Annotated in this window: 56 protein-coding genes (2 of these 56 running past the window's edge); 25 read left to right on the forward strand and 31 right to left on the reverse strand. The window is 63.9% G+C overall.

Annotation, left to right across the window (positions count from 1 at the left end; all coding sequences use genetic code 11):
• The 3 genes from MKI86_RS04440 to MKI86_RS04450 all read right to left on the reverse strand — a co-directional run.
• A protein-coding gene (locus MKI86_RS04440) for an RNA polymerase sigma factor (protein ID WP_160869739.1) crosses the window boundary here: on the reverse strand, window positions 1-451 show its 5' portion. Its footprint begins 68 nt before the window's first position; only the first 451 of its 519 coding nucleotides appear in the window; it begins with the start codon at window positions 449-451; its stop codon lies beyond the left edge, outside the window.
• A gap of 192 nt (window positions 452-643) precedes the next feature.
• Window positions 644-1,246 (reverse strand): tetratricopeptide repeat protein, encoded by a 603-nt coding sequence (locus tag MKI86_RS04445; RefSeq protein ID WP_241597993.1) that lies wholly within the window; start codon window positions 1,244-1,246, stop codon window positions 644-646.
• A 129-nt stretch (window positions 1,247-1,375) separates the two neighbouring features.
• A complete protein-coding gene (locus MKI86_RS04450) occupies window positions 1,376-2,278 on the reverse strand; it encodes a metallophosphoesterase family protein (RefSeq protein WP_241597995.1) in 903 nt (300 codons plus the stop codon).
• A 109-nt stretch (window positions 2,279-2,387) separates the two neighbouring features.
• On the opposite strand from MKI86_RS04450, the gene MKI86_RS04455 reads away from it, so the two are divergent.
• Window positions 2,388-2,885, forward strand: a complete 498-nt coding sequence (locus MKI86_RS04455; protein WP_241597997.1) for an NUDIX domain-containing protein — start codon at window positions 2,388-2,390, stop codon at window positions 2,883-2,885.
• Between the two features lies 1 nt (window position 2,886).
• On the opposite strand, the gene MKI86_RS04460 is transcribed toward MKI86_RS04455, so the two are convergent.
• Window positions 2,887-3,873, reverse strand: coding sequence for a glutathione S-transferase family protein (locus MKI86_RS04460; protein WP_241597999.1), 987 nt, complete (start codon window positions 3,871-3,873; stop codon window positions 2,887-2,889).
• A gap of 285 nt (window positions 3,874-4,158) precedes the next feature.
• Here MKI86_RS04460 and MKI86_RS04465 point away from each other — a divergent pair, with 285 nt between their 5' ends.
• Window positions 4,159-4,665: a GNAT family N-acetyltransferase gene (locus tag MKI86_RS04465; RefSeq protein ID WP_241598001.1), complete on the forward strand. Its 507-nt coding sequence runs from the start codon at window positions 4,159-4,161 to the stop codon at window positions 4,663-4,665.
• 18 nt (window positions 4,666-4,683) lie between these two features.
• Here MKI86_RS04465 and MKI86_RS04470 read toward each other — a convergent pair whose 3' ends face one another.
• The 5 genes from MKI86_RS04470 to MKI86_RS04490 all read right to left on the reverse strand — a co-directional run bounded on the left by MKI86_RS04470 (window position 4,684) and on the right by MKI86_RS04490 (window position 12,240).
• Window positions 4,684-5,220 (reverse strand): glyoxalase superfamily protein, encoded by a 537-nt coding sequence (locus tag MKI86_RS04470; RefSeq protein ID WP_241598003.1) that lies wholly within the window; start codon window positions 5,218-5,220, stop codon window positions 4,684-4,686.
• Window positions 5,221-5,414: 194 nt separating this feature from the next.
• Window positions 5,415-7,487, reverse strand: coding sequence for a hypothetical protein (locus MKI86_RS04475; RefSeq protein ID WP_241598004.1), 2,073 nt, complete (start codon window positions 7,485-7,487; stop codon window positions 5,415-5,417).
• A 1-nt stretch (window position 7,488) separates the two neighbouring features.
• Window positions 7,489-10,299, reverse strand: a complete 2,811-nt coding sequence (locus MKI86_RS04480; protein ID WP_241598006.1) for a DUF4159 domain-containing protein — start codon at window positions 10,297-10,299, stop codon at window positions 7,489-7,491.
• Window positions 10,296-11,213: a DUF58 domain-containing protein gene (locus tag MKI86_RS04485; RefSeq protein WP_241598008.1), complete on the reverse strand. Its 918-nt coding sequence runs from the start codon at window positions 11,211-11,213 to the stop codon at window positions 10,296-10,298. Before MKI86_RS04485 ends, MKI86_RS04480 begins: the two co-directional genes overlap by 4 nt.
• Before the next feature lie 13 nt (window positions 11,214-11,226).
• Complete coding sequence (locus MKI86_RS04490; protein WP_241598010.1) at window positions 11,227-12,240, reverse strand: AAA family ATPase; 1,014 nt, start codon at window positions 12,238-12,240, stop codon at window positions 11,227-11,229.
• Between the two features lie 192 nt (window positions 12,241-12,432).
• On the opposite strand from MKI86_RS04490, the gene MKI86_RS04495 reads away from it, so the two are divergent.
• Genes MKI86_RS04495 through MKI86_RS04505 form a run of 3 tightly spaced genes read left to right on the forward strand, consistent with a single transcriptional unit; the run spans window position 12,433 to window position 14,935 of the window.
• Entirely contained in the window at window positions 12,433-13,050 is a 618-nt protein-coding gene (locus MKI86_RS04495) for a DUF1285 domain-containing protein (protein ID WP_241598012.1), read from the forward strand.
• The gene (locus MKI86_RS04500) at window positions 13,047-13,679 is read left to right on the forward strand and encodes a CoA pyrophosphatase (protein WP_241598014.1); all 633 of its coding nucleotides are present in this window, start codon (window positions 13,047-13,049) and stop codon (window positions 13,677-13,679) included. Before MKI86_RS04495 ends, MKI86_RS04500 begins: the two co-directional genes overlap by 4 nt.
• Window positions 13,676-14,935, forward strand: a complete 1,260-nt coding sequence (locus MKI86_RS04505; protein ID WP_241598016.1) for a CCA tRNA nucleotidyltransferase — start codon at window positions 13,676-13,678, stop codon at window positions 14,933-14,935. The genes MKI86_RS04500 and MKI86_RS04505 overlap by 4 nt, the downstream gene beginning before the upstream one ends.
• 25 nt (window positions 14,936-14,960) lie before the next feature.
• On the opposite strand, the gene MKI86_RS04510 is transcribed toward MKI86_RS04505, so the two are convergent.
• The 3 genes from MKI86_RS04510 to hemF all read right to left on the reverse strand — a co-directional run bounded on the left by MKI86_RS04510 (window position 14,961) and on the right by hemF (window position 16,523).
• Complete coding sequence (locus MKI86_RS04510; protein ID WP_241598018.1) at window positions 14,961-15,152, reverse strand: DUF1059 domain-containing protein; 192 nt, start codon at window positions 15,150-15,152, stop codon at window positions 14,961-14,963.
• A gap of 97 nt (window positions 15,153-15,249) precedes the next feature.
• Window positions 15,250-15,501: a hypothetical protein gene (locus MKI86_RS04515; protein ID WP_241598020.1), complete on the reverse strand. Its 252-nt coding sequence runs from the start codon at window positions 15,499-15,501 to the stop codon at window positions 15,250-15,252.
• A gap of 110 nt (window positions 15,502-15,611) precedes the next feature.
• Window positions 15,612-16,523: an oxygen-dependent coproporphyrinogen oxidase gene (gene hemF / locus MKI86_RS04520; RefSeq protein WP_241598022.1), complete on the reverse strand. Its 912-nt coding sequence runs from the start codon at window positions 16,521-16,523 to the stop codon at window positions 15,612-15,614.
• A gap of 171 nt (window positions 16,524-16,694) precedes the next feature.
• On the opposite strand from hemF, the gene MKI86_RS04525 reads away from it, so the two are divergent.
• Window positions 16,695-16,952, forward strand: a complete 258-nt coding sequence (locus MKI86_RS04525) for a hypothetical protein (RefSeq protein ID WP_241598024.1) — start codon at window positions 16,695-16,697, stop codon at window positions 16,950-16,952.
• Between the two features lie 133 nt (window positions 16,953-17,085).
• A complete protein-coding gene (locus MKI86_RS04530; RefSeq protein ID WP_241598025.1) occupies window positions 17,086-18,366 on the forward strand; it encodes a hemolysin family protein in 1,281 nt (426 codons plus the stop codon).
• Here MKI86_RS04530 and soxR read toward each other — a convergent pair.
• Entirely contained in the window at window positions 18,363-18,830 is a 468-nt protein-coding gene (soxR, locus tag MKI86_RS04535) for a redox-sensitive transcriptional activator SoxR (RefSeq protein ID WP_370879904.1), read from the reverse strand. The genes MKI86_RS04530 and soxR overlap by 4 nt on opposite strands.
• A 72-nt stretch (window positions 18,831-18,902) precedes the next feature.
• Between soxR and MKI86_RS04540 the strand changes: the two genes are divergently transcribed.
• Together MKI86_RS04540 and MKI86_RS04545 are read left to right on the forward strand one after the other, a co-directional pair.
• Window positions 18,903-19,475, forward strand: a complete 573-nt coding sequence (locus tag MKI86_RS04540) for an NADPH-dependent FMN reductase (protein ID WP_241598029.1) — start codon at window positions 18,903-18,905, stop codon at window positions 19,473-19,475.
• Window positions 19,472-20,704, forward strand: a complete 1,233-nt coding sequence (locus MKI86_RS04545) for an MFS transporter (RefSeq protein ID WP_241598031.1) — start codon at window positions 19,472-19,474, stop codon at window positions 20,702-20,704. Before MKI86_RS04540 ends, MKI86_RS04545 begins: the two co-directional genes overlap by 4 nt.
• A gap of 18 nt (window positions 20,705-20,722) precedes the next feature.
• Here the strand turns inward: MKI86_RS04545 and MKI86_RS04550 are convergent, their stop codons facing one another.
• A complete protein-coding gene (locus tag MKI86_RS04550; protein WP_241598033.1) occupies window positions 20,723-21,184 on the reverse strand; it encodes a tRNA (cytidine(34)-2'-O)-methyltransferase in 462 nt (153 codons plus the stop codon).
• 433 nt (window positions 21,185-21,617) lie between these two features.
• Here MKI86_RS04550 and MKI86_RS04555 point away from each other — a divergent pair, with 433 nt between their 5' ends.
• From MKI86_RS04555 to MKI86_RS04580, 6 genes are all read left to right on the forward strand, one after another.
• Entirely contained in the window at window positions 21,618-23,474 is a 1,857-nt protein-coding gene (locus MKI86_RS04555) for an ABC transporter ATP-binding protein (protein WP_241598035.1), read from the forward strand.
• Between the two features lie 91 nt (window positions 23,475-23,565).
• Window positions 23,566-25,434, forward strand: a complete 1,869-nt coding sequence (locus tag MKI86_RS04560) for an ABC transporter ATP-binding protein (protein WP_241598037.1) — start codon at window positions 23,566-23,568, stop codon at window positions 25,432-25,434.
• A 265-nt stretch (window positions 25,435-25,699) separates the two neighbouring features.
• On the forward strand, window positions 25,700-26,278 hold the full coding sequence (gene petA / locus MKI86_RS04565; RefSeq protein WP_241598039.1) for a ubiquinol-cytochrome c reductase iron-sulfur subunit: 579 nt from the start codon (window positions 25,700-25,702) through the stop codon (window positions 26,276-26,278).
• Between the two features lie 14 nt (window positions 26,279-26,292).
• Window positions 26,293-27,561 carry a cytochrome b gene (locus MKI86_RS04570; protein ID WP_241598041.1) on the forward strand — a complete coding sequence of 423 codons (1,269 nt, stop codon included), beginning with the start codon at window positions 26,293-26,295 and terminating at the stop codon, window positions 27,559-27,561.
• Between the two features lie 26 nt (window positions 27,562-27,587).
• On the forward strand, window positions 27,588-28,466 hold the full coding sequence (locus MKI86_RS04575) for a cytochrome c1 (RefSeq protein ID WP_241598043.1): 879 nt from the start codon (window positions 27,588-27,590) through the stop codon (window positions 28,464-28,466).
• Window positions 28,467-28,573: 107 nt separating this feature from the next.
• Window positions 28,574-29,116: an adenine phosphoribosyltransferase gene (locus tag MKI86_RS04580; protein WP_241598045.1), complete on the forward strand. Its 543-nt coding sequence runs from the start codon at window positions 28,574-28,576 to the stop codon at window positions 29,114-29,116.
• A gap of 26 nt (window positions 29,117-29,142) precedes the next feature.
• Here the strand turns inward: MKI86_RS04580 and MKI86_RS04585 are convergent, their stop codons facing one another.
• Both MKI86_RS04585 and MKI86_RS04590 read right to left on the reverse strand, forming a co-directional pair.
• Window positions 29,143-29,610, reverse strand: coding sequence for a MaoC family dehydratase (locus MKI86_RS04585; protein ID WP_241598047.1), 468 nt, complete (start codon window positions 29,608-29,610; stop codon window positions 29,143-29,145).
• Window positions 29,597-30,067 carry a MaoC family dehydratase gene (locus MKI86_RS04590; protein ID WP_241598050.1) on the reverse strand — a complete coding sequence of 157 codons (471 nt, stop codon included), beginning with the start codon at window positions 30,065-30,067 and terminating at the stop codon, window positions 29,597-29,599. Before MKI86_RS04590 ends, MKI86_RS04585 begins: the two co-directional genes overlap by 14 nt.
• Before the next feature lie 111 nt (window positions 30,068-30,178).
• On the opposite strand from MKI86_RS04590, the gene MKI86_RS04595 reads away from it, so the two are divergent.
• Window positions 30,179-31,294 carry a hypothetical protein gene (locus MKI86_RS04595; protein ID WP_241598052.1) on the forward strand — a complete coding sequence of 372 codons (1,116 nt, stop codon included), beginning with the start codon at window positions 30,179-30,181 and terminating at the stop codon, window positions 31,292-31,294.
• A gap of 37 nt (window positions 31,295-31,331) precedes the next feature.
• On the opposite strand, the gene ychF is transcribed toward MKI86_RS04595, so the two are convergent.
• On the reverse strand, window positions 31,332-32,435 hold the full coding sequence (gene ychF / locus MKI86_RS04600) for a redox-regulated ATPase YchF (RefSeq protein WP_241598063.1): 1,104 nt from the start codon (window positions 32,433-32,435) through the stop codon (window positions 31,332-31,334).
• A 157-nt stretch (window positions 32,436-32,592) separates the two neighbouring features.
• On the opposite strand from ychF, the gene clpS reads away from it, so the two are divergent.
• Entirely contained in the window at window positions 32,593-32,904 is a 312-nt protein-coding gene (clpS, locus tag MKI86_RS04605; RefSeq protein ID WP_241598065.1) for an ATP-dependent Clp protease adapter ClpS, read from the forward strand.
• A gap of 27 nt (window positions 32,905-32,931) precedes the next feature.
• Here the strand turns inward: clpS and pth are convergent, their stop codons facing one another.
• The 4 genes from pth to MKI86_RS04625 form a co-directional block, all read right to left on the reverse strand.
• Window positions 32,932-33,645 carry an aminoacyl-tRNA hydrolase gene (pth, locus tag MKI86_RS04610; protein WP_241598068.1) on the reverse strand — a complete coding sequence of 238 codons (714 nt, stop codon included), beginning with the start codon at window positions 33,643-33,645 and terminating at the stop codon, window positions 32,932-32,934.
• A gap of 74 nt (window positions 33,646-33,719) precedes the next feature.
• Window positions 33,720-34,469 carry a substrate-binding periplasmic protein gene (locus MKI86_RS04615; RefSeq protein WP_241598070.1) on the reverse strand — a complete coding sequence of 250 codons (750 nt, stop codon included), beginning with the start codon at window positions 34,467-34,469 and terminating at the stop codon, window positions 33,720-33,722.
• A gap of 22 nt (window positions 34,470-34,491) precedes the next feature.
• The gene (locus MKI86_RS04620; protein WP_241599256.1) at window positions 34,492-36,876 is read right to left on the reverse strand and encodes a putative bifunctional diguanylate cyclase/phosphodiesterase; all 2,385 of its coding nucleotides are present in this window, start codon (window positions 36,874-36,876) and stop codon (window positions 34,492-34,494) included.
• Between the two features lie 226 nt (window positions 36,877-37,102).
• On the reverse strand, window positions 37,103-37,711 hold the full coding sequence (locus tag MKI86_RS04625; protein WP_241598072.1) for a 50S ribosomal protein L25/general stress protein Ctc: 609 nt from the start codon (window positions 37,709-37,711) through the stop codon (window positions 37,103-37,105).
• Between the two features lie 230 nt (window positions 37,712-37,941).
• On the opposite strand from MKI86_RS04625, the gene MKI86_RS04630 reads away from it, so the two are divergent.
• Window positions 37,942-39,399, forward strand: a complete 1,458-nt coding sequence (locus MKI86_RS04630) for a hypothetical protein (RefSeq protein ID WP_241598074.1) — start codon at window positions 37,942-37,944, stop codon at window positions 39,397-39,399.
• Here the strand turns inward: MKI86_RS04630 and MKI86_RS04635 are convergent, their stop codons facing one another.
• Window positions 39,400-40,590: a benzoate/H(+) symporter BenE family transporter gene (locus MKI86_RS04635; protein WP_241599259.1), complete on the reverse strand. Its 1,191-nt coding sequence runs from the start codon at window positions 40,588-40,590 to the stop codon at window positions 39,400-39,402.
• Between the two features lie 200 nt (window positions 40,591-40,790).
• Between MKI86_RS04635 and MKI86_RS04640 the strand changes: the two genes are divergently transcribed.
• From MKI86_RS04640 to MKI86_RS04650, 3 genes are all read left to right on the forward strand, one after another.
• Window positions 40,791-41,750 (forward strand): helix-turn-helix domain-containing protein, encoded by a 960-nt coding sequence (locus MKI86_RS04640; RefSeq protein WP_241598076.1) that lies wholly within the window; start codon window positions 40,791-40,793, stop codon window positions 41,748-41,750.
• Window positions 41,751-41,899: 149 nt separating this feature from the next.
• Window positions 41,900-43,408, forward strand: coding sequence for an aldehyde dehydrogenase (adh, locus tag MKI86_RS04645; protein ID WP_241598078.1), 1,509 nt, complete (start codon window positions 41,900-41,902; stop codon window positions 43,406-43,408).
• Between the two features lie 124 nt (window positions 43,409-43,532).
• On the forward strand, window positions 43,533-43,916 hold the full coding sequence (locus tag MKI86_RS04650; RefSeq protein ID WP_370879886.1) for a DUF779 domain-containing protein: 384 nt from the start codon (window positions 43,533-43,535) through the stop codon (window positions 43,914-43,916).
• Window positions 43,917-43,971: 55 nt separating this feature from the next.
• Here MKI86_RS04650 and MKI86_RS04655 read toward each other — a convergent pair whose 3' ends face one another.
• From MKI86_RS04655 to lgt, 7 genes are all read right to left on the reverse strand, one after another.
• Entirely contained in the window at window positions 43,972-44,619 is a 648-nt protein-coding gene (locus tag MKI86_RS04655) for a Kazal-type serine protease inhibitor domain-containing protein (protein ID WP_241598082.1), read from the reverse strand.
• Between the two features lie 141 nt (window positions 44,620-44,760).
• Complete coding sequence (locus MKI86_RS04660) at window positions 44,761-45,693, reverse strand: ribose-phosphate pyrophosphokinase (protein ID WP_241598083.1); 933 nt, start codon at window positions 45,691-45,693, stop codon at window positions 44,761-44,763.
• A gap of 125 nt (window positions 45,694-45,818) precedes the next feature.
• Entirely contained in the window at window positions 45,819-46,592 is a 774-nt protein-coding gene (locus MKI86_RS04665; RefSeq protein ID WP_241599265.1) for a hypothetical protein, read from the reverse strand.
• Between the two features lie 108 nt (window positions 46,593-46,700).
• Window positions 46,701-47,852 carry a M24 family metallopeptidase gene (locus tag MKI86_RS04670; RefSeq protein WP_241598084.1) on the reverse strand — a complete coding sequence of 384 codons (1,152 nt, stop codon included), beginning with the start codon at window positions 47,850-47,852 and terminating at the stop codon, window positions 46,701-46,703.
• A gap of 37 nt (window positions 47,853-47,889) precedes the next feature.
• Window positions 47,890-48,681: a peptidoglycan editing factor PgeF gene (gene pgeF / locus MKI86_RS04675; RefSeq protein WP_241598088.1), complete on the reverse strand. Its 792-nt coding sequence runs from the start codon at window positions 48,679-48,681 to the stop codon at window positions 47,890-47,892.
• Between the two features lie 100 nt (window positions 48,682-48,781).
• Window positions 48,782-49,882 carry a class I SAM-dependent methyltransferase gene (locus MKI86_RS04680; RefSeq protein ID WP_241598090.1) on the reverse strand — a complete coding sequence of 367 codons (1,101 nt, stop codon included), beginning with the start codon at window positions 49,880-49,882 and terminating at the stop codon, window positions 48,782-48,784.
• 13 nt (window positions 49,883-49,895) lie between these two features.
• On the reverse strand, window positions 49,896-50,708 hold the full coding sequence (gene lgt, locus MKI86_RS04685) for a prolipoprotein diacylglyceryl transferase (RefSeq protein ID WP_370879906.1): 813 nt from the start codon (window positions 50,706-50,708) through the stop codon (window positions 49,896-49,898).
• Between the two features lie 239 nt (window positions 50,709-50,947).
• Here lgt and MKI86_RS04690 point away from each other — a divergent pair, with 239 nt between their 5' ends.
• From MKI86_RS04690 to MKI86_RS04705, 4 genes are all read left to right on the forward strand, one after another.
• A complete protein-coding gene (locus MKI86_RS04690; RefSeq protein WP_241598098.1) occupies window positions 50,948-51,205 on the forward strand; it encodes an accessory factor UbiK family protein in 258 nt (85 codons plus the stop codon).
• Between the two features lie 391 nt (window positions 51,206-51,596).
• Entirely contained in the window at window positions 51,597-52,097 is a 501-nt protein-coding gene (locus tag MKI86_RS04695; RefSeq protein ID WP_134647073.1) for a type III secretion system chaperone family protein, read from the forward strand.
• A 2-nt stretch (window positions 52,098-52,099) separates the two neighbouring features.
• The gene (proC, locus tag MKI86_RS04700; RefSeq protein WP_241598100.1) at window positions 52,100-52,918 is read left to right on the forward strand and encodes a pyrroline-5-carboxylate reductase; all 819 of its coding nucleotides are present in this window, start codon (window positions 52,100-52,102) and stop codon (window positions 52,916-52,918) included.
• 108 nt (window positions 52,919-53,026) lie between these two features.
• On the forward strand, window positions 53,027-53,368 hold the full coding sequence (locus tag MKI86_RS04705) for a tRNA-binding protein (protein ID WP_241598105.1): 342 nt from the start codon (window positions 53,027-53,029) through the stop codon (window positions 53,366-53,368).
• A gap of 5 nt (window positions 53,369-53,373) precedes the next feature.
• Here MKI86_RS04705 and MKI86_RS04710 read toward each other — a convergent pair whose 3' ends face one another.
• Together MKI86_RS04710 and MKI86_RS04715 are read right to left on the reverse strand one after the other, a co-directional pair.
• Window positions 53,374-53,958: a DUF1349 domain-containing protein gene (locus tag MKI86_RS04710; RefSeq protein ID WP_241598115.1), complete on the reverse strand. Its 585-nt coding sequence runs from the start codon at window positions 53,956-53,958 to the stop codon at window positions 53,374-53,376.
• A 14-nt stretch (window positions 53,959-53,972) separates the two neighbouring features.
• On the reverse strand, window positions 53,973-54,889 hold the 3' portion of the coding sequence (locus MKI86_RS04715) for an ATP-binding protein (protein ID WP_241598117.1). Its footprint extends 466 nt past the window's final position; 917 of the gene's 1,383 nt are visible here — the last part of the coding sequence; its start codon lies beyond the right edge, outside the window — the gene reads right to left on this strand; the stop codon is at window positions 53,973-53,975.

The following is a 54,889-nucleotide window of genomic DNA, read 5'->3' on the forward strand; positions in this document are numbered from 1 at the left end:
TCATCACGGTGCCGATCGGTATGCCGAGAATATCGGCTGCTTCGCGGTAGCTGTGGCCTTCGACATTCACCAGCAGGAAGACGCTGGACAGACCTTCGGGCATCGTCATGATCAACTTGTGCAACTGCTTGGCATAGACCGCCTTGTCGGCCGACGCTTCGATATGCAGGCTATCCTGCTCGGCCACATCTACGGTGCCGGACCCTGTGCGGACCTTTCGCTTGCGGATTTCGTCCACCCAGAGATTGCGCGTCATTGCATAAACCCAGCTTTCGAGCCGGCCTTCACCGTTCCAGAGATGGCACCGCGTGATCGCTCTTTCGCACGCCTCCTGCACGAGATCGTCTGCATCGCTGCCGTTGCGCGTCAGCGTCATGGCGAAACGACGCAGCTTCGGCAGCAAATTGACCAGTTCTCGCCGGAACTCATTCGATTCAGCCGTCGGACGCATTGCTTTTCCAGGGAAACGTTTGGGATCATGGCTCTATTCGCCGTCGCGATGACGGCGAATGCCTGATATGAAACATTCTTCCACTGGTCTGCAAGCATGAACGGCACCCGGATGCGCAGTTTCCCGCGTTCCCGTCAGGATTGATCGTCGGTTTCCGGCGTCTTCACGTCCCGAGGAACGCAGGCACCGATGTCAGTAGGTGGTGCGTTCGCCGCCGAGCGACTGCAGGAGCGCGCGATAGGCCCAGGTGTTTTCACCACCGCGGTCGCGAATCTCGACAAGCTGCACGCGGGCGCCCTCGACATCCCCCTGCTCGAGCAGCGCCTGGCCCATATAGGAGCGGGCGAGAATGTAGTTCTCGTCCTTCTGGAGGGCACGCTTGTAGTAGGTCATGCCGAGTTGCATGTTGCCGAGCTTGCGGGTGTTGTAGCCCATGTAGTTGAGGATGCGGGGATCCTCCTGGTCATAGGCGGCGCGCAGCGCACGAAGCGCATTCTCGTGCTGGCCGGCATAGGCGAATTCGCGGGCGGCTTCATAGAGCTTGTCGTCGATGAGGCGCTCGCTCTTCTTCTGTTCCTCTGCCGTCGGCTTCTTTTCCGCGGGCTTCAGGTCCTCCGGCGCGATGCATTCCTTCTTCTCGTCGCTCCAGATCTTTCCGTCGGTGCACGTCGTCGTGGTTTCGGTGGCGACGGGGGGCGTGGTTGTATCGGACTCCGCGGCCCGCGCGGACGAGAAGGCCGTCAGCGAGACGGCGGCGCACAGCGAAAGCAGCAGTTTATGGCGGTAAATGGTCATGGTTCCCTCCGAACGTGTCCACTGCCGGGCGCTGGCCGTCAGGGAAGTGGGCCCGTCCGATGTCGTTGCATCCGGCGGGGCTGTCCAAGAAATCATGACGGGTCAATGGTGTGATTTATTCGGACGCGTCTAGAATTTTGTCGTTTCCGCGAGCGCCAGACTTTGTGCGTCCGGCGTCAGCGCGTAGCGTTCGCGCACGACGTTCCAATCGCCCGGGGAACCGGAGATCGAGAAGAGATTGTAGCCCGCCGGCGGCTTGTGACCGCCCGGCCCCTGCGAGGCCGACGCGATACCGACGACCGGCACGGGCTTCGTCTGGCCGGCCAGCCAGTGCACGGTGTCGAGATGGGTATGGCCGTGCAGCACGAGCTCGGCCCCGCCGCTGGTGATGGTTGCGGCAAAGCGGCGGATGCCGATCATGCGCTTGTGGAAGGCGGTCGCGCCGCGGATGGGCGGGTGGTGGATGAGCACGACGCGGAACAGGCCGGCTTCGCCCGCCGCCCGCAGCATGTTCACGGTCTCGCGGGCCTGCCGCCTGCCGAAGTAGCCGGATGCCGAAAAGGGTGGCGTCGCGACGGCCGTCGAGCAGCCGATGATGGCCACAGGCCCGCGCACGCGCAGATAGGGGAAGACATGCCTGTCCTCCTGCCATTCGACCGGGGCGGCATCGCCGCGCATATAGGGATACCAGGCGCGCGTCGATTTTTCGTAGGCGCCGCGCACATAGGCGTCGTGATTGCCCGGCACGACCGAGACGTTTTCCGGTTGGCCCGCCTCGGCGAGCCAGTGGCGGACGGCCGCGATCTCCAGCCGCGAGGCGAGGTTTACCAGGTCGCCGGTGATCGCCATATGATCGGGCGCCTGCCGCTCGATATCGTCGAGCACGAGGTCGAGCGTGTTGGTGAAGAGATGCCTGCGGCGATTGCGATGCCAGTTGACGAAGCCCGTGATACGCTTGGAAAACAGTTCCACGAAGGTGAGGGCGGGCAGCGGCCCGAGATGGACATCCGAGATATGGGCAAGTCTGAACATACCCTTCCTTAGAGCATAAGGCCGTTAAGGGAAACGCAAGGCGTGGATATTCGGCGCTTCGCGATCACGCAGGCTTGATTTGGGAAGGGCCTTGCTGCGAAGTGCCGGAATGGAACAGGACACGCTGCCCGATTTTCCGACGCGAAGCCTTCAGGCGCGCCTCCTGACATGGGTGTTGCACCGCTACTTCGCATGGTCACGCGGCATGACGATGGGGGTGCGGGCGGCCTGTTTCGATGCGGAGGGCCGCGTCTTTCTCGTGCGCCACAGCTACGTGCCCGGCTGGCATCTGCCCGGCGGCGGGATCGAGCGCGGCGAGACCGCGCTTCAGGCGCTGGCCAAGGAGATGCGGGAGGAGGGCAACCTTCAAATCGGCGCTGCGCCACAGCTGCTCCACGTCTATTTCAATCGCCGGACCAGCAAGCGCGACCACGTGCTGTTCTACCGCTGCGACGCCGTGAGCCAGACCGCTCCGCGCCTCAAGGATCGCGAGATCGTCGAGGCAGGTTTCTTCAGCCTGGACGCGCTGCCGGCCGGAACGACCGTGGCCACCCGCCGGCGGCTGGAGGAAATCGCCGGCCGGTTGCCTTTCGCGGAGATCTGGTAGGTCAGGCCGCCGCCAACTTCTCCCGGCCGTGCGGCGCGGTCAGGTCGATGGCGGGGCCGACCGGGACGATGCCCGTCGGGTTGATCATGGTGTGGGAGCGGTAATAGTGCTCCTTGATGTGGCGCATGTTGACGGTCTCGGCCACGCCCGGCACCTGATAAAGCTCGCGCAGGTAGCCGTAGAGATTGGAATAATCGGCGATCCGGCGAATGTTGCACTTGAAGTGCCCGACATAAACAGGATCGAAGCGAACCAGCGTCGTGAACAGCCGCCAGTCAGCCTCCGTGATGCGGTCGCCCGTCAGGTAACGGTTCTTTCCGAGCCGATCCTCAAGGTTGTCAAGCGTTTCGAACAGCGTGGTGACGCTGCCTTCGTAGGCGTCCTGGGTGGTGGCGAAGCCGGCCTTGTAGACGCCGTTGTTGACCGTGTCATAGATCCGGTCGTTCAGTGCGTCGATTTCGCCGCGCAGGTTTTCCGGGTAGAAATCGTCGGTCGAACCGGTCAGGTGGTCGAAGGCGGAGTTGAACATGCGGATGATCTCGGCGGATTCGTTTGAGACCATGCGATTCTGCTTCTTGTCCCACAGGACCGGGACGGTGACGCGGCCCGAATAGTGCGGATCGGCCTTGAGATAGACCTCGTAGAGCGCGGAGACGCCGAACAGAGAATCAAGCGTGCCGCCGTTCTCTCCCTTGAACTCCCAGCCCTTCGACAGCATCAGCGGATCGACGACGGAAACGGTGATGAGGTCTTCCAGCTTCTTGAGTGCACGGAAGATCAGCGTGCGGTGCGCCCAGGGGCAGGCCAGGGAGACATAGAGATGGTAGCGGTCGGCCTCGGCCGCAAAGCCGCCTTCGCCGCTGGGACCCGGCGCGCCATCCGGCGTGATCCAGTTGCGGAACTGCGAAACGGAGCGCTTGAAATGACCCTTGGTGGCCTTCGTGTCATACCAGACGTCGTGCCAGACGCCGTCAACCAGCATGCCCATGATCTTCTCCTTCTGATCGGCCCCGCGGCCGTGAACTTGGGGTCATAGATAGCGTATCGGTCCGGACTGGATAGGCGCAATTTCGTGAACAGTGCGTTTTGCCCTTTGACGGAAGCAAATTTTCTGCTATCCGCGCAGACCAGCACCGGCACTCAAGCCGGCGAGGAAGACGAACGCATGTTCCATACGGGAAACCCACGACGACGCTGATGCTCCTGCTGCGCCCCCTTCGGCGGCGGCGCGATAACCCGCATCCCTAAGCTTCGTATCCGGTTCCCTATCGCCATGAACATGCTCAAGCACGATCTCGTCTACCTGACGGAAGATGTCTCCCACGACGCCGCCATCGAACTCATCAACGAAGAAGCCTTCGGTCCCGGCCGGCATGTGCGCGCTGCTGCGCGCATTCGCGAGCAGGGCCCGCACGACCTGTCTCTCTCCTTCGTCTGCACGGATGACGGCGAGACGATCGCCTCGGTGCGCATGACCCCGGTTTGGGCCGGCGGCGTGAAGGGCCATCTGCTCGGTCCGCTTGCCGTGCGGCCCTCGCACAAGAACCAGGGCATCGGCCGCGAACTGCTGCGCATCGCCTGCGCTTCCGCCCGGCGGAAGGGCTCCGAGGCTGTCATCCTGGTCGGCGATCCGCCCTATTACGGTCCGCTCGGCTTCGAAAAGGTGGCGTGGAACGCGCTCGTCTTTCCCGGACCGGTCGATCCGGCGCGGGTACTGGTCATGCCCTTTGCCGAGGATACGCACGAGCGGCTGAAGGGTGTGATCGCCTGGCGTGGATGAGGGGGCTGCTCTACGCCCTCAGTCCTTTGCTTCCATGAAGCGGATGCGGTTCTGGAACGGATCGATGACGGTCACTTCAAGCCGCGAGCCTTCGTCCTCCAGCCCCGGCTTCATGTAGCGATAGTTCTTGTCGATCAGCTCTTTCTGGAAGGCACGGATGCCCTTCATGTAGACGACCATGTTGCCGCCGGGCGTGGCATCGCCCGCATGTTCGGACAGATGCAGCCTGAGATCGCCGCGCGAGACCTGCGTATAGAGCGGGAAATTGTCGCCGTATCGATGTTCCCAGTCGACGGAAAAACCCAGAAAACCGAGATAGAATTCATGCGCCTTCGCCACATCGAAGATGCGCACGATCGGCACGGCCTGTTCGAAGGCGATGCCGCCCTCCACCGGCTTCGCCTCGATCTTCGCGGAAAGAATGTTCCAGGTCTCCACGCCGAACTGGCGGGCGACGATTTCGAGCGCTTCGCTGTGGCTGATCTCGATATTGCGGGCGGCCAGCGTTTCCCGCATGGCTTTCGCCATGGCTTTGGCATCGCGAAAATCGCGCATATCCGTTCCTCATCTTCCGGCGAAGTCCCCGTCAGTGCCCGCATTGCCGACGCCTTCGCCCAACGATGAACGGTGGAGAAAGGTTCTGATGGAGGCGTTCGCCATGCCTTCAGGAAAGGCGCGGGTCTGCCGGCCGCCTCCGGCCGTGCGGGAAGACTAGCCCAAGCGACGGCGGCCCGCCAGCGCTTTTCGCGCTAGCGGCCTTCGCGGTACCACATGGCGGAGAAGGCAAGCAGCAGCAGGCCGACACCGGCAAAGCCGGCGAACAACGGCAGGGAATTGATGCCCTTCAGGACGGTCTCGTCCGTCATGCGCAAGGACAGGCGGCCTTCATCGACGGTTCGGACCTGCCCGGAAACCGGCAGCAGGGGCGGCAGCGAAACCGCGTCGCCTTCGGAGTCTACCAGCCGACGCACGGTGCCCCTCGTCGCATCGGCGAGCGGCTTCAGCGTCTGCGTGGTGGAGATCGTCGCCTTGAACTCGGGCGCATCGACCGCGCCGACATGGACGAGGGCGTTGAGATCGCCGTTGGTGATTTCGTAGAGGCCGGTCTCCGTGGTCTGGACCTCGGCGCGGTAGAGGCCGGGTTCGGCTTTTGTGAGCGCGACCTGTTGCGTTGCGCCGGATGGCAGCTTGAGCGTGGCCTCTCCGGGCGCATCGCCGATAGTCTGGCGGTTGATCTGCAAGGTGCGGCCGAAGGTGCGTGCGGTCAGCGCCTCTTCCTCCAGCGCCGGTTCCTGCATCAGCCAGTGGGCGGTGCGCCGGTAGAGCGAGACATGGGGCCCGCCGCCTTCGAAGCCTCGTGCCCACAGCCAGCCCTGATCGGAGAGCAGCATGGCGACGCGGCCCTTGCCGGCGCGGTTGAGCACGAGCAGCGGCTTGCCGTCATTGGCTTCCATCACGACGTTGCCGTCCGGGCGTTGCACGTCCACGGTGCGGAACCAGCGGCCCCAGTGCGGCGGCTCGTCGTTGGCGCCTTCCAGGCCGCGCGTCACGGGATGCTTTTTACCCTGATCGGACAGCCGGGGATAGAAGGGCGTCTCGTTCATCGCGCCGGTCGGTGCCGCCGGCAGCACGACTGATAGCGGCGTGCCGGCGATGGAATCGTTGCCGGCATGTTCGGGGCCGGCGGCGATCAGCAGGGCCCCGCCATTCTCCACATATTGCGCGATATTGTCGTAATACAGAATCGGCAGCACGCCACGGTGCTGGTAGCGGTCGAAGATGATGAGGTCGAACTCGTTGATCTTGTCCACGAACAGTTCGCGCGTCGGGAAGGCGATGAGCGACAGTTCGTTGATCGGTGTGCCGTCCTGCTTTTCCGGCGGGCGCAGGATGGTGAAATGCACGAGGTCGATCGCGGTGTCTGACTTCAGCAGGTTGCGCCAGGCGCGTTCGCCGGCATGCGGTTCACCCGAAACCAGAAGCACGCGCAGGTTCTCGCGGATCCCTTCGATGACGTGGACGGCGCGGTTGTTGGCCGTCGTGATCTCGCCTTCGACCGGGGCGACCTCGAACTCGAGAATGTTGTTGCCACCGCGCGGCACGGTGAATTCGAGCGGCTGCTCTGTGCCCGGCGTGGCGTTTTCAGCGGCGATTTCGTTGCCGTTGAGGCGCACCGTGACGCGTGCCGTGCCGCCGGGCCCTGCACCGTCATCCACCACACGGAATTTCAGCTCCTGCTTTTCGCCGACGATGCCGAAGCGCGGGGCGCTGACCACCTCGATCCGGCGGTCGAATTCGTCAGGACGGCCCGTGACGAGCGCATGCAGCGGCGCGTCGAAGCCCGTGAAGGCCGCGGCATCGGGGATATCGTGTACCTGCCCGTCGGTGATCATGATCGCACCGCCCACCCGCGAGCGCGGCACGTCGGCGATGGCGGCATTGAGCGCGTCGAACAGGCGCGTCGAGGGCGTTTCCGACGTGCCGTCGTCGCCGGCTTCGACGATGCGCGGCTCAATGCGCGGATAACGGGCGAAGCGCTCCTTCAGGCCCTCCAGCGCCGCATCGGTCTGGGCGGTGCGGGTCTCGTTGTCCTGGCTCTGGCTGCGGTCGACGATGACGGGGACGATGGTGGACAGCGCCTCGCGGTCCTCCTGAAGGAAGACGGGATTGGCGAGCGCCAGCACCAGAAGGGCGAGCGCCACCGCCCGGACGACGGAACCACGCAGGCCGCGCCAGAAGCCGAGGGCTGCAAGCGCAAGCCCGACGATGCCGATGGCGGCAATCGCGATCCAGGGCAGGAAGGGGGAGAACTGAAGCGTCATGTCACTGCCCCAGCCGTTCGAGGAGGGCGGGCACATGCACCTGGTCCGCCTTGTAGTTGCCCGTCAGCATATACATCATGATGTTGACGCCGGAGCGGAAGGCGTGCTCGCGCTGCAACTCGTCCGGCGGCACCGTCGGCAGCAGCGCCATGCCGTTGGTGTCGATCGCCCAGGCACCGGCAAAATCGTTGCCGGTGATCATGATCGGCGAAACGCCGTCGCCGGCGCGCGCCGGCCGCGACGGGTCTTCCGCGCGGTCGAGTTCCGCCTCGACCCACAGAGGACTTCCGGCATAACGGCCGGGGAAATTCGCCAGCAGGTAGAAGGATTTGGTGAGCACATGGTCGGCCGGCACGGGCTCCAGCGGCGGAATGTCGAGATTGGCGAGAATGGCCTGCAGGCGCTCCGTATTGGGGCTTGTCGCATTGCCGTCGAGGTTGATGTACTGGTCGCGCGTGTCGAACAGCACCGTGCCGCCATTGCGCATATAGGCGTCGACCCGGCTGATTGCGGCATTGGACGGCATGGGGGCCGTGGCGCTGACCGGCCAGTAGATGATCGGGTAGAGCGCCAGCTCGTCTTTCTCGATGTCGATGCCGACAGGCTCGCCGGGCTCCAGCGTGGTGCGGTAGGTCAGGAATTCAGTCAGGCCGGCCAAACCGCGTTCGGAGATGCGGTCAACTTCGCTTTCCCCGGTGACGACATAGGCCAGATGCGTGGTGTCGAGCCGTGACAGGATGGTCTCGTCGCCGGGCTTGCTGTCGGCCGCATGACCTTGCTGCGGCATTGCCATCAGCGCGCCCGCGCAGAGGGCGAGGAGCACGGCGGCCGTCGCACCGCGGCGTGGCACGCGGCGGGCGGCAGCGGCAAAGGCGCCGCCCATCAGAAGAACGATGGCGCAATCGAGGATCAGCAGCAGGGCCGCCAGCGTGAAGAGATAGGGTTTCAGCGACCAGGTCTCCTTGCCGGCAAGCGGCTCGCGCAGGAGGCTTGCGCCTTCGGGAACGACAAGCGGGCGAATGGTGTGTTCCGGCGGGAAGAGGTTGTGCGCGACATAGCCGTCCTCCGAACCGTAGAGGCCGGGGGGATTGTCGAAGCTCGCCACGACCTTCGAGCCATCGCCGGCCGCGAGGGGCTTGGCCTCGCCGGTTGCCGCGGCAAGCGTGCCGTTTGCGGTCATCAGGCGATAGGGGGGCAGGCCCGTGGTCGCTTGGCCGCCTTCGGCCGAGACGCCGCCGCCGCGGGAAAGCTGCACGGTACGCCGGAGCATTTCCACGAAATCGCCCGACAACGGCAGGTTCGACCAGCCGGTTTCCGCACTGATATGGAAAAGCACGATGCGGCCGGAGCCCAGTGGGCCCGTCGTGACCAGCGGCGTGCCGTCGGCAAGGCTCGCCCAAGTGCGTTCGGCAAGGTCGGGCGTCGGCTCGGCAAGCACCTGCCGCTTGATCAGGATGTCCTGCGGCGCGCGCATGCCGAAGAACGGGCTGTTTGCCGGATAGGCCGACAGCGGTTGCGGCTCGGACCAGGACAGCGCGCCGCCAAGCGCGCGTTCGCCCTTGCGCAGCACCACGGGCACGAGCGGATCGTCGCCCGGGGCGGCCGCAAGGCGCGGGCCGGCGAAGCGGATGAGCATGCCGCCGGCCTCGATCCAGCGCTGGACCTCTCCCTGCACATCCTCGGGCAGGCGGCCGATATCGGCCATGATCAGGACCGACGGGTTCTGCTCGAGAATCTGGGGAATGGCGACGGAAAGGTCTGCCACACTCGGTTCGATGAGATCGGCATAGGGCGCAAGCGCCCGGTTGATATAGTGCAGCGGCGACAGCAGCGGCTGGCTCGCATCCACCACCTCGCCGGACAGGAAGGCGACGCGGCGTCGGCGGAAGCCGTCATCGAGCAGATAGGCGCCGCCGGCATTGGCGAGGCCGTCTATGCTGATGCGGGCAAAGTCGTTGCGCAGTTCGAAGGGGGCCGTGATGGTGCCGGTCGTCGTCGTCGCGCCGGCCGCGAAGCTGGCGGTGCCGGTGGCGATGGGGCGGCTGCGCGAATCATAAGCCGTGAGCGGCAGGCTGCGTACCGGGCCGCCATCGAGGCGGGTAAGGGTGACGGTCAGCGCATCCGCGCCGTTCACAGCGGCGGTAATGGCGACAGCCGCCGCACCGTCGCCCTCGATCAGGCGAAGATCGGCGGGCGAGAGCCCTTGCAGGGCAGCGACGGTTTCGTCCGTCTCGCCGCCGGCCATGCCGTCGCTGATGAAGGCGAGCGTGCCGGGCGCCGTGCCGTCGAGTGCGGTGCGCAGCGAGGCGATGGCGCCGTTGCGGTCGGCAGGCAGTGGGCGCGGTTCGGCGGCGGCAAGGCGGGTGCGCGCGGTCGCGGCATCGACCGGCACCGCATCATGCTGGCGGTCGGCGGTCAGCACCAGCGCGATCGGCACGTTGCGGCTTTCGGCATCGTCGATCAGCGTTGCGGCGGTATCGACACGGTTTTGCCAGTCGGTGGCCGAGGCCCAGGTGTTATCGACGACGAGCGCGAGCGGGCCGCTCGATGCGAGCGTGTTGGTGCGTGGGTTAAAGACCGGGTCGGCGATGGCGAAAATGACCGCGGCGGCCATCAGCATGCGCAGCAGCGTGAGCCACCAGGGGCTCTGCGCCGGGGTCTCCTCGCGCTTCAGGATCGAGGCGAGGATGGCGAAGGGCGGAAAGACCTCGGCTTGCGGCTTGGGCGGCGTGAGGCGCAGCAGCCACCAGATGACGGGCAGCAGCACGAGCGTCGTCAGCACGGCGGGAAAGGCGAAAGCGAAGGCGCTCATCGGCCGCCCTCCGCCCGCATCGCCGGCATGCCGGAGAGATACATGTGCACCGCGACCAGCGCTTCGGAGGCGAGACGATCGGTCCGGTGCGGCACGAAGCTCCAGCCGAGATGGCGCAGGCTTTCGGCCAGCGTCTGACGGCGCGCGACATAGGCGCGGGCATAGTCGTCCTTCAGCGTCTCGGCGCGGCCGGCGGTGATCTTCTGGCCGCTTTCGGGGTCGGTGAATTCGGTGCGGCCGGTATACGGGAAGGTCTCTTCTGCCGGGTCGGCGACCTCAATGACATGACCCTTGAGGCCGCGACGGGCCAGCGGGCCGAGGCGCGCCATGACGTCTTGGACCGGATCAAGGAAATCGCCGATCAGCACGACATCGCTGCTGCCGCGGATCATGCCGGTGTCCGGCAGACCGCCGGTGGCGGGGTTGTGCATGAGGGCGGTGGCGAGGCGCTCGGCGGCATTGCGCGCTGCGATCGGCTCCATGATTCCAGGGCAGCCGATGCGTTCGCCCGAGCGCGCGAGGATTTCGGCCAGCGCCAGCATGATGACGAGCGCGCGGCTCTCCTTGGAGACCGTGCCGAAAGTCGACTTGTACATCATCGAGGGGGAGAGATCGGCCCAGACCCAGACGGTGTGGGCGGCTTCCCATTCGCGGTCGCGCACATAGGTATGGTCGTCACGGGCCGAGCGTCGCCAATCGATGCGTGACAGGCTTTCGCCGTCGACATAGGGGCGGAACTGCCAGAAATTCTCGCCGATGCCGCGCTTGCGGCGGCCGTGCCAGCCGGCGATCACCGTGTTGGCGAGGCGCTGGGCCTCTACCATGCAATCGGGAATGAGGGCGGCGCGCGCCTGCGCCCGCGAAAGCACGTCGCGGGTCGGTGTTGGCTCGACGATCTGCCCGACGGAGGCCATGCGCTTTCTCCGCTCAGCCGCCCGCCTGCCGGACGAGATCGGCAATCACATCACGAACCGACATGCCTTCGGCGCGGGCTGCGAAGGTCAATGCCATGCGGTGCTGGAGCACGGGTTCGGCGAGCGCCAGCACATCGTCAACCGAGGGCGCAAGGCGACCCTCGTAGAGCGCCCGGGCGCGGGCGCACAGCATCATCGCCTGTCCGGCGCGCGGGCCTGGGCCCCAGGCGACATGCTTGTCGGTCGAGGCGATGCCATTGCCGGGGCGGGCTGAACGCACAAGCGAAAGAATCGCGTCGAGCACCTTTTCGCTCACCGGCATCTGGCGGATGAGGGTCTGGATCTCCACCAGCCGCTCTGCCGAGATGGCGGCTTCGGCCCGCGTCTCGCTGACGCCGGTTGTCTCGAGCAGAATCTGCCGTTCGGCGGCAAGCTCGGGATAGTCGACATCGACCTGCAGCAGGAAGCGGTCGAGTTGTGCCTCGGGCAGGGGATAGGTACCCTCCTGCTCCAGCGGGTTCTGGGTCGCCAGAACGTGGAAGGGCTTCGGCAGGTCGTTGCGGGCGCCGGCCACCGTCACATGATATTCCTGCATGGCCTGGAGCAGGGCGGACTGGGTGCGCGGCGAGGCTCGGTTGATTTCGTCAGCCATCAGAAGTTGGGTGAAGATCGGGCCGGGCACAAAGCGGAAGGAGCGTTTTCCGTTTTCGTCCTGGTCCATGACTTCCGAGCCGAGGATATCCGACGGCATGAGGTCAGGCGTAAACTGGATGCGGCTGGAGGCAAGGCCGAGCACGGTGCCGAGCGTCACGACGAGCTTCGTCTTGGCGAGGCCCGGCACGCCGACGAGCAGCGCATGACCGCCGGAGAGCACGGCGAGCATGGTCTGCTCGACCACGCTTTCCTGGCCGAAGATCGCCTTGGAGACTTCCTTGCGGATGACGGCGATATCCGAGAGCGCCCGTTCCGCCGCCGCGATTACCGCCTTTTCGTCCAGGCCTGCCTCGTGGGAATTCTGAACGCCCATGCTCATCTCCAGTGCCGGTAATGAATGACCTGCGAATCGTGGTCATGCCGCGTCCGCGTCCTACATAATGACCTTATTAGCGCAGCCGTGGCTGACAAGCGGCCACGAAATGACTATCTCGTGAGTGTATCCACCCTTTCCTCGCGGGAAGAACGGTCTCTTGCGGAGATAGGGGTGAACCGGGACGGAACAATGGCAACAGGTGAAATTCGCGAAAGCACGGATGCGGCGGGACTGGCCGCCCTGATCGCGCGCGCCGGCGCGGAGACGGGCGGACGAGGCCTGCCGCCGGTCGAGCGCTGGAACCCGCCGTTCTGTGGCGACATCGACATGGAAATCCGTGCCGACGGTACCTGGTTCTACCTGGGAACGCCGATCGGCCGTGCACCGCTGGTGCGCCTTTTCTCCACCGTCCTGCGCAAGGACGAGGACGGCCGGACCTATCTGGTGACGCCGGTTGAGAAGGTCGGCATTCGCGTCGTCGATGCGCCGTTTCTGGCAGTGGAGATGAATGCGAGCGGCGAGGGCGCGGCGCAGACGCTCACCTTCCGCACCAATGTCGGCGACGTTGTCGAGGTCGGGCCGGAGCATCCGCTGCGTTTCGTGATCGAGGGCGAAAACAGCGAGCTGAAGCCCTATCTCCTCGTGCGCGGCCGGCTGGAGGCGCTCGTCTCGCGCGCCGTGATGTACGATCTGGTGGCGCTTGGCGAAACCGTCGCCATCGACGGCGTCGACATGTTTGCGGTGCGCTCGGGCGGTATGGTCTTTCCCGTCATGCCGGCTGCCGAGCTGGATGCACTTTCGCGATGAGTTCTACGCCTTACAGTGCCGCGGAGTTCCGCCGCCGTGCCGGCGCGCAGATGCGCAGCATCGGTGACGAGACCTGGCGCGAGCATGGCGACAGCCTGCTCAACCCCGCCGTCATTCCCCATCTGGAAGGCATGACGTTGCGCGATGCGGCGGTGCTGATCCCCGTCGTCGACGATGGCGAGGAGGCGCGGGTGATCTTCACCCAGCGCACGGCGACGCTGCGCAAGCATTCCGGCCAGATCGCTTTTCCGGGCGGAGCCGTGGATGACGAGGATGCGGACGTAGAGGCGGCCGCCCTGCGCGAGGCGGAGGAGGAAATCAGCCTGGACCGCCGTTTCGTGGAGCCGGTCGGGCGCCTGCCGCAATACAAGGCTTTGTCGGGTTTCTCCATCACGCCTGTCCTGGCGGTGGTGCAGCCGGGCTTCGAGCTCATTCCCAATCCGTCGGAAGTCGACAAGGTCTTCGACGTGCCGCTGTCCTTCCTGATGGACCCGCGCAATCACGCGCAGGGCAGCGGCGTCTGGCTCGGCAGCGAACGGCATTATTATCGCATGCCCTATGAGGGGCATAACATCTGGGGCATCACAGCCGGCATCGTGCGGGTGATCTATGAAAGGCTTTATGCATGACGTCTGTTGCGGGCGAGGCGTGGTTCTCCGATCCGGCGCTCGGGCGGGTGCTTTCGCTACTGAACAGCGAGGGCGGTGAGGCGCGGGTGGCGGGTGGCGCGGTGCGCAACAGCCTGATGGGTCTGCCTGTCGCGGATATCGACATCGCCACCACCCTGCCGCCGCAGGATGTGGTGGAGCGGGCGAAGGCGGCTGATATCAAGGCGGTGCCGACGGGCATCGAGCACGGTACGGTCACGCTCGTCATCGGTGGCAAACCGTTCGAGGTGACGACGCTACGCCGCGACGTGGCGACAGACGGACGCCGGGCGGAAGTCGCGTTCGGCACCGACTGGCAGACCGATGCGGAACGGCGCGACCTGACCATCAACGCGCTTTACGCGACGCAGGACGGCACGGTGATCGACCTCGTGAACGGCCTGCCGGATATCGAAAGCCGCACGGTGCGCTTCATTGGCGACGCAGCGACGCGCATCGCCGAGGATCATCTGCGCATCCTGCGCTTCTTCCGCTTTTTCGCGCTCTACGGCAGCGGCCGACCGGATGCCGAGGGGCTGAAGGCCTGTGCGCGGGCAAAGGACAAGCTTGGGCGGCTGTCGGCCGAGCGGGTCTGGTCCGAGACGAAGAAACTTCTGGCTGCTCCTGATCCGGGCCGCGCGCTGCTGTGGATGCGGCAGGCTGGCGTGCTGACCGAAATCCTGCCTGAGACGGAGAAATGGGGCATCGACGCGGTCCCCGGGCTCATCGAGGCCGAGAAAGCCTTCGGCTGGCAGCCGGATGCGCTGCTCAGGCTGGCGGCCATCGTGCCGCCGGATCGTGAGCGGCTGAAGGCGCTTGCCGAGCGGTTGCGCCTCTCCAAGGCGGAGGCCGCTGTTCTCGATGGCTGGGCGGCCGCACCCGAGATTGCGCCGAAACTGGCGGAAACCGCCTTTGACCGGCTGCTCTACCGTAACGGTCCGAAAGGACTTTCAATGCGGTTGAGGCTTGCGCTCGCTTCGGCCCGCGCACGTGGACTTGGCGATGCGGATGTACTTGCTTTCGCCGGGCTCTGCCAGCGTTTGCTGGCGCGCGCTGAAAAATGGCAGAAGCCAACTTTCCCGCTGACGGGAGCAGATGTGCTTGCCGCTGGTGTTTCGGCTGGGCCGGCGGTGGGCACGATTTTGGAGCGCATCGAGGAAGAATGGATGGGGGGTAATTTCCATGGTGACCGGGCAAGGCTGCTTGCCCGGCTTAAGGCGCTCGCCGGGGAGGGCTGACCCTCCCGTCATCCCGTTTCAGCCGTCAGGCGGCGTCGGCGGTCTTTTCGTCGACGATGCGCTGCTTGATGTTTTCCACCATGTTTTCGCGGATCGTGGTTTCGCCATGGGCTGTACGCATGTGCTCCACGGCGCGGCGCACGACTTCAGCGTCGTCGCTGGCGCGTGTGTGCCAGTCGCATCCCGGGACAAGTGAACCGCATTCAAAAAGTCTCATGACTATCTCCTGTCGTTTCAACGGGGGCAGTTTAGCAGACATGGCCCCGAGAGCCAAATCCGCAGAGCCGGTCAGGGTTCCACCCGACGCTTCGAAATCAGCTGTTGTGACCTGCCTTCGCCCAGGCGTCGAAGCAGGCGGACGTCTCCGGCTTGCCCGGCTTGGCAGCCTCGCTGGGCATATGATGCACGGTCCCGCCGGCAAGGCGCATCCGCGCTTCGGCGACGAAATAGTCATGCGGAAGATCGACGCCACTTTCGGCGCGCATGGTTTCGGCAAAACGATTGATAAAGTCGACGGACTGCGGGTCGTTGCCCGACTGCAATCCGTTCTTTGCGGCATTGCTCATGACTGTCTCCTCCACGAGTACCTCAATAGAGGTAGTGTACCACGCAAAAGGATCAAGCCCCGTTCACAACACCGCTAGGGAGCATATCGGGGAGGTCCGGAGACCAGACGTCAGGGCCAGCGAACCACGGGCGGAAGCGACGACAGGATGGAATCGACATTGCCGCCGGTCTTCAGACCAAACAGCGTGCCGCGGTCATAAAGCAGGTTGAATTCGACATAGCGGCCGCGACGCACGAGCTGTTCGTCGCGGTCCTCTTCCGTCCAGCCCTTGTTGAAATTGGAGCGCACGATGCGGGGATAGACCATGGCGAAGGCGCGGCCGACATCCTGCGTGAAGGCGAAATCCGCATCCCAGCCGCCGAGTTCTTCCGGCGAATGCAGCCAGTCATAGAAGATGCCTCCGGTGCCGCGCGGCTCGTTGCGGTGCTTCAGGAAAAAGTACTCGTCGCACCACTCCTTGAATTTTGCGTGATCGGCCACCGCATGGCGGTTGCAGGTGATCTCCATCGCCTTGTGGAACAGGGCGGTGTCCGGGTCGCTCATCACCCGACGACGGTCCAGCACGGGCGTCAGGTCCGCGCCGCCGCCGAACCAGCGGCTGGTGGTGACGACCATGCGCGTATTCATGTGCACGGCCGGGACATTGGGATTGACCGGATGGGCGATCAGCGAAATGCCCGAGGCCCAGAAGCTAGGGTCCTCATCCGCGCCGGGGATCTGCCCGCGGAATTCGGGGGAGAATTCGCCATAGACGGTGGATGTATGGACGCCGACCTTCTCGAAGACGCGGCCTTCCATCATCGACATGCGGCCGCCGCCACCTTCGCCACCCTCGCGCAGCCAGTCCTTGGCCACGAAGCGGCCGGGCTGCATGTCCGACAGCGGACCTTCCAGCTCGTTCTCGATGGCTTCGAAGCTCGCGCAGATCGCGTCGCGCAGATGCTCGAACCATGCGCGGGCAGCGGCCTTCTTGTCTTCGATGTCTTCGGGCAGGCCTTTCGGCAGGTTTGGTCGTTCCATGATGTTTCCCGCTGACGGCCGCGCCGCCGAATCGCATTTCGGTCACACTCCTTAACTTTGCACCATTTGGCAACAAAGCGGGGCATTTCCGCTGGGGACGGCGGGACTCGCAAAACGGGCAGATCCGGCCTATATTGAGCGTATAGAATGTGCTGCCAGGAGGAAACCTGCATGGCGCGTGTTCCAGGACCGCCGCCCCTCGACGGGCTCCGTCGCCACATCGAGCGCAGCCGGCTCGCGAAAGGTGCGACCGGAGGGCATTTCGTGCGCGAGACCTTCTGCATGGAGCGTCAGGACGCCCGTGAGAAGGCCCGCGAGTGGTTCGACCAATGGCCGAAGGCGGCCTACTGGACAGAAGTGGAAAGCTGGCGCGCGCTGGACGGCGACCGCATCGAGTTCACCATGCGCCGGTTGCCGAGCGCCGATTGAGGCACCGCCGCAAGGCTTGATGGAGCGCCATATGTGCAAGCTCGATTGACGGCGGACCGCGGCCCCCCTATTTTACCGCCATTGTCATCAACAGAAAGGCGCCGTTGCGGTTCTCAAGCACGGCTCATAGTCCTTGTTCGAACTCGCGATTGCTGTCTTCCTTATCCTCTTCAACGGGGTTTTTGCCCTTTCCGAACTTTCCATCGTTTCCGCCCGCAAGCCCCGCCTGAAAACCATGGCGGCGCAGGGCGTGCGCGGCGCAGCCACGGCGCTGCGACTGGCCGAAGACCCCGGTAAGTTCCTCTCCACCGTCCAGATCGGCATCACGCTTATCGGCATTCTCGCCGGTGCGTTCTCGGGTGCGGCGCTCGGCGGCCGCCTGCGTAACATCCTTGCCGCCGAGGGCGTGCCTGACTGGCTGGCCGACCCGCTGGGCTACGGTATCGTCATCTTCATCATCACCTATCTGTCCGTCGTCGTCGGCGAGTTGGTGCCCAAGCAGATCGCGCTGCGCAATCCCGAGCGTTTCGCCTCGATGGTTGCGCCCTCCATGTCGCTTCTGTCCAAGATCGGCGCGCCTGCCGTCTGGGCGCTCGATGCCTCGACGCGCCTTATCTTCCGTCTCATGGGCCAGCATGCGGCCTCCGAAACGGTCGTGACGGACGAGGAGATCAGGACCATCGTGGCCGAGGCGGAAGCCGCCGGCGTCATCGAGGGCGGCGAAAAGCTGATGATCGCCGGCGTCATGCGCTTTTCCGACCGCGAGGCGCGCGGCCTCATGACGCCGCGCAACGATGTGGACTGGATCGATCTTGGCGACACGGTCGAGGAAATTCACCAGCAGCTCGTTGAGAGCCAGCATTCGCGCCTGCCGGTCGCCGATGGCGGACCGGAAACCATCGTCGGGGTGGTACAAAAGCGCGAGCTGCTTTCTGCCCTGCTGAGCGGCCAACCGCTCGACATCCGCTCCTTCGTTCGTCCCGCGCCGATCGTACCGGATACGATGGATGCGATGCGCGTTCTCGATACGCTGCGCAATTCGGAAGTGCCGATCCTGCTCATCCACGACGAGTACGGCCACTTCGAGGGCGTCATCACTCCCGCCGACGTGCTGGAGGCGATTGCCGGCGTGTTCCGCTCCGATATCGAGGAGGGGGACGACGAATATGCCGTCCAGCGCGACGACGGTTCGTGGCTCATTTCCGGCGCCATGCCGATCGATGAAATGGCCGATCGGCTCGGTCTGTCGCTGCCGGCGCGCCGCAGCTACCAGACAGCCGCCGGTCTCGTCATCGAATCGCTGCAGAAGCTCCCGAAGACCGGCGAGGTCACCGAAACCCAGGGCTGGCGCTTCGAGGTCGTCGATATGGACGGCCGCCGCGTCGACAAGCTCCTAGTCACGCGCCTCGACTAAGGGACATCGGGCTCGAGCAGTCTCGGGCCCGGGCCTTCGGCGCCTAGCGTATCGAGCGGGTTGCGCAACGGGCATTCCTGCATCGAAAGACATCCGCAGCCGATGCAGCCGTCGAGCTGGTTGCGCAGCCGCGTCAGCCGCGCGATGCGCTCGTCGAGCTTGCCGCGCCAGGTCTTCGAGAGCGCGTTCCAGTCCTTTACAGTCAGCGGCCTGTCATGGGGCAGCACGGACAGTGCTTCGGCAATCTCGGCAAGTGGTATGCCGGTGCGCTGCGCAACCTTGATCACTGCGACACGCCGCAGGATGCTGCGGGGGTAGCGCCGCTGGTTGCCGCGATTGCGCTGGCTGTGGATGAGCCCTTTCTCTTCATAGAAATGCAAGGTCGAAACCGCCACCCCGCTGCGTTCGGCGACCTCGCCGACGCTGAGTTCCCGGGACATCGCGCCGTTGGGACATTTTTCCATCATGGTGTTGACCTCAGGTTTGGTTGAGGTTTTATACCACGGGCTCCCAGTTTTCAACGGAGCCCCAAACACATGACAACACGACTGACCATCGCCCTTATCTATGGCAGCGGCCGCGAGGGTCGTTTCGCCGATACGGTCGCGGGATGGCTGGAACCGGAGCTCGCCAGCTTCTCTCAATATGATATCGTCCGTATCGATGCGGCGGAGCTTGCCTTCACACCCGGCGGTCTCGACGAAGCGTCGGCGGCGCTGGTGGAAAGCCGCATTTCGCAGGCGGATGCCTTCCTCATCGTGACGCCCGAATATAACCACGCCTATCCCGCAGCACTGAAGGCAATCATCGACAGCTCCTTCAGGGCGTGGCACGCCAAGCCTGTCGCCTTCGTGTGCTACGGCGGCGTCTCGGGCGGTCTGCGCGCTGTCGAGCAGTTGCGGCTGGTCTTTGCGGAGCTGCATGCGGTGACGATCCGCGAAACGGTGAGCCTCGCCCATGCCTGGACGCAGTTCGACCCCGCCGGCAATCCGTTCCGTCCCGGCATATTGAACGGCCAGCTCGCCGTGCTGATGTCGCGTCTTGCCTGGTGGGCGCATGCCCTGAAGGCGGCGCGGATCGCAAGGCGTTATGACGAGGTGGCGGCATGAGACCGGCCGATTATGCGACCGCAGAGGTTGCGCGCTCGCCCCAGGATTATCGCCGCAACGCAACGATGCTGATGATCAGCACGCTCACCATCATGTCGGGCGCAACGATTTCCGCCTCCCTGCCGGGCATCGCCGCGCGTTTTGCCGATGTCGACAATGTGGCGCTGCTCAGCCGGCTGGTGCTGACACTGCCGGCGGCGTTCATCGCGTTGTTTTCGCCGGCCGCCGGCTTTGTGGTCGACCGCTTCGGCCGCAAGCCGCTGCTGCTCGCTTCGCTTGTCCTCTTTACACTGGCCGGCGCGTCGGGGCTGTTTGCCGATACCCTGCCGGGACTGCTGGTGGGGCGGGCCGTGCTGGGCATTGCGATCGGCGGCATCATGACGGCGACGACGGCACTTGTCGGCGATTTCTTCCAGGGAGCTGCGCGCGATCGCTACATGGGTCTGCAGCAGGCCTTTGTGGGGATCGGCGGCACGATCTTCCTCACGGGCGGCGGCTTCCTTGCGGAGGTCCACTGGCGCGGCCCCTTCCTCATCTACGCGGTGGCGATCCTGCTTTTGCCGGCTGCCATCGCGTTCCTGCCGGAGCCGCGTCGTGCACCGACGAAGGGGGTGGCCGAAGGGCAGGGCCGGCTTTGCGGGCGCGGGGTGACACTGCTCGCCCTGCTGTTTGCAGCGGCGATCATCAACATGATCGCGTTCTACATGATCCCGACGCAGCTGCCGTTCTATCTGGCGCATCTCGGCTTTGCCGCGCCCAGTCTGGCGGGCACGGCGATCGGCGCCGGCCAGCTCGTCGGCGTGGTGAGTGCCCTTGCCTTCGCGCCGGTCCGGCGCCGGCTCGGCATCATGGGCGTGTTCGGCCTCGGTTTCGTTTCGGCCGGGCTTTCCTTCCTGCTGCTGTCGTATGCGCAAAGCTATGCCGGTGTGCTCCTCGCGATGGCGGTCTCCGGCGTGTGCATGGGCACGATCATGCCGAACTTCGCGGCGGCCGCGATGGTTCTGGCGCCACCCGCGCTGCGCGGCCGGATCTCCGGTCTGCTGGTCGCGAGTATCTTTGCGGGCCAGTTCCTTTCGCCTGTGGTTTCGCAGCCGCTCATTTCGGCGTCGGGTTTCGAGGCGGCGTATGCCGTCGTCGGAGCCATTGTCCTGGTCATCGGCATCGCGGCCTTCGCGGCACGGCTGCTGTGGCGGGATAACGGTGCGGTCGTCTCCGGTCGGCATGCATAGGGCTTGCCGGAAAGCGCGTCAGACGAACCCGGTCTGGCGCAGCGCTTCGCCGCAGATCATCGCGGCGGAGAGCGCGACGTTGATGGAGCGCTGTCCCTCGACCATCGGGATAAGAACGCGTCCGTCGGCGATGTCGTGAACATGGTCCGGTACGCCAGCGCTTTCGCGACCGAAAAGCAGGATGTCGTCGGGCCGGTAGGCGAAGTCTGTATAGATGCCCGCCGCCTTGGTGGAGGCGAGAATTAGGCGGCGGCCGGTCTGGCTGCGCCAATCCTCGAACCGGTCCCAGCTGACATGGCGCGTCAGCGTCACCGAGGCGAGGTAGTCCATGCCGGCGCGCTTCAGGCTACGGTCGGATATGTCGAAGCCGGCCGGCTCGATGATGTCTACGGCGAGCCCCATGCAGGCGGCGAAACGCAGCATCGTGCCGGTATTGCCGGCGATATCTGGCTGGTAGAGGGCAATGCGAAGTGCGGACATGCCGTCTCGCTATAACAATTCGCAGCCCGATGCGACGCCGTTTTCATGGCGCCGGCGAAAACGGCGCGAGGTGGGTCCGGGCGGGAAGGAGCAGGCGCGGGTGAATGTGGCGCCGAGGCAACAGAATTGGTCGCAGATGGCAAATCGCGAGGAAGCGGCTGGAAAATTGCATCGTTTCGGGTTAACCACGGGACATCTGAAACGCGAGAAAGGGAGGAACATGATGAATAACGCCCATCGGCTGCGCCTCCCGGCAGGAATCACGCCTCTTCTCGCTTAGGCATTTCGCCGCCCTCATTCCCTTTGTGCCTGCATATCAATTCGCCGTGTGACGCCTTTGGTCGCCCCGCGGCACACCAAGCGGAACCCGCTCCCGACTGCGCCCTTTTGCGCCGTCCGTACCGGTTCCGTCGTTTCTATTACGGAGAAAGCCATGTTCGGCTGGTTCGAAAGACGTTTGAATCCCTATCCCGCGGAGGCGCCCTCGCTTCCGCCCAAGGGAATACTCCCCTTCCTTTGGCACTACACGCGCCCGGCGGCGCCGTGGCTTGCCGTGCTGGGCTTCTGCTCCATGGCGCTCGGTATTGCCGAAGTGCTGCTGTTTCAGTTCCTCGGCAATATCGTCGACTGGCTCTCGGCCGGCGATCCCGGCACGTTCCTCGCCCGCGAGGGTGGCACGCTGATCTGGATGGCCGTGCTTCTGCTCGTGCTCATTCCGCTTTTCGGCGCGCTGCACACGATGACCATGCACCAGGCGCTCGCGGGCAATTTCCCGATGATCGCCCGCTGGCAGATGCATCGGTACCTCATCCGCCAGAGCATGACCTTCTTCTCCAACGAGTTCGCGGGCCGCGTCTCGACGAAGGTAATGCAGACCTCGCTTGCCGTGCGCGAAACGGTCATGAAGATCATCGACGTCTTCATCTATGTGGTGAGCTACTTTGTTTCGATGATCGCCATCATCGCGTCGGCGGACCTGCGCCTCGTGGTGCCGTTGCTCGTATGGTTCGTCGTCTATATCTGCATCCTGCGCTACTTCGTGCCGAAGCTCATGCGGGTTTCGCGCATGCAGGCGGATGCGCGGTCCATGATGACGGGTCGCATCGTCGACAGCTACACGAACATCGCGACCGTGAAGCTGTTCTCGCACGCCGGCCGCGAGGAAACCTATGCCCGCGAAGGCATGGACGAGTTCCTGCAGACGGTGCACAAGCAGATGCGCTTCATAACGGCTTTCAACATCGCCATCGACATCAACAACGTCATCGCGATGTTCTTCACCACGGCCATCGGCATCTATTTCTGGATGTCGGGCGATGTGACGGTCGGTGCCGTCGCGGTGGCGGCCGGCCTTGCCATGCGCATCAACGGCATGTCGCAGTGGGTGATGTGGGAAGTGACCGCGCTGTTCGAGAATATCGGCACGGTCTATGACGGCATGGGCATGATGACCAAGCCGCACGATATTAAGGATGCGCCCCAGGCGCCGGCGCTGCCGGCGGCAAAGGGTGCCATCACCTTCGATCACGTCCGCTTCCACTATGGCAAGAACAAAGGTGCGATCGAGGACCTGTCGCTCGACATCGCCGCCGGCGAGAAGGTCGGCCTCGTCGGCCGGTCCGGCGCCGGCAAGACGACGCTGATGAACGTGCTCCTGCGCTTCTACGATCTGGAGGCCGGCCGGATCACGATCGACGGCAAGGACATCTCCACCGTGACGCAGGACAGCCTGCGCTCGCAGATCGGCGTGGTGACGCAGGACACCTCCCTGCTGCACCGCTCCATCCGTGACAACATTGCCTATGGCAAGCCGGACGCGACGGATGCCGAGATCATGGAGGCGGCAAGGCGTGCGAATGCCTGGGACTTCATCGAAAGCCTGAGCGACCACCAGGGTCGCAGCGGCCTCGATGCCCAGGTCGGCGAGCGCGGCGTGAAGCTCTCCGGCGGCCAGCGCCAGCGCATCGCCATCGCCCGCGTCTTCCTGAAGGACGCGCCGATCCTCGTGCTGGACGAGGCGACCTCGGCTCTCGATTCGGAAGTCGAGGCGGCGATCCAGGAAAACCTCTTCGCCCTCATGCAGGGCAAGACGGTGATCGCCATCGCCCACCGCCTGTCAACGCTGACCGAGATGGACCGCCTCGTCGTGCTCGACAAGGGCCGCATCAGCGAGACCGGCACGCATGCCGAACTGGTCGCCCGGGGCGGCATCTACGCCGACCTCTGGACCCGCCAATCCGGCGGCTTCATCGCCGACGACGCAGCCGAGACGGAAACGGCGGCGCAGTAAAAAACAGAGAAGGCCGGCCCTGCTAGTGGCCGGCCTTCTTCCTTTCCGAACTTTAATTTGCCGCCCGGCCAAAACGGCCTATATCGGGGGCATGATCTTCCGGCCGCTTTTCTCCTTCTTCGAGACCTGGATAAAGCCCTTCGAGCGGCGTGATGACCTGCGGCCGCCGGTGGGGCTGTTTGCCTTCGTGTGGTTCTATGTCCGGCAGGCGAAGGCGCCGTTTGCGGCGCTGCTCGTGCTGGGCGGCATTACGGCGGGGATCGAGGCGGCGACCTTCTGGTTCGTAGGGCGTCTCGTCGACATGCTGGCGACGGTCAGGCCGGGCGAGGGGTGGAGCGGCCTGCTTGCCACCCATGGAACAGAACTGCTGCTGATGCTCGTCCTTATCGGCATCGTGCGCTTCGTCGTGGCGTTTCTAACCGCGCTGGTCGACCAGCAGGTCATCACGCCCGGTTTTTACAATCTCGTGCGTTGGCAGTCCTATGTGCATGTCGCGCGCCAGTCGCTCTCGTTCTTCCAGAACGATTTTTCCGGCCGCATTGTCACCAAGGTCTGGTCGGCAGGGCAGGCGACGGGCGACGTCATCACCTCCTTCATGGAAAGTATCTGGTTCGTCTCGATCTATACGGTTTCGACGCTGGTGCTGCTCGGCCAGCTCGACTGGCGGCTTGCGGCCGTGCTTTTGGCCTGGCTTGTGATTTTCGCAGCGCTGGCACGCCATTTCGTGCCCCGCATTCGCGAGCATGCCCGCCAGTCGGCGGAAGCCGGGTCGATGATCAGCGGCCGCATGGTCGATGCCTATTCCAATATTCAGACGCTGAAGCTCTTCGGCCGCGATGATGCGAACGACCGCTACATGCGCGACGGGTTCGATATATTCCAGGCCACGATCCTGAACTTCACGCGGCTCCTGACCTCGCTGCGCGCGTCGCTCGCCTTCCTATCGGGCCTGATGATCGCGGGCATGGCGGTGTTGTGCATTCACCTCTGGCTTACCGCCGTCATCAGCTCGGGCGCTGTCGCCTTCACCATGGCTCTGGTGCTGCGGCTGAATTTCCTGCTCAACCGCCTGATGACGCAGCTCAACAGCATCATGCGCAATATCGGCACGATCCAGAACTCCGCCGACCTGATTTCGAAGCCCATCGGCCTTGTCGACAGGCCGGACGCGACCGCGCTCAAGGTCGTGAGCCCCGATATCCGTTTCGAGAACGTGCGCTTCCACTATGGCCGCCAATCCGGCGTGATCGACGACCTTACGCTCTCCATCAGGCCCGGCGAGAAGGTCGGCATCGTCGGGCGCTCGGGTGCGGGCAAGTCAACGCTCGTCAATCTTCTCCTCCGATTCTACGACCTGGAGGGCGGCCGCATCCTGGTCGGCGGACAGGATATTGCCGCTGTCACCCAGGAAAGCCTGCGCGCCAGTATCGGCATGGTCAGCCAGGATACGGCGCTGCTGCACCGCTCGCTGCGCGACAACATCCTCTTCGGCAACCCGGATGCCAGCGAAGAGCAGATGATCGAGGCTGCCAGGAAGGCGGAAGCGCACGATTTCATCCTCCAGCTGGAGGACCAGCGCGGGCGCCGGGGCTATGACGCCCATGTCGGTGAGCGCGGCGTGAAGCTCTCCGGCGGCCAGCGCCAGCGCATCGCGATTGCGCGCGTCATGCTGAAGGATGCACCCATCCTCGTGCTGGACGAGGCGACCTCCGCCCTCGATTCGGAGGTCGAGGCGGCCATCCAGTCCAATCTGGAGCGCCTGATGCGCGGCAAGACCGTGCTTGCGATCGCCCACCGCCTCTCGACCATTGCCGCCCTCGACCGCCTGATCGTGATGGATCGCGGCCGGATCGTGGAGGAGGGCACGCATGGCGAGCTTGTCGCGCGCGGCGGGCTTTATGCGGATCTTTGGTCACGCCAGTCAGGCGGTTTTCTCGGGCAGGTGGAAGCGGCGCAATAGGGCCGCCGCGCGGTCGTGAACAGGCACGCCTTTGCGCCTTGAAAGGGTTGCGCTTTCCGGCGCCATCCTGATCGATGTCAAGCCCTCACCTTTTTCCCGCGACAATGTGCCCACCTCCCCTTGCCAAGGCTAGACATAATTTGCGATCAAGCATAGAACGCGCCGGATTGACGGGGAATCTATGGCCGTATTGTGTCCGGATATTGCCGGTTCCCAGGGGGCGGTGCGGTTTTCCGCAGACTTTGCGTGAGAGGATGGTTTAGCCGTGAGCGAACACGAGACAACAAGCGAATCCCATGGCGAGCCCACTCGCCGCGATTTTCTTTACCTGACCACCGGTATGGCGGGCGTCGTGGGCGGCGTTGCTGTCGCTTGGCCGTTCATCGACCAGATGCGTCCGGATGCGTCCACGCTGGCGCTCGCTTCCATCGAGGTCGACGTCTCCAGCCTGACGCCGGGCATGTCGCTGACCGCCAAGTGGCGCGGCAAGCCGGTCTTCATCCGTAACCGCACGGAGCAGGAAGTCGAGGAAGCCAAGGCCGTCGCGCTCGCCGACCTGAAGGACCCGGTCGCGCGCAACGCGAACATCGCGCCCGACGCCCAGGCGACGGATATCGACCGCTCCGCCGGCGAAGGCAAGGAGAACTGGATCGTCATGATCGGTTCGTGCACCCATCTCGGCTGTGTTCCGCTCGGCCAGGCCGGCGATTTCGGCGGCTGGTTCTGTCCCTGCCATGGTTCTCACTACGATACGGCCGGCCGTATCCGTAAGGGTCCTGCCCCTGAGAACCTGGCTGTGCCGACCTTCTCGTTCGTATCCGACACAGTCATCAAGATCGGTTGAGGGGACACCTGATAATGAGTGCTGAACATTCCACCTACCAGCCGACGACTGGCATCGAAAAATGGGTCGATTCGCGCCTGCCTCTGCCGCGCATGATCCATGACAGCTTCGTTTCCTACCCGGTACCGCGCAATCTGAACTATGCCTACACCTTCGGCGCCATGCTGTCGGTGATGCTGATCGTGCAGATCGCGACCGGCATCGTGCTGGCCATGCACTACGCCGCCGAAACCACAGTCGCGTTCAACTCGGTCGAAAAGATCATGCGCGACGTGAACCACGGCTGGCTGCTTCGCTACATGCACGCCAACGGCGCGTCCTTCTTCTTCATCGCGGTCTACCTGCACATTGCCCGTGGTCTCTACTACGGCTCCTACAAGGCGCCGCGCGAAATCCTCTGGATTCTCGGCGTCGTCATCTACCTTCTGATGATGGCAACGGGCTTCATGGGCTACGTTCTGCCCTGGGGGCAGATGTCCTTCTGGGGTGCGACGGTTATCACCGGCTTCTTCTCCGCCTTCCCGTGGGTTGGCGAGTGGATCCAGCAGTTCCTGCTCGGCGGTTTCGCCGTCGACAACCCGACGCTGAACCGCTTCTTCGCGCTGCACTACCTGCTGCCCTTCATGATCGCGGGCGTCGTTGTCCTGCACATCTGGGCCCTGCACGTGACCGGCCAGACCAACCCGACCGGCGTCGAGGTGAAGTCGAAGACGGACACGGTTCCCTTCACGCCCTATGCGACGCTGAAGGACGCCCTTGGCGTATCGGTCTTCCTGATCGTGTTCGCTTGGTTCATCTTCTACATGCCGAACTATCTCGGCCATCCGGACAACTACATTCCGGCCGACCCGCTGAAGACCCCGGCCCACATCGTTCCGGAATGGTACTACCTGCCGTTCTACGCGATGCTGCGCGCCATCACCTTCAATGTCGGCCCGATCGACTCCAAGCTCGGTGGCGTTCTGGTGATGTTCGGCTCGATCATCATCCTGTTCTTCCTGCCGTGGCTCGACACCTCCAAGGTGCGTTCCGCAGTCTACCGTCCGTGGTACAAGCTGTTCTTCTGGATCTTCGTGGCCAACGCCATCATGCTCGGCTGGCTCGGCGCCATGCCTGCTGAAGGCATCTACGTCATCCTGTCGCAGCTCGGCACGGTCTATTACTTTGGCTTCTTCATCATCCTCATGCCGTTGCTCGGCCTGATCGAGACCCCGAAGCGCATTCCGAATTCGATCACGGAAGCGGTTCTGGAAAAGAAGAACGCCAAGGCGGCCAAGGCCTGAGACGGGCGACGAAAGGAACCATGACAATGAAAAAGCTTGTTGCAGGCATTCTGTCGCTCGCCCTCGTCGCCGGTCTGGGCGCCTCCTTCGCTACGGCGGAAGAGGCAGCGCCCGCAGCCGGTGCAGAGGCCGAACACGCCACGCCGCACTATCCGATGCATAAGCCCAAGCAGCAGGACTGGTCTTTTGCCGGTCCGTTCGGCAAGTACGACAAGGGCCAGCTTCAGCGCGGCCTGAAGGTCTACACCGAAGTCTGTTCGGCCTGCCATTCGATGAACCTCGTCTCCTTCCGCACGCTGGAAGGGCTTGGCTACTCGGAGGCCCAGATCAAGGCTTTCGCCGCGAACTACGAAGTTCAGGACGGCCCGAACAGCGACGGCGAGATGTATATGCGGAAGGCCGTGCCTTCCGACCACTTCCCGTCGCCCTACGCCAACCACGAGGCGGCTGCCGCTTCGAACAATGGTGCGGCTCCGCCGGACTTCTCGCTGATCGCCAAGGCGCGCGGCATCACCCGCGGCTTCCCGCAGTTCGTCTTCGACATCTTCACGCAGTACCAGGAAGGCGGGCCGGATTACATCTACTCGCTGTTGACGGGTTACGATGAAGAGAAGCCGGCGCATCTCGAAGTCGCCGAAGGCACGCACTACAACCCCTATTTCGCCAATGCTGCGGCGCTTGCCATGGCAAAGCCGATCTCCGACGACCAGGTCACCTATGACGACGGTGCGCCGCAGACGGTCGACCAGTACGCGCACGACGTCGCCGCCTTCCTGATGTGGGCCGCTGAGCCGCACCTTGAGGAACGCAAGCGCACCGGCTTCATGGTGATGGTCTTCCTGCTGATCTTCACGGGCCTGATCTATCTGACGAAGAAGTCGGTCTACGCGAACAAGGAACACTGAGCGGTCTGACCGCCCGGTTCGAAAGGCGGCCTCCGGGCCGCCTTTTTTGTTGTGAGGCGTTGCCGCACCTGCAATAACCGGACCGTCTTCCGCAGCCGGGAAATCCCATGTCTACCGTTGAACAAGAACTCGTCGCCGCGATCCGCAACATTCCGGACTATCCCAAGCCCGGCATCGTGTTCCGCGACATCACCACACTGCTCGGCAATCCACGCGCCTTCCGCCGCGCCGTGGACGAACTGGTTCATCCCTATGCGGGCATCGGCATCGCGAAGGTCGCCGGCATCGAGGCGCGCGGCTTCATCCTTGGCGGTGCAATGGCGCATCAGCTTTCGACCGGCTTCGTGCCGATCCGCAAGAAGGGCAAGCTGCCGCATGAGACCGTGCGCATCGCCTACAGCCTGGAATACGGCGTGGACGAGATGGAGATGCACAAGGACGCCATTACGCCGGGCGAGAGAGTGATCCTCGTCGACGACCTGATCGCAACCGGCGGCACGGCAGATGCCGCCGTGAAGCTGCTGCGCCAGATGGGGGCGGATATTGTCGCGGCCTGCTTCGTCATCGACCTGCCGGCGCTTGGCGGCCGCAAGAAGCTGGAAGCGCTCGGCGTCGAAGTGCGAACGCTGGTGGCTTTCGACGGGCACTGACGCGGCGTCAATCCCCCGTTCGTCTCTCAGACGAACTCCAGCACGGTGCTTTCAAACCGGATGACGGGCTCGCCGTTCTGGTTTTCTCCCGCGCAACGGATCGTGTTGAGCACGCGGTCCTTGCGCGTCGCCAGCTCGCGTGAGGCGAGCAGCGTTACCGAGTAGCTGATCGTATCGCCGGCGAAGACGGGCCTGAACCAGCCGAGCTTGGTGAAGCCGGGCGAGGGGCCGAGTTTCGGCGGCGCGATGCCCTCTGCCGCCAGGCGCCGGCATTCGGCGGTCCAGAAGGCGACGAAGCATTTCATCCAGCCGGCGCTGGTGTGCCAGCCGGAGGCGCACAGGCCGCCGAACAGGCTTTGCCGGGCGAGCTCGGCATCCAGATGGAAGGGCTGAGGATCGAAATCCCGGGCGAAGCGGATGATGTCTTCTGCCGTGAAGGTGTTCGAACCGATTTGGACGGTCTGACCGAACGGATAAAGCTCAGCCATCCGCATAGGCGGCATCCTTTCCGGCAAGGCGCATCATGTTGACATATTCCGAGATGGCGACGATCTCGCCGCGCTGGTTGGTCACTTCGGCGCGCAGCCGCACGATGCCGATTTCCGGCCGCGAGCGCGAGACGCGTGCCTCCAGCACCTCGCAATGACCGCCGAGCGTATCGCCGGCCAGAACCGGGCGCTTCCACTCCATCAGGTCAACACCGGGCGAGCCCTCCGAGGTAGAGCCGTCGATATAGGCTTCACAGAGCATGCGCATCATCACCGCGCTGGTGTGCCAGCCGGAAGCGGCCAGCCCACCGAGAATGCTGGCGCGGCCGGCGGCCTCGTCGATATGCATGGGTTGCGGGTCGAATTCCCGGGCGAAGGCGATGATCTCGTCGGCCGTCAGCGTGCGCTCCTTGAAGGTGAAGCGGCGTCCGGGTGTGAAATCTTCAAAGCTGCGGTTGGCCACGGTCCGTTTGTCCTGTTGCGGGCAGGAGAATGGCGGTCATGACATTGTTTTGCAAGGCTTGTCAGGCGCCGGCGCGACGCTATGGTGCGCGGGCAACAGGAGAGGCCAGCGATGCAGACTTTGAAATCCGTTCTCGACGGCGCGGCCGGCGAGGGCATCATTTCCGGCGAACAGGCCGGCGCGCTCCTGCCCTATATGGACGCGCGCGGCGTCGGCCTCAATGTGCCGGCGCGTGCCGATGCGCTCGATATCGGCGGGCCGGCGGAGGATCGCGCCATCGCGCCGGTCGAGGATACCGAAGCGCCACGCTTCATTCGCGGCTTCCACGATGTGCTGATCACCATCGGAGTCGCTATCGTGATGGCGGGCGTCTGGGGCATCGGCGCGTTTCTCCTGGCCTTGCCGGCTATCATCATCCTTGCGGAAATTCTCGTGAAGCGGCAGCGGCTTGCGCTTCCGGCCGTGCTGCTGACGGCGCTCTACGTGCACTGGATCCTCACGACGTCGCTCCTGATGCAGGAGGATGCGATCAACCAGCAGGATGCGATCGTCGGCTTCCTGCTGACGGTAGCACCGCTCTGCGGGCTCCTGCCGCCGTTCTACTGGCGCTACCGTATCCCGCTGTCGTTGAGCCTCTGGTATCTGTCGCTGGCGGGTCTGGCGCTCGGCGCCGTCTTCCTCTTGCTCGGGCGGATGCTTGATAGCACCGACCTCTTCACCGAGCATTCCACGCTGTGCGCCGGCATCTTCCTTGTCACGGCACTCGCACTGTTTGCCGTTGCGATGCGCTATGATCTGTCGGACCGTTTCCGTGTCACGCGCCGCTCCGATATCGCCTTCTGGCTGCATCTCGTCACGGCACCGGCGCTGCTCTATTCGACGCTGAGCTTCGTGTTTCTCGGCGACTTCGCGAACAATACATTGTTCAGCAGCGACAAGGGCCTGCCCGGAGCGCTCGTCATCGTTGCCATCGTCGTCGTGCTCATGGGCATCGGCCTTGCCATCGACCGCCGCGCCTTTGTGACCTCGGGCCTGCTGTCGCTTGGTGTCGCTACGGCGAGCCTGCTCCAGCGCACGACCGCTGCCCCGGAAAGCTATATTTTCCTCTCCCTTCTGATCGTCGGAATTGTCGTGCTGACCATCGGCATCGGCTGGCCGCATTTCCGGCGCTGGGTTTTGACGCCGCTGCCGCTTGCGCTCAAAGAAAAACTGCCGCCCCTCCGGTGAGGGACGGCAGTTCGAAAATCGTCAGTCCGGCGAGACGTTAGGTGTTGAAGCGGAAGTGGATGACGTCGCCGTCCTGCACGACATATTCCTTGCCTTCGTCGCGGCCCTTGCCGGCTTCCTTGGCACCGACCTCGCCCTTGTAGGCAATGTAGTCGTCATAGGCGATGGTGAAGGCGCGGATGAAGCCGCGTTCGAAATCCGTGTGGATGACGCCGGCAGCCTGAGGCGCCTTGGTGCCGCGCACGATGGTCCAGGCGCGCGTTTCCTTAGGGCCGACGGTGAAATAGGTGATCAGGTCGAGCAGGTGGTAGCCCGCGCGGATCAGGCGGTCGAGGCCGGCTTCGTCGAGGCCGAGTGCGGAGAGGAACTCGGTGGCCTCCTCTTGCGGCAGCTGGGCGACTTCGGCTTCGATTGCAGCCGAGATGATGACGCATTCCGCACCCTGTTCCTTCGCCATGGCGGCGACGGCTTCGGTGTGCGCGTTGCCGTTCACCGCGTCGCCTTCCGCGACGTTGCAGACATAGAGGACCGGGTGGGACGTGAGCAGGTTCAGGCTCTTGAGGATTTCGATCTCCTCCGGTGCCAAAGTCTTGAGGAGAAGACGGGCCGGCTTGCCTTCGTTGAGCAGCTTGACCACGGCTTCCATGATTGGCAGCTGGGCAAGCGATTCCTTGTCCTTGCCCGTTGCGCGCTTGCGGGTCTGCTCGACACGGCGCTCGAGGCTTTCGAGGTCGGCGAGCATCAGCTCGGTCTCGATGGTCTCGGCATCGCCGACGGGATTGATGCGGCCTTCGACATGGGTGATGTCGTCGTCCTCGAAGCAGCGCAGCACATGCACGACGGCATCGACTTCGCGGATATTGGCGAGGAACTTGTTGCCGAGGCCTTCACCCTTCGACGCGCCGCGCACGAGGCCGGCAATATCGACGAAGGAGATGCGCGTCGGGATGATTTCCTTCGAGCCGGCGACGGTGGCGAGCGCCTTCATGCGCGGATCCGGCACGGCGACTTCGCCGGTGTTCGGCTCGATGGTGCAGAAGGGATAGTTCGCCGCCTGGGCGGCAGCCGTCTTGGTGAGTGCGTTGAAGAGGGTCGACTTGCCGACATTCGGCAGGCCGACGATACCGCATTTGAAACCCATGGAGATGGTCCATTCGTCTTGATAAAATCGTTGCCACCGCTATGGGGGAAGGACGGGGCAGGGTCAAGACCTTGGCGGCGCGGGGCCTTGAACTCCACCGTCCTGCGGTGCACAATGAGCGCACACTGCTCGAAGCCAATGTCGTGAGGAGCTTCCAATGAGCAATGGCAACACGATCCTCGACCCCAAAACAACCACCAAGCCCAAGCTCGAAAGGCCGAAGCTCTACAAGGTGCTTCTCGTCAACGACGATTATACGCCGCGCGAATTCGTCGTGCTGGTGCTGAAGGCCGTGTTCGGCATGGCGGAGGAGACCAGCTACCGCGTGATGATGACGGCGCACAAGATGGGGACCTGCGTCGTCGTCATTTGCGCCCGCGACATCGCCGAGACCAAGGCCAAGGAGGCGACGGACCTCGCCAAGGAAGCTGGCTTTCCGCTGCTCTTCCAGACAGAGCCGGAAGAATAGGTTTTCGCACCCGCCCGGCGCGCAGCGTCAATCGCCCTTGTTGCCGAACAGTTTCTTCAGCATGTCGGCCATCGGGCCGCTCGTGGGCAGTGCCTTCGGCTGGGCATGGTTGCGGGCCGCGCGGATATGGGACTGGCCGGCCGGCTTCTTGGTGGCCTTGTCCTCTTCCGGCTTGCCTCCCGTGGCAAGAGCCAGCTTGTTCATCAGTTGTGAGTCTTCGCCGCGCACCAGCATATCGGCGTGGATCGCAAGCTCGTCAAGCAGCGGGTCGAGCCATGTGTGGTCCACCTTGGCGAAATCGCCGAGCACATGGTTTGTCACGAGTTCCTTCGCGCCGGGATGGCCGATGCCCAGACGTAGACGGCGGTAATCCTTGCCGCAATGGGCGTCGATCGACTTGATGCCGTTGTGGCCGCCATGGCCGCCACCGACCTTGATACGCGCCTTGCCGGGCAGGAGGTCCAACTCATCGTAAATGGCGACAATATCCTTGGGAGCGAGCTTGTAGAAGCGCATGGCTTCGCCAACGGCTTCGCCCGACAGGTTCATGAAGGTCTGCGGCTTGATGAGCAGGACCTTGTCGCCGGCAAGCTCGCCTTCGGAGATCTCAGCCTTGAATTTCTTCGACCAGGGCGAGAAGGGGTTCTTGCGATGGATCGCATCCAGCGCCATGAAACCGATATTGTGGCGGTTGCCCGCATATTTCGCGCCCGGATTGCCGAGCCCCGCGATGATCAGCATGGATTGCTCCGCCAAAGCATGTCGTTTCGCCTTCACCACCGCGAATGCGCGCGGAAGTCAACCATGCGCGCGCATTATTTGTGGGCGCGGGTCTGAGACGTCCGGGGGTTCGGCGGCAGTCCATAGGCGGCAAATATGCGGTCTTGCTCGCCACTGAGGATCAGCTTGTCGAGCTCGGCCTGCATGCGCTCGATAAGATCGGCGGGCGTGTCCTTGTTGCAGGCGACGCCGTAAACCTGGCCCGCCAGCATCATGGCCTTCTCGACAGGAACCCCGTCGAGCCGCATCTTTTCGTAGGTCTTGACCGAGGTCGGCATCAGGTCGATGCGGCCGCTCAACAGCTTGCGAAGGGTAATGTCGATATCGGCGGCAAGATCGATGTCGTGGAAGCCGATCTGCTCCAGCGCTTCCACCGCGAAGTCGCCCCGCTGCGAGCCGACCTTGAGCTCACGCGCCTTGACGATGGTGAGGTTATCGTAGACCGCATCCTGCCGCTTCAACATGACCATCTGGTCTTTCAGCAGCGGCTTGATCCAGACGAAGCGGGTGGCACGATCACGGTTGTATCCGGCCGTGAAGACGCAGTGCATGGGCTGCTTTTCGGCGAGTGAAAAGGCGCGCGCCCAGGGCATGATCTCCAGCGTGTGGTGTATGCCGGCGCGTTCGGTCACCAGCTTCATCTGGTCCACCGCGATGCCGGTGATCGCGCCAGCCTTCGTGTAATTGAAAGGCGCATATTCCTCGGTGAGGAAGTGGATGGTCTGGGCGCAGGCGGACGAAAGCGGTGCGAGTGACAGGCCGAGCAGCAGAAAGAGCGTCTTCATCATCCTGTCCCCGGCTGGCTCCTCAGGAGGCCACTTTGTGCCCGTGTTCTTCCGACGGCGATAGTTCGTCCAGTTTGACGAGGAGCGCCTCGAGCGGCAAGGGGCGGCTGAAAAGATAGCCCTGGCCGAGTTCGACGTTCATAGCCTGGAGCATGGACCACTGTTCCTCGGTCTCGATGCCTTCCGCGACGACGGCGCAGCCCATCTGGTGCGAGATGGTGCGGATGCCCTCCACCAGCATGCGGCTCTTGCGGCGCACGTCCTGCTGCTCGCTTGTCAGCGACTTGGTGAAGGACTGGTCGATCTTCACGATATCGACCGGGAAGCGGTTGAGATAGCTGAGCGACGAGTAGCCCGTGCCGAAATCGTCGAGCGCGATACGGCAGCCCAAGCTGGAGAGCGCATCGAGCACCGAGCGCACGACGGGGTTGTCGAGCATCAGCACGGCCTCGGTAATTTCGATGACGATGCGCGAGGGCGTGAGGCCGGCCTCCATGAGCAGTGCGGCGACGCGCGACGGCAGGGCTGGTTCGAATTGCAGCGGCGAGAAGTTCACAGCGAGATAGCTGTCGGCCAGCCCTTCCAGCTTCGACAGGGTGGACAGATGGGCGATCGCCTTGGAAAGAATGCAGTCACCGATGCGGCCGATGGAGCCGTTTTCCTCAGCGATGCCGATGATGTCGGCAGGGGAGAGCAGGCCGCGTTCGGGATGGTTCAGGCGCATCAGCGCCTCGAAACCGGCGACACGGCCGTCCGACAGTGCGACGATGGGCTGGAGATAAGCGTCGAACCAGTCCTCGCGCAGGCCCTGCTCGATGAACTGTTCTGTTTCCAGCCGTTTGCGGGCGATGTCCATCATATCGTTGTCGAACAGCTGGATGCCGTTCTTGCCGCTGCGCTTGCGGGCATACATGGCCATGTCGGACTTCTGCAGGAGGCAGGCGGCCGTCTTCGCGTGATCGGGGTAGAGGGCGATGCCGATGCTCGCGCTGACATTCAGCTCCGCGCCATTGGCGGTCAGCGGCGCGCGCATGCCTTCCACCAGCCGTTCGCTGATGTCGGTCGCCAGCCGGCAGGCGTCGGGTGCGCAGAGCAGGATGGCGAACTCGTCGCCGCCGAGACGCGCGATGACGTCGTTGCCACGCAACTGCCCGCGCAGGCGATCCGCCACCTCACGCAGCACCGCGTCGCCAGTGGCATGGCCGAGATTGTCATTGATCCACTTGAAACGGTCGAGATCGACGAAGATGCAGGCGAGTTGCTGGCCAAGCCTGTCGGCATCGCCGATTAGGTCGTCCAGCACGAGTTCGAAGCCCTGGCGGTTGAGCAGGCCGGTGAGATGGTCCGTGATGGCTTGCCGGTGGTTGCGGTTCTCCGCATCCTTCAGGCTGGTCACATCAGTCATGACGGAGAGGGACAGCGACGGCCGCTCGTCGCCTGTCGCAAGCCCCGTTTCCAGGATGAGAACGTCGATCACGGTGCGATCGGCGCGCTTGAAGCGCAGGGTGACCTCGCAGATGCCGCCGTCTTCCATTTGCGTGAGGTGGCGGCGGTCATAGCTTTCGCGGCAGTCCTCGACGACGAAATCTGTGAAGGCACGACCGATCACAGCGTCGCGCGTGTAGCCGGTGGCCGTTAGCCAATAGTCGCTCACGGCGGTGATGCGGCCTGTCGCATCGATGGAAAACAGCATGGCCGGGGTGAGATTGTAGATTTCCGTCGCCCGTGCATGGGCAAGCTTCAGCCCGGCTTCCTCGTGCTCGAGCTTGCTCTGCATCTCGTTGAAGTTAAGGGCAAGGGCGCCCATCTCGTCCTTCGATGTCCAGTCGACATGATGGCGCGAGCCGAGGCGGCGCGTCGCCTCTATCGCTGCCGTCAGGCGCATGAGCGGGCGTATGATGGTTATCCGGTTGCCGATGATTGCGGCGGTGAAGAGCGTCGCGACGGCGAAGAAGAAGATGGCGAAGATCGCCATTTCGTCCTTGCTGAAGCGCGAAAGCAGGCCCTGCTTTTCCAGCCAGATTTCCGCTGTGCCGACCTTCTTGATGCCGTCGCTGGCCCTGTAGAGAATGTCCGCGTTGACGATGGAACGGGTCTCTTCGACCGCGGGCCGGTCTACCGGCCGGCTGATGTCGATCATTTCGGCGGTGTCGCGCACGCGCACGAAGCTGATGTCGGTATTGGCGTGCAGGGATGTGACAATCTGGGTAACGCTGTCCAGATCGAAATCCCACAGCGGCTTTCCAAGTGCCTGGACATTGGCCCTGAGCAGCGCTTCGGTGCTTTCCGTTCGCTCGCGGGCGACACGGTCGGACGACAGAATGAGAAAGAGGACGAAAAGCGGTGCGACGAAAACCAGAAGCGCACCGATAACGATGGCAATGAATCGGCTCTCCACCGAATGCATCTTCATGCCGGTTGCTCCCCCGCCGGTCCGCGAAGCCCGCCCGTTATATCTTTGGCTTTCCTCATGCCGATCAGCGTTTCATCAAAAACTTAAAGGTTGCTGAAATATTCGTTCGGAAAAGTGCTGATAATTCAAACCTGCCGTAGCGTGAGAGATGTTTGGGCCAAAGAAAAACCCCGCCTCCTTAGGAGACGGGGTTTCTGTAGGGGCTATTTCCGAGAAATGCTTATTCCTCGGTCGCTTCCACTTCTTCTTCCTCAACGCCGGCAGCCGGGACAGCGATCGTCGCGATCGTGAAGTCACGGTCGGTGATGACCGGGCTCGTGCCCTTCGGCAGCTTGATGTTGGAGATGTGGATGCCTTCGCCGACCTTGAGGCCGGTGAGGTCTGCCGTCAGGGAATCCGGAATGTTGCCGGCCAGAGCGTGCAGCTCGACAGCGTGGCGAACGATGTTCAGGACGCCGCCGGCCTTGATGCCCGGGGACTTCTCTTCATTGACGAAGTGAACCGGAACTTCAACGACGACGTGGGTGTTGCCCGAAACGCGCAGGAAGTCGACATGCATGGTGAAGTCGCGGACCGGATCGAGCTGGTAGTCCTTCGGGAGAACCTTGATCTTCTCGCCGTTGACGTCGATCGTGGCGACGGTCGTCTTGAAGCCGCCGGCGTAGATGCGCTGGGTGACTTCCTTCGTGGCGATGGCGATAGCGAGGGGGGCCTGCTTCTCACCGTAGATGACTGCCGGAATGAGACCGTTGCGGCGAAGTTCACGGGAGGACCCCTTACCAACCCGTTCGCGCGTTTCGGCCTTAAGCTCGTAGGTATCGTTGCTCATGGCAAAACCTTTCATATGTTACTGGAGAGTTTTCCCCGGCCGACGTCTTCGCCGGCCGCGCAAAACTTGAGGATTTCGTGAAAGCCTCATCCGCGTTGCCTCCAAGGGTGTCTACGCGGACGGGGGCTCGATAAACGAGAATCCCCGGAAATGCAAGGCCGCGACCGGATTGACACATCGCCGCGGTATATGGAAGTTCCGCCCAGCTCGTTTTTGGCAAGGAGACCATGATGATAAGACAGACCCTGATGGCTTCGGCCGCTGTTGCGCTCGTTTGTGCAGGCACGGTCCATGCCCAGGAGGTTTCGGTATCCGAGGCCGCAAACATCCAGAAGCGCCTGACGCATTACCTGCCGAAGGACCTGGTCGATGCCGGCATGGTCACGGTACGGGCCGCGACGTCTTTCTATGAATTGCGCTTCGATCCCGCGCCGCTGCTGGCCAAGGCGAAGAGCGGAGCGGTGAAGGTCGAAGGCCTGAAGCCGATGACATCCTATCTGCGGCCCATGCCGGAGGGGACCTATCGCATCGAGTCGAACGACAGCCTCGACATCAAGGGCACGCTCGACACCCCTGCGGACAAGGCAACCTCCTTCTCCTATGTGATCGATTCCATGAAGCTCGACGGGATCTACGATCCCGAGATCCTCTACTTCACCTCGGCCGACTGGTCCGCCAGCAAGATCGCCTTCTCCAGCGTGACGCCCAGGGAAAGCATTTCGGCGAGCTTCGGCCAGTCGGTGATGTCGATCGCGGCGGAGAAGAAGGGTGCCGATACCCTCGACATTTCCACGACGGGCGTCATGCAGGCCTTTGCGGAGACTATTACCAGCAAGGATTCCGGCAAGGTGGATATCAGCGCCGACAAGGTGGATATCGACGTCAGCATGGACGGCGCACGTTACAAGACGTTGCAGGACCTTGTCTTCCTTATCCTCGACAACATCGACAAGCCTCTTCTCGATCCGCCGGAAATCGTGCGCCTCAAGCAGCTCCTTCGCAATTCCCTTCCGGTCTTCGACAATCTGAAGGAGACGATCCGGGCCTCCAACGTCACCATCGGCACGGACAAGGGGACGTTCGGAGCTGACGGCCTCGTCTACAATATCGACATGAACGGGGTCGCCCATTCCACGCGCGTCGGCTTCGGCATCGATATCGACAAGCCGAGGCTGCCTGCCGGTGTGGTGCCGGCGGCTTTCGAAAGCGCGGTGCCGGAGCACGCGACCTTCAAGATGGCCGTTGCCAATCTCGACCTCGCCGGCGCCGTTACCTACATGCTCGACCATGGCGACTTTTCCAAAAAGGAACCGCTGACCGAGGAGCAAAGCGCCGAACTTGGCCGTATCGTGCTGCCTGGCGGCATGATGACGTTCGAGCTCGAGGATGTCTCGGCCGTTTCCCCGATCTATGACGTGCGCCTCACCGGCACGATGCAGGTCCATATCGAGGACAAGGACCGCCGCAGGGCCGACCTGACACTGACGATGCGCAAATTCGACGAGACGGTCGCCTATCTGCAGAAGAACGCCACAGTGGTTCCGGAATTCGGTCAGGCTTCCTTCGGGCTTCTGATGATGAAGGGTCTCGCGCGCGATGCGGGTGACGGGGCGCAGGCGTGGGATGTCATGGTCGGCGAGGACGGCAAGGTGCTGATCAACGGCCGCCCGTTGCCGTTCCAGCCATAATCAGCGGCGGCGCCGGCGCCGGGCCGTTACGTGCGCGAGGCCGAGCATCAGACCGCCCGCGAGCAGCCCCCAGAAAGCGCCGGAAATGCCGAGAAACGAAACCCCGGAGGCGGTGACGAGGAACGTCACCGCCGCGGCTTCGCGGCCCTCGGGCTCTCGGAACGCATTCAGTGCTGAGGCGGCAAAGGCGCTGATCAGCGCAAGGCCGGCGACGGCCTGGATGAGGATCGGCGGGGCGAGGGCTACGAAGGCCGTAACCGCACCGGCCGCAAGCCCGAAGATCACATAGAAGATGCCGGCATTGATCGCCGCCCAGTAGCGTTTCGCCGGGTCGGGATGTGCATCGCTGCCCGCGCACATGGCGGCGGTGATGGCGGCAAGATTGACGGCATGGCCGCCGAAGGGGGCGGAAAGCAACGAGAACGCGCCCGTCACGGCAAAGAGCGGCCCCGGCTTCGGCTCATAGCCGTTGACCTTCAGCACGGCGATGCCGGGAATGTTCTGCGATGCCATGGTGACGATGAAGAGCGGCAGGGCGATGCCCACCAGCCCCGCCATGGTGAAGGACGGCGCGACGAGTTCGGGTTGCGGCAGCAGCGATGCGGCAAGGCCGCTGAAAGCACCGTCGGGAATGTCGACGCCGAAGGCCAGCACCGCGATGAAGGCGACGAGGGCAGCCGGCACGGCGTAAAGCCTGTTGATGCTGCCGACGATCGCCCAGGCGAGCACGATCGGCAGGCCGAGCAGCGGATTAAAAGCGATGGCCTTCACCGGCGCGAAGCACAGGCCGATCAGCACGCCCGCCAGCATCGCATTGGCGAGCATCGCGGGAATGGCGGCGACCATGCGCCCGAGCGGTTTCCACAGGCCGGCAATCACGATCAGCAGTGCGCAGATGAGGAACCCGCCTACCGCCGTCGAGAAACCGCCTTCCACCGTGCCGGAGGTGGCGAGCAACGCAGCGCCCGGTGTCGACCAGGCGATCGAGACGGGAAGCCGTGTCGCGACGCTCAGAACGACAGCGCAGAGCCCCATCGAAACGGAAAGCGCCATCAGGCCGGAGGCGGCCTGCGCCTCGCTGGCGCCGACCCCCGTCAGGCCGTGCAGCACAACGGCGAAGGAACTGGCGAAACCGACAAAGGCGGTGAGCAGGCCCATGAACAGGGCTTGGGCGGAAAAGTCGCGGAACATGGCAGGATCGATGCTGGAAAAGGATATGCACTGGTAACAGGCGGCGTGACGGTTGGAAACAGACTTGTTGTGCGGTTCCGCGCTGCCCATATCCATGTTGAACCTTCGTCCCGCTGGACCTTTCGCCGCAAACGGTTCTATAGTTCGCGGCACTGTACTCCAGTGCGACGGTCGGTCGGAAGCTTTCGGGAGGAGAGCGGATGCCTGTGCGTTTCGATCACGCGGATCATGTCCAGACGGTGGTGGCCCATGCCTCGGCCGCGGCGAATTCACCCGTTGCGGCCTCCTGGCGGCGATGCCTGACGCTGCACGGCCTGTCACCGGAAGAAGCGCGCGTTCCCTGGCGGCTGACCGAAGGCGAGTTCCGGCAGGCCCGGACCCGCTCCAGCGATCTCATCGAGGAGGCGCGCGGCGAAATCGACCGTCTGTTCGCCACCGTCGGCAAGGCCGGCTGCTGCCTGCTTCTCACCGACGAGAACGGCATTGCACTGGAACGGCGTGGCGCTGCCGGCGATGACCGCGATTTCCGCGGGGTCGGCCTGTGGTCCGGCACGGTGTGGAGCGAGGCGAGCGTCGGCACGAACGGCATCGGCACGGCGCTTGCCGACGAGCGCGCGGTCCTTATCCTGCGCGACCAGCATTTCCTGTCGCAGAACACTCGGCTTTCCTGCACCACCGCGCCGATCCGCGATCATACCGGCCGAATCGCTGCGGCCATCGATATCTCCACCTGCCGCGACGATGCCAACGAGATGACCATGTCGATCCTCTCGCAGGCGGTTCGCGATGCTGCGGCGCGCATCGAGGCCGGGCTGTTCCGGCGCGCCTTCTCCGCAGCCCGCATCCTGCTCGTGCCCGTGGAGGGCAGGGCCTCGCCGGCGCTGCTGGCCGTCGACCGGGACGATCTGGTGCTCGGCGCAACACGCGCGGCACGGCAGGTGCTGGGTCTGGACGACCGGCGCATCGCCACCGGCATCGCCGCCTCCGACCTCCTGAAGGAGGACCGCGTGGAGGAGGGCCGGGATCTCGACGACGCCGAGCGCGCTGCGCTGCGCCGCGTGCTGACGCGTGCCGGCGGCAATGTCAGCCACGCGGCCGATCTGCTCGGCATCAGCCGGGCAACGCTCTATCGCAAGATGAAGAAGCTCTCGATCAACTGATGCTGCGGCGCAGCACAGCCTGCCGCGTCGCCCTGTCTCAATTCTGAAACAGTCGCGCCGGCCATCGCCCCCGTCGCCCTATCGCAAAAGGGCAAAGCACCGCACCATTCTCTCACGGCCCATCCGGGCTCTTCATGGGAGGAATGACAATGCTGCATCAGAAGATCGTCGAGAATCCGTACAAGGCGAAGTACGGCAATTTCATCGGTGGTGAGTGGAAGGAGCCCGTCGCGGGCCGCTACTTCGACAACATCACGCCGATCACCGGTGGCAAGCTCTGCGAAGTCGCACGCTCCGACGCCGCCGATATCGAGCTGGCGCTCGATGCGGCCCACGCCGTCAAGGACAAGTGGGGCCGCACCTCCTCGACGGAGCGCGCCAACATCCTGATGAAGATCGCGCAGCGCATGGAGGACAATCTCGATCTGCTTGCCCGCGCCGAGACCTGGGACAACGGCAAGCCGCTGCGTGAAACGATGGCTGCCGACATTCCGCTCGCCATCGACCACTTCCGCTACTTCGCCTCGTGTGTCCGCGCGCAGGAAGGCACGATCGGCGAAGTCGACCACGACACGATCGCCTATCACTTCCACGAGCCGCTCGGCGTTGTCGGCCAGATCATTCCCTGGAATTTCCCGATCCTGATGGCCGCCTGGAAGCTGGCACCGGCGCTTGCCGCGGGCAACTGCGTGGTGCTGAAGCCCGCCGAGCAGACGCCGTCCTCGATCCTCGTCTGGGCCGAGCTGATCGGCGATCTCCTGCCGGCCGGCGTGCTCAACATCGTCAATGGCTTCGGTCTTGAGGCCGGCAAGCCGCTCGCCTCCAACCCGCGCATCGCCAAGATCGCCTTTACCGGCGAGACGACGACGGGCCGCCTGATCATGCAATATGCCAGCCAGAATCTTATTCCGGTCACGCTGGAGCTGGGCGGCAAGTCGCCGAACATCTTCTTCGCCGACGTCATGAACGAGGATGACGACTACCTCGACAAGGCGCTGGAAGGCTTTGCGATGTTCGCGCTCAACCAGGGCGAGGTCTGCACCTGCCCGAGCCGTGCGCTGGTGCATGAGAAGATCTATGACCGCTTCATGGAAAAGGCCATCAAGCGCGTCGAGAAGATCGTTCAGGGCAACCCGCTCGATACGGCGACGATGATCGGCGCGCAGGCGTCGTCCGAGCAGCTGGAAAAGATCCTGTCCTATATCGACATCGGCCGGCAGGAAGGCGCGGAAGTGCTGACCGGCGGCGGCCGCAACGATCTTGGCGGCGATCTGGCCGGCGGCTACTACGTGAAGCCGACCGTCTTCCGTGGTCACAACAAGATGCGTGTGTTCCAGGAGGAAATCTTCGGGCCGGTCGTATCGGTCACGACCTTCAAGGACGATGCGGAAGCGCTCGAAATCGCCAACGACACGCTGTACGGCCTCGGTGCCGGCGTGTGGAGTCGCGATGCCAACCGTTGCTACCACTTCGGCCGCGACATCCAGGCGGGTCGTGTGTGGACCAACTGCTACCACGCCTACCCGGCGCACGCCGCTTTCGGCGGCTACAAGCAGTCTGGTATCGGCCGCGAAACGCACAAGATGATGCTCGATCACTATCAGCAGACCAAGAACATGCTGGTGAGCTACTCTCCCAAGGCGCTCGGCTTCTTCTGAGCCGCCGATAGCCTTCTCCTACCCCCCGGAGAAGGTGACCGCAGGGCAGGGCGCATTCTCCGTGACCTGCCTCCTCCCTCTCTCCGGTCTCCGGGGGGAGGGAAATCTGTTTCGGGAGGCCGCGATGCCAGACGTGCCAGAAGCCATGACGGAGCCGCGGGTCGTTGCGACCGATGCGGCGCTTGCGCTCATCAGGGAAATTCAGACGGATTATCCCGATATACTCTTCCACCAGTCGGGCGGCTGCTGCGACGGCTCGTCCCCCATGTGCTATCCGGCGGACGATTACATCGTCGGTGACCGCGACGTGAAGCTCGGGGAAATCGGCGGCGTGCCGGTCTATATCAGCGAGAGCCAGTTCGACGTGTGGAAGCACACGCAGCTCATCATCGATGTCGTGCCGGGGCGCGGCGGGATGTTTTCGCTCGATAACGGAAGGGAAAAGCGCTTTCTCACCCGCTCGCGCCTGTTCGGCGGTGGCGAGGCCTGCCCGCTTCCGCCGCGATAGGGCGCAAAAAAAGCCCCGCCTTGCGGGCGGGGCGTGCAGTTACGTCAGGCCGTGATCAGTAGGCCTGGCATTCGCCGGGCCGGACCACGCGATAGCCCGCGGCATCGGCCGAGCAGGAATTGCCAAAGGTCTTCAGGTCACGGCCGCGCTGGGCGCAGACCGGATTGTATTCCATTGTGCACATGCGCTGGCCGCCACCGCTGCCGCCGCCGGCCCAGTCGTCGTCACGGTCACGGTCGCGGCCCGGACGATCGCGTCCGCCACCACCCCACTGGTTGTCCGGTCGGCCGGCCCGGCACTCGCCGCGGCCCATGATGTCATAGCCGCTCTTGCGCGCCTCGCAGGCGTTGGCGAAGGTCTGGCGGTCACGCCCTCGCGTGCCGCAGACCGGCGCATATTCGCGTGTGCAGGCACGATCTGGATTCGGATAGGGCTCCGGGCGGCCGCCATCTCGCCGGCACTCGCCGGGGCCGGCGACGCGGTAGCCGCTTTCGCGGGCTTCGCAGGCGTTGGCGAAGGTCTGGAGATCGCCGCCGCGAGCGCCGCAGACCGGGCGGTACTCACGCGTGCAGGCCTGCGGGCCGGGGCGGTAACCGCCGCCGCCCTGATCGACCTCGACCTGGCAGGCTGCGAGCGTGCCGGCCGCGAGAAGGATGGCGATGCGACCGGCAAGCCGGCGTAGGAAAGGCGACGTCACGTTCATGGACTCCTCCTGTGAGACTGATGGAACCTAGCGCAGATTCGATGGGCGCAACATCGGGATCTGCGCGGAAAGACGCCGGAGACGAAAAAGCCTGCGCAACCGGTGCCGGTGCGCAGGCCTGAATGGAAGAAGGAAATCGTGTCAGTCGAACAGGCTGGAAACGGATTCTTCCGCGCTCGTGCGATTGATCGCCTCGCCGAGCAGGTTGGCGGTCGAGATGACGCGGATATTGTGCGCGGACTGCACGGCCGTGGTCGGCTGGATCGTGTCGGTGATCACAAGCTCCTTGAGCTTGGAGGACGTGACGCGGGCTACCGCGCCGCCCGAGAGCACGCCATGCGTGATATAGGCGGTGACGCTGGTCGCGCCGTTCTTCAGCAGTGCTTCGGCCGCGTTGCAGAGCGTGCCGCCGGAATCGACGATGTCGTCGATCAGCAGGCAATCCTTGCCGGAGACGTCGCCGATGACGTTCATGACTTCGGATTCACCCGGACGGTCGCGGCGCTTGTCGACGATGGCAAGCAGACAGTCGAGCCGCTTGGCGAGGGCACGGGCGCGCACCACGCCGCCAACGTCGGGCGAAACGACCATGACGTTTTCGAGGTTGTAGTTTTCCTTCACGTCGCGCGCCAGGATCGGCACGGCGTAGAGGTTGTCGGTCGGGATATCGAAGAAACCCTGGATCTGGCCGGCATGCAGGTCAAGCGTCAGCACGCGGTCGGCACCGGCTTCGGTGATCAGGTTGGCGACGAGCTTGGCGGAGATCGGCGTGCGCGGACCCGGTTTGCGGTCCTGGCGGGCATAGCCGAAATAGGGGATCACGGCCGTGATGCGGCGCGCCGAAGAGCGGCGCATGGCATCGATCATGATCAGCAGTTCCATGAGGTGGTCGTTGGTCGGGAAGGACGTGGACTGGACGACGAAGACGTCCTCGCCGCGCACATTCTCCTGGATTTCAACGAAGATTTCCTGGTCTGCGAAGCGTCTGACCGTCGCGCGGCCAAGCGGAACATTCAGATAATTGCAGATCGCTTCGGCCAGAAGCCGGTTCGAATTGCCCGCGAAAACCTTCATTTATGGTCCGCCTGTTATTCTGCTGATGGGGGGCCTTTAAGCGGCAAAAACTGTGAATGCAAGGGCCTAGGGCGCTTGGAAAAGCGATTCTTCGCATTTCGCTGTGATTTACCGTTTCGAGGGTCTTAACCGGGCGCGGAGCCACGCCAGTCGAGGTACTGGCGAATGGTTTTCTGCGCGATGCCCTCCATCGTCTGCGCCGGGACCGCCGCCCACGGATCGGTGGCCGTGCCATCGACGCTTTCCTGGCCCTGAATGCGATGCAGCCGCGCGCCTGAGCCGTCCAGCACATCCCACACATAGATTACGGTGGTCTTGCCGGCGTCGTTCATCGCCGAGAAATAGCCCTTGAGGATATGGCTTGCGGAATTGTCGGAGGCGCTGCGGATCGTCAGACCGCTCGATCGGGCTTCGGCCCCGAGCCGTTTTGACAAGGGTGTGACGGCCTGCACCGGCGCGCCGATGATCGGCAGGAAACGGATCGTCTCGCCGCCCGTGGCCTTGGCCGGCGGGAGAGCCGCAAGTTCTTCTGCGCCTTCGGATGTCTCGGCTGCAAGCGAACGCTGGGCCGCCGTGCGGCTCAGTTCCGCTTCCGTCGCGGAGACGCTGCCGCCGCCCTGGTTGCGCGCGAGCGCATCGGCCTGACCCTGAAGTGTGCCGGCCGTATCCGCGCCGGTCGAGCCGCCGCCGATGCCGGGCGAGGCGAACGCCGTTTCCGCGGACGCGCCTGTCACCGGGCCGGTGTCGGCGCTCATTCGGTCGAGATCGCCCTGGGTGACCGGCGGCGAATTGAAATTGCCACCGACATCGACGCGCGGGATCAGCGCATCGGTGCTGTTGCAGCCGGCCAGGATTGCAATGAGGCCGATCAGTGCCAGCCGCTTGTTCAGCTTCTGCATTGTCATCGTCCGTGTCCTGCGGAGGTGTTGCCCTCCGTTCCCCGCATCGAGTTATGCGGGATGGTTCCGGGCCCTGTCAATTACAGGATGTCGCCGGTGAAAACCGCGTCAGGCCTCGATGAAGTCGAGCCCGTAGCGCGACAGCGCCTTCGGCGTGTCTGTTGTCGTCAGGTATGTTTGGCCAAGCGTCATCGCGGTGCCGGTGTCCGAATCGAACAGCAGCGTGTGCACGAACAGCGACATGTTCGGCTCGATCTCCTGCGGATTGCCGAGCAGGAAGGCCTGATGGTCCATCCAGGAGGGCGCAAAGCGCGCGCCCACCGAATAGCCGCAGGTGTTGAGCCGGTGGCGCGCAAGGCCACGCTCGTCGATGAGGCGGGTAAAGGTCTCGAAGACGGTGCCAAAGGTGTTGCCGGGCCGAAGCACCATCTCCATTGCCTGCAACGCCTCGCGGCAGGCGCTGTAGAGTTCGCGGTGGCGGCTGGTCGGCTCGCCGACAATGGCGGTTCGCATCATCGGCGCATGGTAACGCGCGCTGACACCGGACCATTCGAGCGTCAGCTGATCCTGCGCATCCAGCCGGCGCCGGCCGGATTTCGAGCGGCAGAGCAGGGCGTCGGCGCCCGAGCCGATGACGAATTCGTTGGCGGCATAATCGCCGCCGCCGGCCAGTACGGCATTCTGTAGGGCGGCCAGGATCGCCGCCTCGTCGGCGCCGGCGGCGATCAGCGGGCGAGCGGCATCGAGCGCATCGTCGGACAGGGCAGCGGCGCGCTCGACATAGGCGATCTCGGCCGGGCTCTTGATGAGCCGCAGGCGGCTGACGGTGCTGGACGCGTCGACGATCTCGCCAAAACTCTGGAGCTGGTTGTCCAGCAAACGGGTGTTGCGGCCGGTCAGCCCGTGCGTGTCATATTCGATGCCGATGCGGCAGCCGAGCAGGTCGAGGTCCGACAGGAGATTCTTCAGGTCCATCGTCGGGTCCGCATTGACGCGGTCGACCCAGATCTCGATCTTTTCGATATTGGAGGTGTGACGGGCCTGGCGCAGGTCGGCCGAGCGCGTGAGCAGCACCATGCTGCCATCGGCCTTCACGACGAGCGTCTGGAAGAAGCAGTAGCCAAAAGTGTCGTAGCCGGTCAGCCAGTACATGCTTTCCTGTGCGAAAAGCAGGATGGCGTCGAGCTTGTCCTCCCGCATGCGCGCGGTGAGCCGCTGGAGCCGGTTGGCGTATTCCTCGCTGTCGAAGTGAAGTGCCATGGCGGTGTCTCCCTCGTCTTCGTCTGTTGTTTGCGCTTCAGCCCGCGATCATGATCGCCGAAATCTGGCGGCCGTAATCGGGTTCCTGCCGGTGCGTGGTGCGCCGGTAGGAGAAGAAGCGATCTTCGTCGGGGTAGGTGCAGATGTCGAGATTTTCGGCGGTAACGCCGGCATCGTTCAGCCGCCGCGTGGTGAACGCCGGCAGATCGAACATGCTGTGGCCGGGTTTATCTGAAGGCGTGAAGTAGCGGCCGTATGCCGGATCGACGGCCAGGAAACGCTCCACGAATTCCGGGCCGACCTCGTAGTTTTGCCGGCCAATCGACGGGCCGAGGCTGGCGACGATGGCCTCGCGGCGGGCGCCGAGCGCCTCCATGGCAGTGATGGTGTTTTCCAGCACGCCGAAGAGCGCGCCCTTCCAGCCCGCATGGGCGGCACCCACGACACGGGCTTCAGGGTCGCAGAACAGGATCGGGCCGCAGTCGGCCGCGAGCACGCCGAGGATGACGCCGGGCGTGGCGGTGACGAGCGCATCCGCCTGCGGGCGGCTTCCGTCATAGCCGGCATCGACGGTCACGACATCGGGCGAGTGGACCTGATGCACCGTTGCGAGCCGGTCCGGCGCCACGTCGAACCAGCGGGCGACGCGGGCGCGATTCTCCACAACCTTTTCCCGTGCATCGTTCGAGCCGAGGCCGACATTGAGGCCGCGATAGATACCTTCCGAGACGCCGCCGGCGCGCGTGAAGAAGCCGTGGCGCACGGATTTCCCGGCGCGTTCGGTAATCAGCGGGCTCTGGATGGGGGAGGGAAGCGCTTGGTCCTTCATGGTCTCTCGGCTGGGCTTGGAGGGGCCGCCAGGCAAGGAACGCGGCCGGGGCATGCGGGGTGCAAATCGGGCGGGATGTTGTCCGCCCGAGGGCGGCGTGTCAATCCGGCTGACGGAACGGAAACAGCGAAAGCGGTTCGCTGCCCACCGCCAAGACCTTGAAAAGATCGCCCATTCGGCCTTCGCCCGAACCTGCGAGACGAGCGACATCATTCAGAATCTGCTGCTGCGCCGCTTCATCCCGGTTGCGCCCGAGGGCGGATGCACGCTCGCCGATGCCGAGGCCGACGAGGAAATCTCCCTGATGCAGCATGCCATGGATATGGAGGCCGGCGGCTGCCGCGGCAGCCGCCAGGCGTTCGAAATCCACATGGCTGGTCAGGTCCGCCTCGCCGGGATGGGCAAGCGGCGGATCGAAGTCGTGCTTCAGAACCGCCTGAAGCGTATCGCCGAAGCCGCTGACGAAGTGACCGTAGTCGATGATAAGGGCAGTGCCGCCGAAGCGGGCGATGCGTTCGCCGATCGTCGCCATCACCGCTTCGCGCGCAGGGGCGATCTCGAAGATCGTGCCGTTTTCTACAGTCTTATGATTGTCCGGCAGCAGAGCGGGGTCGATGCCCGCGACACCGGCGGCAAAGGTCAGCTCGTCCTCGGCATCGAGCCCTACAAGGCGCTCGCGAAAGCCTGTCGGCGTCTTGACGAACTGGCGGATGGGAATGGCGTCGAACAGCTCGTTGGCGGCGAGCAGAACGAAGCCGTCGGGCAACTCCTCGAAACTGTCGTGCCAGCTCACGCGGCCGGCATGGAGCCCGAGCGTCTCGTGCTGGATCTCGCGCAGTCTGGGGCTCGTCTCCACAAGATGGAAGGTTGCGCTCTCGTAGAGTTGCGGCGCGAGCTTGGCGACGACGCGCAGCATGTCGGACATCATGGTGCCGCGGCCGGGGCCGATCTCGGCGATGCGCACCCGTTCCGGTCCGCCATGCTTCTGCCAGGCATGCACGAGGAAGATGCCGAGCATCTCGCCGAAGAGCTGGCTGACCTCAGGTGCGGTGACGAAATCGCCGGCGCGGCCAAAGGGGTCTCGCGTACGATAGTAGCCATATTCGGGGTCGGCGAGGCACAGCGCGAAATAGTCCGTGATGCTGATCGGACCATTGGTATGGATCAGCGCCTTTATCTTGCGGGCGAGCGGTGTCGACATGGCATTGATCCGTTCAGGCGCGGGCCGGCTCGGCCGGGCGTGCGCGCAGGATGGCCCAGATGCCGAGCGCGAGCATGGGCAGCGACAGCACCATGCCCATGGTCAGCCAGCCGCCGAAGAGATAGCCGAGCTGCGGATCCGGCTCGCGGAAGAACTCGACCGTGATGCGCGAAAGAGCGTAGCCCGCGACGAAGATGCCGGTCACCAGGCCCGGGCGCTTCAGCGCGCCGAAGCGATAGATCGCAACGGCGATCACGGCGAGCAGCACGATGCCCTCGAGCCCGGCTTCGTAAAGCTGGCTCGGATGGCGGGCGAAGGGGCCGGCCTCCGGAAAGATCACCGCCCAGGGCGCATCCGACAGCCGCCCCCACAGCTCACCGTTGACGAAATTGGCAATGCGGCCGAAGAACAGGCCGATCGGCACGACGGCGGCGACGATATCGAACAGGCTCCACAGCGGGATATTGTGACGCCGCGCAAACAGGATCATGGCGAGTGTGGTGCCGGCGAAGCCGCCATGGAACGACATGCCACCTTTCCAGACCTGAAGGGCACGCAGCGGGTCGGCCGCGACATTCGGAAAATCGTAGAACAGGATATAGCCGATGCGGCCGCCGAGAATGATGCCGACCGCGGCCCAGACGAGGAAGTCGTCGAGCTGGGTGCGGGTGATCGGGGCTTCGCCCGCCCACAGGCGCGGTGTTTCGATCAGCCTGCGGGCATAGAGCCAGCCCAGCATGATGCCCACGACATAGGCGATGCCGTACCAGTGTACATCGACCGGGCCTATGGAAAAGGCGATCGGGTCGATTTCGGGATAGGGCATGATGGCAAAGAGCTGCGCGATGTTCGTCAAGCGTGGATATTCCTCGTTTCGGGCGGAAGATGGCGAGGCCTTGCGGCAGGGTCAAGGCGCGAAATGGCGATTGCTTCTGCCCGGCAGGTCCCAGGCGCGCCGATCCACCGGAATCCGCTTGCAAGCGGCGGTCCAAGACCCTACCTCAAGGGATAGGATGCGGGCGCGAGCGCCCGCCGAAACCATCGACACCCGAGGAGGGAAGACCCATGACCACCGGTGCGAACCGCATTCTCGACGATTTCGCAAAGCTGATGACCGATGCCGCGGGTGCTGCCCAAGGCATGCGCAAGGAAGCCGAAACGATGGTCCGCGCGCAGGCCGAACGCTTCATCAACGGGCTCGACCTCGTCAAGCGCGAGGAATTCGAAGCGGTGCGCGAAATGGCCATCAAGGCGCGGGATGAAAACGACGCGCTCCTGAAGCGCCTCGAAGCGCTGGAAGCGCGCCTCAGCTCAGGCAATTGAACCGTTTCGCTACAGCTTTTCACAGCACGGACTCGGTTGGCGTGATTCACATCGTGCCAACCGTTTTTTTTAATAAAATTTTTACCCCTGTGGACACTTGCGAAAAGCCCTTTTGGCAGAGTCTCTTAAGCGCTCGACCTGAATCTTTTTCGGAGCGGCTTTCCACAACCGTCCGGGGAAAACGGGTGCTCAGGGGCTGGCGTCGTGACTCCGCCGTTATACACTGATTTTAAATGATGATTCGAAACAGGCGGCGCAAGCTTCGGACAGGGTAAGTCGTCCAGTCTGCGTGCAGTGCCTAGCAATCATTCAGTGTTGTATCCGGAGTAAGGTTTGCCGCGTCGTGTGTGTGAGCGCGATAATGCATGCCTGCCGGCCTTGAAGGTGACGCATGAGCCTTATGGAATTGGATATCGGGCGCCAGTCCAACCCGGTCGACATGATCGAATTCGTCGCGGCGAACAACGACTGGACGTTCGAACGGTCGGGCGAAGACGAGATCGCGATGACCGTCGAAGGCAAATGGACGGACTACCACGTCTCCTTCTCCTGGATGGAGGAATTCGAGGCGCTGCATCTGGCCTGCGCCTTCGACATCAAGGTTCCCGAAAGCCGGGTGAACGAGGTCATGTGCCTTCTCTCCCATGTCAACGGACAGGTGCTGATGGGGCATTTCGACCTCTGGCGCCGCGAGGATGTGGTGATCTTTCGCCAGTCGCTGCTGCTTGCCGGCGGCGCTGAGCCGACCAACCAGCAGGTCGAGGTGCTGCTCTCCAGCGCACTAGAATCTTGCGAAGCCTATTTCCAGGCCTTCCAGTTCGTCGTGTGGTCCGGCATGGATGCGCAGTCGGCTGTCGATGCCGTGCTGTTCGAGACGGTCGGGGAGGCCTGATCATGAGCGTGGCCGCGAACGGACCCATCGTTCTCATCGGTGCCGGCAATATGGGTGGCGCCATGCTCGCCGGCTGGCTGAAGAGCGGTATTTCCGGCGCGTCGGTCATCGTCATCGATCCAGGCCCGCAGCCTGCGATGGCCAAGCTGATTGCCGATAACGGTGCGCGCCACGAGACCACGGCGCCCGAAGGCGTCAAGGCCGGCGTCATCTTCGTTGCTGTCAAGCCGCAGGTCATCGATCAGGTGCTGCCGCCGCTCAAGGGGCTCGTCGGCCCCGAAACGGTTATCGTCTCCGTGGCGGCCGGCAAGACCATCGCCAACCTCGAGAGCCATCTCGGCGAGGCCGCCACCGTGCGCGCCATGCCGAACACGCCGGCAATGATCGGCCGTGGCGTGACGGGCGCCTATGCCAATGCGCGTGTGACCGAGCTCCAGCGCAATTTCGTGCACGCCCTGCTCAAGGTGAGCGGCCCGGTCGAATGGGTCGCCAGCGAGGGCGACATCGATGCCGTCACGGCGGTTTCGGGCAGTGGCCCGGCTTATGTCTTTTATCTCGTCGAGTGCATGGCAGAGGCAGGCCGCAAGGCGGGCCTGCCGGCGGACCTCGCCATGCGGCTCGCACGGGAAACCGTCGCGGGGGCTGGTGAATTGCTTCACCAGTCCCCCGACGACGCCAGCCGTCTGCGCCAGAACGTGACCTCGCCAGGCGGCACAACGGCCGCAGCACTTTCGGTGCTCATGGCCGACGACGGCATGCAGCCGCTTTTCGACAAGGCCATTGCGGCGGCACGCCTGCGCGCCGAGGAATTGGCTGGTTAAGCCGTTTTCCTGAATCGCGGGAATCGGTTAGTCCGTTCTTTTCATCCAGTTCCTTGCGGACTTCATGTTCCCCGGGAATTGCCCTGAACGATTGCAGGATCTTCCTTCATGACCGACATCATTGCCTATGCCGATTTCGAGCGGGTCGACATTCGCGTCGGCACCATTATCGAGGCGCTGCCGTTCCCCGAGGCGCGCAAGCCCGCTTACAAGCTGACCATCGACTTCGGCCCTGAAATCGGCACGAAGAAATCGTCGGCGCAGATCACTGTTCACTACACGCTGGAAGAACTGGTCGGGCGGCAGGTGCTTGCCGTCGTCAATTTTCCGCCGCGCCAGATCGGACCCGTCCGCTCGGAAGTGCTGACGCTCGGTTTCGAGGATGCAGCCGGCGCGATCGTTCTGGCCAGCGTGGACCAGCCCGTGCCGAACGGCAAGAAGATGTGCTGAACTTTCTAGTGAATGTCTCTTGAGAGGGGCGGGCCCAGCCGGAAATCCGTGAACTCGGCTTCGAAGCCCTCCCGCTGCGGCGAGCAGGTCATGACGCCGACCGACAGTTCGGTGTATTCCGTCGGGAAATAGGCGAGGCGGGCCATCCGCCATTCCACCATGGCGTCCGTCCTGTACTGGATGAACAGTGCATCGCCGTTGCGGGTGACGCGCACAGAAATCAGATCGAACTCATCGTCGATGCGGAAGGCCGACCAGTCGGAATGGCCGCGCGTGACGACGACGCTGAAGTGCTTCGCGCCGTCGGTGAACTCGATGCCGCATTTCACCCAGGCCGCCTCGTCGTGGCGGATCATCAGGCCTGCCTGGTCGTAGAGCGTTTCGTAGCGGCCGCGAAAGGTCGTCTCCAGCGTAAAGTCGCCGGACCATTGCCGGTGCAGGAAATGGCCGCTGTCAGGCTGGAAACCGTAATAGGTACGTTGCCAGAAGTCCGTCTTAAGGCCGGTGCGCACATGCAGGCTGCCCTCCCGCAGGTCCGCGGCGGGTGGCGGATTGAGCCAAACGAGATCGTTGAACGGGGCTTTGCTCATCGGGTCTTTCCTTGTCAAACGGGAACGCGGATCGTCACACGCAGACCGCCCATCGGGCTATCCGAAAGCGTGACGTTGCCGCCGTGGCTGCGGGCGATATCGAGCGCGATGGCAAGGCCGAGGCCGGTGCCGGAGGCATCCAGGTTGCGGGCGTCATCGAGGCGGAAGAACGGCTTGAAGACGTCCTCGCGGACATTTTCCGGAATGCCGGGGCCGTCGTCGTCGACGGTGATGGTCAGCCACTTGGCGCGATGACGCGCCTCGACGTGCACGCTCTTCGCGTAACGCAGCGCGTTGGACACGACATTGCCGACAAGGCGCGTGAAGGCGTTGGGGCGCACCATGATCTCGTCATCGCCTTCTATCTCGCTGGAGAAGGCGCGCTCATGCAGTTCCGCTTCGAGAGATAGTCGGTCGATGAGGTCGGAGAGGCGCAGTTTGCCGACATCCTCCTCCGCGTCACCGCGGGCGAAGGAGAGGTAGCCTTCCAGCATGGTCTGCATGTCCTCGACATCCTTGCCCATGCCCTGAAGTTCAGGTTTGTCGCCGGCCAGCGCCAGTTGCAGCTTGAAGCGGGTGAGGATCGTGCGCAGATCGTGGCTCACGCCCGTCAGCATGGCGGTGCGCTGCTCGATCTGGCGCTCGATGCGTTCGCGCATGAGGATGAAGGCGAGGCCCGCGCGTCGCACTTCGTCGGCGCCGCGCGGTGCGAAATTCTCGGGCATTTTCTGCCCCTTGCCGAAGCTTTCAGCCGCCTGCGCCAGCGCGAGGATGGGACGGATCTGCCCGCGCAGGAAGAGGATGGAGATGAGGATCAGCACCAGCGAAGCCCCGACCATCCAGAGCAGGAAAATATGGGTGTTCGACGCGTAGGCCTGGTTTCGCCGCGCATAGACGCGCAGGATCTTGTTGTCGAGCAGGATGCGGATCT

Source organism: Shinella sedimenti (assembly GCF_022601905.1).
Lineage (GTDB): Bacteria > Pseudomonadota > Alphaproteobacteria > Rhizobiales > Rhizobiaceae > Shinella > Shinella sedimenti.

Bases quoted from the DNA above. Each gene is read 5' to 3' on its own strand.
- MKI86_RS04445 (WP_241597993.1), bottom strand. From the start codon at position 1,246: ATGACCATTTACCGCCATAAACTGCTGCTTTCGCTGTGCGCCGCCGTC.
- MKI86_RS04450 (WP_241597995.1), bottom strand. From the start codon at position 2,278: ATGTTCAGACTTGCCCATATCTCGGATGTCCATCTCGGGCCGCTGCCC.
- MKI86_RS04455 (WP_241597997.1), top strand. From the start codon at position 2,388: ATGGAACAGGACACGCTGCCCGATTTTCCGACGCGAAGCCTTCAGGCG.
- MKI86_RS04460 (WP_241597999.1), bottom strand. From the start codon at position 3,873: ATGGGCATGCTGGTTGACGGCGTCTGGCACGACGTCTGGTATGACACG.
- MKI86_RS04465 (WP_241598001.1), top strand. From the start codon at position 4,159: ATGAACATGCTCAAGCACGATCTCGTCTACCTGACGGAAGATGTCTCC.
- MKI86_RS04470 (WP_241598003.1), bottom strand. From the start codon at position 5,220: ATGCGCGATTTTCGCGATGCCAAAGCCATGGCGAAAGCCATGCGGGAA.
- MKI86_RS04475 (WP_241598004.1), bottom strand. From the start codon at position 7,487: ATGACGCTTCAGTTCTCCCCCTTCCTGCCCTGGATCGCGATTGCCGCC.
- MKI86_RS04480 (WP_241598006.1), bottom strand. From the start codon at position 10,299: ATGAGCGCCTTCGCTTTCGCCTTTCCCGCCGTGCTGACGACGCTCGTG.
- MKI86_RS04485 (WP_241598008.1), bottom strand. From the start codon at position 11,213: ATGGCCTCCGTCGGGCAGATCGTCGAGCCAACACCGACCCGCGACGTG.
- MKI86_RS04490 (WP_241598010.1), bottom strand. From the start codon at position 12,240: ATGGGCGTTCAGAATTCCCACGAGGCAGGCCTGGACGAAAAGGCGGTA.
- MKI86_RS04495 (WP_241598012.1), top strand. From the start codon at position 12,433: ATGGCAACAGGTGAAATTCGCGAAAGCACGGATGCGGCGGGACTGGCC.
- MKI86_RS04500 (WP_241598014.1), top strand. From the start codon at position 13,047: ATGAGTTCTACGCCTTACAGTGCCGCGGAGTTCCGCCGCCGTGCCGGC.
- MKI86_RS04505 (WP_241598016.1), top strand. From the start codon at position 13,676: ATGACGTCTGTTGCGGGCGAGGCGTGGTTCTCCGATCCGGCGCTCGGG.
- MKI86_RS04510 (WP_241598018.1), bottom strand. From the start codon at position 15,152: ATGAGACTTTTTGAATGCGGTTCACTTGTCCCGGGATGCGACTGGCAC.
- MKI86_RS04515 (WP_241598020.1), bottom strand. From the start codon at position 15,501: ATGAGCAATGCCGCAAAGAACGGATTGCAGTCGGGCAACGACCCGCAG.
- hemF (WP_241598022.1), bottom strand. From the start codon at position 16,523: ATGGAACGACCAAACCTGCCGAAAGGCCTGCCCGAAGACATCGAAGAC.
- MKI86_RS04525 (WP_241598024.1), top strand. From the start codon at position 16,695: ATGGCGCGTGTTCCAGGACCGCCGCCCCTCGACGGGCTCCGTCGCCAC.
- soxR (WP_370879904.1), bottom strand. From the start codon at position 18,830: ATGGAAAAATGTCCCAACGGCGCGATGTCCCGGGAACTCAGCGTCGGC.
- MKI86_RS04540 (WP_241598029.1), top strand. From the start codon at position 18,903: ATGACAACACGACTGACCATCGCCCTTATCTATGGCAGCGGCCGCGAG.
- MKI86_RS04545 (WP_241598031.1), top strand. From the start codon at position 19,472: ATGAGACCGGCCGATTATGCGACCGCAGAGGTTGCGCGCTCGCCCCAG.
- MKI86_RS04550 (WP_241598033.1), bottom strand. From the start codon at position 21,184: ATGTCCGCACTTCGCATTGCCCTCTACCAGCCAGATATCGCCGGCAAT.
- MKI86_RS04555 (WP_241598035.1), top strand. From the start codon at position 21,618: ATGTTCGGCTGGTTCGAAAGACGTTTGAATCCCTATCCCGCGGAGGCG.
- MKI86_RS04560 (WP_241598037.1), top strand. From the start codon at position 23,566: ATGATCTTCCGGCCGCTTTTCTCCTTCTTCGAGACCTGGATAAAGCCC.
- MKI86_RS04570 (WP_241598041.1), top strand. From the start codon at position 26,293: ATGAGTGCTGAACATTCCACCTACCAGCCGACGACTGGCATCGAAAAA.
- MKI86_RS04575 (WP_241598043.1), top strand. From the start codon at position 27,588: ATGAAAAAGCTTGTTGCAGGCATTCTGTCGCTCGCCCTCGTCGCCGGT.
- MKI86_RS04580 (WP_241598045.1), top strand. From the start codon at position 28,574: ATGTCTACCGTTGAACAAGAACTCGTCGCCGCGATCCGCAACATTCCG.
- MKI86_RS04585 (WP_241598047.1), bottom strand. From the start codon at position 29,610: ATGCGGATGGCTGAGCTTTATCCGTTCGGTCAGACCGTCCAAATCGGT.
- MKI86_RS04595 (WP_241598052.1), top strand. From the start codon at position 30,179: ATGCAGACTTTGAAATCCGTTCTCGACGGCGCGGCCGGCGAGGGCATC.
- ychF (WP_241598063.1), bottom strand. From the start codon at position 32,435: ATGGGTTTCAAATGCGGTATCGTCGGCCTGCCGAATGTCGGCAAGTCG.
- clpS (WP_241598065.1), top strand. From the start codon at position 32,593: ATGAGCAATGGCAACACGATCCTCGACCCCAAAACAACCACCAAGCCC.
- pth (WP_241598068.1), bottom strand. From the start codon at position 33,645: ATGCTGATCATCGCGGGGCTCGGCAATCCGGGCGCGAAATATGCGGGC.
- MKI86_RS04615 (WP_241598070.1), bottom strand. From the start codon at position 34,469: ATGAAGACGCTCTTTCTGCTGCTCGGCCTGTCACTCGCACCGCTTTCG.
- MKI86_RS04620 (WP_241599256.1), bottom strand. From the start codon at position 36,876: ATGCATTCGGTGGAGAGCCGATTCATTGCCATCGTTATCGGTGCGCTT.
- MKI86_RS04625 (WP_241598072.1), bottom strand. From the start codon at position 37,711: ATGAGCAACGATACCTACGAGCTTAAGGCCGAAACGCGCGAACGGGTT.
- MKI86_RS04630 (WP_241598074.1), top strand. From the start codon at position 37,942: ATGATAAGACAGACCCTGATGGCTTCGGCCGCTGTTGCGCTCGTTTGT.
- MKI86_RS04635 (WP_241599259.1), bottom strand. From the start codon at position 40,590: ATGTTCCGCGACTTTTCCGCCCAAGCCCTGTTCATGGGCCTGCTCACC.
- MKI86_RS04640 (WP_241598076.1), top strand. From the start codon at position 40,791: ATGCCTGTGCGTTTCGATCACGCGGATCATGTCCAGACGGTGGTGGCC.
- adh (WP_241598078.1), top strand. From the start codon at position 41,900: ATGCTGCATCAGAAGATCGTCGAGAATCCGTACAAGGCGAAGTACGGC.
- MKI86_RS04650 (WP_370879886.1), top strand. From the start codon at position 43,533: ATGCCAGACGTGCCAGAAGCCATGACGGAGCCGCGGGTCGTTGCGACC.
- MKI86_RS04655 (WP_241598082.1), bottom strand. From the start codon at position 44,619: ATGAACGTGACGTCGCCTTTCCTACGCCGGCTTGCCGGTCGCATCGCC.
- MKI86_RS04660 (WP_241598083.1), bottom strand. From the start codon at position 45,693: ATGAAGGTTTTCGCGGGCAATTCGAACCGGCTTCTGGCCGAAGCGATC.
- MKI86_RS04665 (WP_241599265.1), bottom strand. From the start codon at position 46,592: ATGCAGAAGCTGAACAAGCGGCTGGCACTGATCGGCCTCATTGCAATC.
- MKI86_RS04670 (WP_241598084.1), bottom strand. From the start codon at position 47,852: ATGGCACTTCACTTCGACAGCGAGGAATACGCCAACCGGCTCCAGCGG.
- pgeF (WP_241598088.1), bottom strand. From the start codon at position 48,681: ATGAAGGACCAAGCGCTTCCCTCCCCCATCCAGAGCCCGCTGATTACC.
- MKI86_RS04680 (WP_241598090.1), bottom strand. From the start codon at position 49,882: ATGTCGACACCGCTCGCCCGCAAGATAAAGGCGCTGATCCATACCAAT.
- lgt (WP_370879906.1), bottom strand. From the start codon at position 50,708: ATGCCCTATCCCGAAATCGACCCGATCGCCTTTTCCATAGGCCCGGTC.
- MKI86_RS04690 (WP_241598098.1), top strand. From the start codon at position 50,948: ATGACCACCGGTGCGAACCGCATTCTCGACGATTTCGCAAAGCTGATG.
- MKI86_RS04695 (WP_134647073.1), top strand. From the start codon at position 51,597: ATGAGCCTTATGGAATTGGATATCGGGCGCCAGTCCAACCCGGTCGAC.
- proC (WP_241598100.1), top strand. From the start codon at position 52,100: ATGAGCGTGGCCGCGAACGGACCCATCGTTCTCATCGGTGCCGGCAAT.
- MKI86_RS04705 (WP_241598105.1), top strand. From the start codon at position 53,027: ATGACCGACATCATTGCCTATGCCGATTTCGAGCGGGTCGACATTCGC.
- MKI86_RS04710 (WP_241598115.1), bottom strand. From the start codon at position 53,958: ATGAGCAAAGCCCCGTTCAACGATCTCGTTTGGCTCAATCCGCCACCC.